Origin of the sequence: Exiguobacterium sp. UBA6309 (assembly GCF_002439205.1) — a bacterium.
Classification (GTDB): Bacteria; Bacillota; Bacilli; order Exiguobacteriales; family Exiguobacteriaceae; genus Exiguobacterium_A.
In genome coordinates this window covers 218,550-273,220 of the sequence record NZ_DJTL01000009.1, presented here as the reverse complement: position 1 = coordinate 273,220, position 54,671 = coordinate 218,550, and the positions used below count along the sequence as shown (strand labels likewise).

Sequence of the window (54,671 nt, the reverse complement as noted above, 5' to 3'; positions counted from 1 at the left end):
CGGTCCTGTGGTGTAGCGGTTAACATGCCTGCCTGTCACGCAGGAGATCGCGGGTTCGAATCCCGTCAGGACCGCCATTGTTAAGGCTTTGTAGCTCAGTTGGTAGAGCAAAGGACTGAAAATCCTTGTGTCGGCGGTTCGATTCCGTCCAAAGCCACCATCTTTATTAACAACATGATTTTCCCATTTGTGGGGGGGTAGCGAAGTGGCTAAACGCGGCGGACTGTAAATCCGCTCCCTCGGGTTCGGCGGTTCGAATCCGCCCCCCCCCACCACCATAGGGGCATAGTTTAGCGGTAGAACTACGGTCTCCAAAACCGTCAGCGCGGGTTCGATTCCTGCTGCCCCTGTTTACCATGGCGATTGTGGCGAAGTGGTTAACGCACCGGATTGTGATTCCGGCATTCGTGGGTTCAATTCCCATCAGTCGCCCTCTTATTATTGGGCTGTAGCCAAGTGGTAAGGCACTGGATTTTGATTCCAGCACGCGAAGGTTCGATCCCTTCCAGCCCAGCTTTTCAAGCGGAAGTAGTTCAGTGGTAGAATACGACCTTGCCAAGGTCGGGGTCGCGGGTTCGAATCCCGTCTTCCGCTCCAATGAGTGGCGCCATAGCCAAGTGGTAAGGCAGAGGACTGCAACTCCTTTATCGTCAGTTCGATTCTGACTGGCGCCTCCAACTATTTCTCAATTAAATAGTTTTGCAAGAGATTGTGCCGGTGTGGCGGAACTGGTAGACGCGCACGACTCAAAATCGTGTTCCTTTGGAGTGTCGGTTCGATTCCGACCACCGGTATCTTGCGGGTGTAGTTTAATGGTAAAACCTCAGCCTTCCAAGCTGATGACGAGGGTTCGATTCCCTTCACCCGCTTTATACTTTTTACACAATCTGATGTTTCACCTGATCATGCGGGTGTAGTTTAATGGTAAAACCTCAGCCTTCCAAGCTGATGACGAGGGTTCGATTCCCTTCACCCGCTTACCTAAAAGAGCAATGTGTCGTTTTCGCTGACACCTTGCTCTTTTTGTTTAGGAAGGAATCATAAGAGGAAAGGAGCGTGTCGTAATGGATGGTGTACAATTGAAATTGGCTTTACAAGAGTACGCAGTTGAGATTGGAATCGATGAGCTGAAGGTGACGACGGCTGACCCTTTTCTTGTCTTAAAACGTCGACTTCAAGCCCAACAGGAGAAAGGATTTGCTTCTGGTTTTGAAGAGCCCGATCTCGATCTACGAACGACTCCTTCGTTACTCGTAGAAGATGCTGCTTCGATCATTGCCATTGCGGTCGCGTATCCAAGTACTCTCAAAAATGCACCTCGTGGCAAGGAAGGGGAGCGGCGGGGTATTTTTTGTCGATCGTCCTGGGGACTGGATTATCATCAGGCGTTGCGACAACGTTTGACGTTGCTTGAAGAAAAAATTCAACAGTTGAGTCCGGGTGCAAGGACGCGCTCGATGGTCGATACAGGAGAACTCGTCGATCGTGCAGTAGCAGAACGAGCAGGTATTGGATTCAGTGGTAAAAATTGCTCGATCATCAGTGAAGAGCACGGATCGTATCTTTATCTCGGTGAATTGATTACTGACCTCGTCTTGCCGCCGGATCAGCCAGTCGAAGAATTATGTGGAACATGCAATAAATGTATCGATGCTTGTCCGACGGATGCGTTGGTTGAACCTGGTGTCATCGACGCTAAACGATGTATCTCATTTTTAACACAGACGAAAACGCTACTGCCAGAACCGTTTCGGATGGCACTTGGGAACCGTCTGTATGGGTGTGATACGTGTCAGCAAGTATGTCCATATAACCGGAAGAAGAATGCGACACATCATGTTGAACTACAACCGGATCCGGAGCAGGTCAAACCGCTCCTTGTTCCACTCTTATCAATGAGTAACCGTGAGTTCAAGAGTCGTTTCGGAACATTATCCGGAGCATGGCGTGGTAAGAAGCCGATTCAACGTAATGCGATTTGTGCGCTCGTCCATTATCGAGACAAGAGTGCGATTGATGCGCTACGGTTAATGACGGAAACAGATGCCCGCGAAGACATGCGGGCGCTTGCACTCTGGGCAGTCGGTCGGATTGGCGGAATTGATGAGAAGTCGTACATCGAATCCCGTCTTTTAGCGGATACTGCAGTGGATGTTCAGACAGAAGGACGACGGTTAATTGAAGAGTGGGGGGAAGCAGATGCCATTTCAACAGCTCACTTATGAGTTCGGTACATTGCTCGTCGCATGGGAAAAAGAGCAAATCGTGTACCTCGACTTTGGATTGAATAAAGATCGTGCTCGGACCTATTTAGCAAAAGAGACAGACGAGGGTACATTACCGAAAGCTTGGCGTATGGCGTTTGATCGTTATGCACAAGGAGAGGTACAAGCGCTTGATGCGCTTCCTTGTCAGTTGCGTGTCACACCATTTGCAGGGAAAGTGTTACAAGCTTTGCGAACCGTTCCGTTCGGTCAGACGATCAGTTATGGTGAACTGGCTCGAATGATTGAAAAACCACAGGCAGCACGAGCTGTTGGCGGTGCCTTGAATCGGAATCCGATCGCATTGATTTATCCATGCCACCGTGTCATCGGGGCGACTGGTAAATTGACGGGTTTCGCAAGCGGAATTGCCCATAAAGAAGCGCTTTTAGCGCATGAGATAGGAGAGAATTGAACCATGGCTATTCATGTCGTTATGTATCAACCGGAAATTCCTCAAAATACAGGTAATATTTCGCGAACATGTGCAGCGACGCATTCCGTCCTTCACTTGATCCGACCGCTCGGCTTCTCGACAGACGACAAGCAACTTAAACGTGCGGGTCTTGACTACTGGGAATTTGTCGATGTCCGTTATCATGATTCGTTAGAAGAACTGTGGGAAAAACATCCGGAAGGTGTTTTCTACTATATTACGAAATACGGGGAACAGTACCCAAGTCAGATTGACTTATCGGACGTTGAACAGGACTATTTCTTCGTCTTTGGTCGGGAAACAAAAGGATTGCCGCTTGAAGTCATCGATTCAAACGCAGAACGGTGTATCCGTTTACCCCAATCGAATCTCGTTCGTTCACTGAACGTCTCGAACACGGCAGCGATCATCGTCTATGAAGCATTACGTCAGCAAGGATACGCAGGTCTTCTGTAAAGCAAAAGCTCCATCCTGATTCAGGATGGAGCTTTTATGAGTTATTCGTTACCTTCAGGTTTTTTGTTGTAGCCTGCAGTGAAGATTGCTGTCAAAAACGCAAGACTTACGCCGACCATTAAGATAAATGCCATTTTTGTTTCCCCCTTCAGTCTCTTGAACCGATATAATCTATTATAGTATACCTGTAAGTGAAATTGTGTGCTACATATGAATTTTCTATGAATGGAGACTCCACATGCGTACGAACGTTTACCTATTAAGTTATGCCCCACTGATCAGCATCTTGTTATTTAGTACATCCCTTGCGATCGCGACGACGGAACTTGCATTGCATTGGCTCGATCAAGTCGGCGTGTACGATGAACTGCTCCAGCTACTGACGGCACGTGATACGAAGCTCGTCGTTTGGCTTGGTTTTTTGATCGTCTATTTCATGATCTTTAGTTCGCTTAAACTACTATCGGACACGATCAATCAGCTCGGTTTCGCCTTTTTCATCAAAGAACAAGAGGGAACGACACTCGGTATGTTACGTCCGGGCAGTATTCTCCTGCTCGTCGGAGGATGTGTCAGCTTTGCTTTCATGACGTCCTTCTTGCACGTCGGGATCGTATTGCTTGTATCTTTCTTCATCTATTTTATCTTTTACACGGTACAGATTAGTAAAATGACGAGTGCGGCTGGAGCTGTTGGGTTGATCATCTTCTCCTTCTTAGCCTGGGGCGTTCTACTCGCTGGTCTATCATGGGTTGGTCTGACCTTATTCAATTCCTTTGGAGAAGCAATTTTATTTCCGAGTTGACTCAAGGACGTAAAATCGTCGCCCACGTCTGGACCTGTAACGTTGCATTGGCTTCAGCAGGGAAAGGGCGGGGACGGTCAGCTCCTAACCAAATACCCCCGATGTGTTGATTTTTGATACCGACGAACCACATATCCTTATTATCATTCGTTGTTCCTGTTTTTCCTCCGATATAGCGCGCGGAAGGATCGTATCCTTTGCGCCCTGTCCCATACGTCATGACATTCTTTAAACCAGCCCGTAATTCACGGTTCGTCTGACTGGACCAAATCCGTTGTTCCTTTTCCTGCGGTCGTTCGACCGTTCCGTTTCGAAACGTAATACTTTTAATCATCGAAGCCGGTCGATAGAGCCCGTCATTCACGAATACGGTATAAGCATTTGTTAGTTCAAACGGACTAATGCCGTACTGCAAACCGCCTAAAGCGCTCGTGAAGGCATCATCCTTCCGTGTCCACTGACTGAAATGGAACGGACGGATGGACTTCAATCCTTCTTGGAAAGAAACAGCAAAAGCACGAATCGCTGGTGTGTTATAAGAATAAGCGATCGCATCGGCAATCGTCACTTGTCCAAGGATCCGATTTCCGCTATTTGATGGACAGTATCCATCGATACAGACAGGACTACCGTCTAACGTACTCGACAATCGAGCTTTCGTCTTCTCGAGATAAGGACCATAGACAAGTAACGGTTTGATGGCTGAACCAGGTTGTCGGTACGACTGCACTGCTCGGTTGAACTGACCGGTCAAATTTGATTTGTAGCCGACTAAAGCCGTAACCCCATGTGTTTGTCCATCAATGCCAACATAGGCTCCCTCAATCGGGTCTGGTAGACGACGAAGAGCTTCTTTAGCTCGTTGTTGCTCGGCTGAGTCGAGATATGTCGAAATGATCGCACCTTGTTGATGTAGATATTCCGAAGCATGCTTCTCACTCCATCCGTGCTGTTGAGCGGTCATCCGGATGGCAGCTTGGACGGTTGCATCGATATAGTCTGGATAAGGAACCCGCGGCTTATAGGATCGAGGTGTCACATGAGAAATAGTAAAATCTTTCGTCAGTACACGATCGCGCACTAATGCTTGAGCGATTCGTTGCTGACGTTTTTTTGTATTTTCAGGAAAACGAAGCGGATCGTAGAGTGACGGATTGTTCGGAATCGCTGTCAAAAAGCAGATTTCAGACCAATTTAACTCGCGCGCTGGCTTATTGAAATATGATTTTGCAGCCAGTTCGATCCCGTAAATATTATTCGCGAAATATGCTTGATTGACATACGCCGTCATTAGTTCTTTTTTAGAATATTTCTGTTCTAAAGACACAGCGATTAACAGCTCTTTTATTTTTCTAGTATACGTTTTTTCGTTTGATAGGTACGTCATTCTTGCTAGTTGTTGTGTGATCGTACTTCCGCCTTGGGATTTAGAATCAGACTGGTTTTTAGTAAATGCACGTAAGATTCCTGTGATGTCATAACCGTCATGTTGATAAAAACGTTGATCTTCGATTGCTACAAACGCTTGCTCGACTTTTTTGGGTAATGTTTGAGGCGTCAAGTCATCCCGTCGTAATCCATCATAAAGCTCGACCTGTTTATTTTCGTACGTTACAGTGATCGGTTGGTAGGAGGTCAGTGGACGTCGTGTCGTCTGTTCGTCGGCCCAGAAAAAAAATGTACGTGCTGTGTTCAACTCATCTTTAATTGAAAATAAGGAAAATACAAGCATCGTCGCAAGACCAAATAAGACGAGATATCCGGTAGTAATTCGCATGAGAACTCCTTTCAAAAATCCATTTCATTCCTATTATCGGTCTTTTATGGAGAAATCAGTAGATTATTTTTTCGGTTTTTGTATTTTAATAAACCTATTTTGCAGGAATGTTATATTAAAAAGAGAAAAGATTGGGTATATAGAAGTATCTGTGGAATTTATAACTCAAATTGTCTGAAAAAAAGAGCATAAATGGAGGGGACGAAATGGCTAAAAAGAATGTCGTTGCGATGTTACTTGCAGGCGGAGAAGGGAAACGTCTGGGAGCTTTAACGAAACATACTGCAAAACCAGCTGTTGCATTTGGAGGAAAATACCGCATCATTGATTTCCCGCTTTCGAACTGTACGAACTCAGGAATCGATACAGTCGGCGTGTTAACGCAATATGAACCACTTGAATTGAACCGCTATCTCGGAATCGGGAGTGCGTGGGATTTAGATCGACGTAACGGTGGTTTAACGATTCTACCTCCTTACCAAGCTCAAAACGGAAAGAACTGGTATGAAGGAACAGCGAATGCCATTTATCGAAACATGAGTTACATCAACCAATTCGACCCTGACTATGTACTCGTCCTATCAGGCGATCATATTTATAAAATGGATTATGAAAAAATGATCGAGGAGCATCGACTTGGTGGAGCTGACGTGACGATTTCTGTACGTGAAGTCCCATGGGAAGAAGCACCACGATTCGGAATTCTCAATACCGACGATGATCTCCGGATCAATGAATTCGAAGAAAAGCCAGAGAATCCCAAATCGAATCTCGCATCGATGGGAATCTATGTCTTTAACTGGGATGTATTGAAGCGTCATTTGATTCAAGATGCAGGGGATGCGGAATCAAGCTTCGACTTCGGTAAGAACATCATTCCGAACATGCTCTTTGAAAATCTGAATATCCGTGCGTATAAATTCAAAGGATATTGGAAAGACGTCGGAACGATTCAATCGCTCTGGGAAGCAAACATGGATTTGTTGACGGCAGAACCAGAATTTGATTTATACGATCCATCTTGGAAAGTCTATTCTGTCAACCCGAACCAACAACCTCAATATATCGGGAACGCTGCAACGGTCGAGTCATCAATCATCAATGAAGGATGCCATATCGAAGGTGAAATTAATCATTCAGTCCTCTTCCATGGTGTAGAAGTAGCGGAAGGATCACTCGTCAAAGACTCAGTCATCTTCCCGAACGTTAAAATCGGACGAGACGTCACGATTCACCGGGCGATTTTAGCAGATGGTGTCATCGTTGAAGATGGTGCGACGATTGGATCTCCGGACGGAGAAGTCTTCGTCATTGAAGCAGAGAGCCTCGTTAAAAAGAACGAAGTCATCAAAGAAGCAATTCAATAAGGGGGATATTCGAATGAAGGTCGATTTATTAGGCGTCATCAATCTAAGTGGTGAAGAAGGATTTTTCAAAGAACTAACAGAGCATCGTAACTTGGCAGCTGTGCCATTTGCGGGTCGTTATCGATTGATCGATTTTACATTAACGAACATGGTACAAAACGATATCGCGAACATCGGAGTTTTTACGCTTGAAAAATATCGTGGGATGATGGATCACCTCGGCTCAGGAAAAGAGTGGGATCTTGACCGTTCAAACGGTGGACTCTACATCTTCCCGCCTGCATTATCACAAGATGCGAATGAGTTCCGGGGAGATCTCTCAAACTTCCACCTTCATCGCGATTTCTTCCTGCGCAGCAAGGAGAACTATGTCGTCGTCTCTGGTTCGAACATCTTATCAGCCGTAGATTATCGTGATGTCTTGCGCGAACATAAAGAATCGAATGCGGATATCACAGTCGTTTATACGAAACGTGAACTGCCTTGCAAATACTGCCGTCCAATTCGCTTTGGCGAGCAGAACCGCGTGACTGCAATCGGATCACGAGGGTTCCAACCAACTGATGAGACGTTCTACATGGAAACGGTCGTTCTATCGAAGAACCTATTCGTTCGTTTGATTGATGAGGCGATTGCGCGTGGTGAGTACGATTTACTACAAAGTATCATCCGCTCGCAGCTAAATCGCTTGCATGTACATGGATATGAATATCGTGGTACATCACAAGTCATCCACTCACTTCGTTCATACTACCGTGAGAGCATGCTATTGCTTGAACAGTGGGGAGCAATCAACGACTTCCAGCATGTCTACACGAAAATCAAGCATGAACCGCCGACACGTTACTTGCCAGGTTCAGCGATTAAGAACTCACTCGTCGCAAACGGCTGTAAGTTAGAAGGCACGACGACGGATAGCATCCTGTTCCGTGGTGTTAAAGTCGGAAAGCATGCTCGCGTCAAAAACTCGATCATCATGCAAAAATCGGTCATTGAAGAAGGCGCGGTCGTTGAGTACGCGATTCTCGACAAAGAAGTGACCGTCAAACGCGGTCAAGTCATTCGCGGTACGGTAGAAGAACCAATCGTCATCAAAAAACAAACAATCGTTTAAAGGAGATGTCATTCATGAAGGTATGGTTTGCTGCCACGGAAGCGACACCCTTCATCAAGACAGGGGGGCTAGCTGACGTCGTCGGCTCGCTCCCTTTAGCGCTTGCTGAGGAAGGGGCAGACGTTTCGGTCGTCTTACCCAATTATGGTCAAATCAAGGAACAATACAAATCAGAGATGGAGTTTTTATTCGACTTCATCGTACCAGTTGGCTGGCGACAGCAATTTGGTGCTGTCCTCCGATTAAAACAAGATGGTGTGACGTTCTATTTCATCGATAATGAGTACTATTTCAAACGCGATGGTGTCATTTATGGACATTACGATGATGCGGAACGATTTGCGTATTTTTCACGTGCCGTTCTTGAGATGATTCAACATCTCGATCGGAAAGAAGTACCGGACATCATCCATTGTCACGATTGGCAAACAGGTGTGATTCCGGCGTTCCTACGGATCCATTATCAGCACCTAGAGCGCTATCAAGACATTAAAACGGTCTTTACGATTCACAATCTACAATATCAAGGTGTTTTCCCGGAGGAAGTACTCGGTGACTTACTTGGATTGAGTCATGAACACTTCACAGCCGATGGTATTGCTCATAACGGTCTCGTCAATTACATGAAGGCAGGACTCGTCCATTCCAATCAAATCACGACAGTCAGTCCATCATATCGTGATGAGATCATGGATCCGTATTACGGTGAGACGCTTGAACCCGTCTTACAACATCGTGCTGTCGACGTACGCGGAATCTTGAATGGAATCGACTATCGTCAATTTGATCCTGCACATGATACGCATCTCGTTGAGACGTATTCGGTCGATACCGTCACGGAAGGAAAGGCGAAGAACAAAGCTGCCTTACAAGAAGAACTAGGTCTCCCCATCAATCCGGATGTACCATTGTTTGGTTTCGTTTCTCGTCTCGTCGACCAAAAGGGGATTGATTTGCTCGCGCATATCTTGCCAGATTTGTTTGAACTCGATGCGCAGTTCATCATCCTTGGATCAGGTGAAGCGGAATATGAAGGGTTGTTCCATCATGCGACATCGATTCGTCCAGACAAAATCGCTTCTTACATCGGGTTCGACATTGGTCTCGCGCAACGAATCTATGCAGGCAGTGACGCCTTCTTGATGCCTTCGCGTTTTGAACCATGTGGTCTCAGTCAGTTGATTTCGATGAAGTACGGCTGTTTACCAGTCGTCCGGGAAACAGGTGGTCTTCGTGATACGGTCAAGCCATTCAATCAGTTTACGTTAGAAGGAAATGGATTCTCGTTCGCGAATTATAATGCACATGAGTTTTTAGAAGCGATTAAACGTACCATCGAGGTCTATCATGATCGCCCGGTCTTTGAGCACTTGATTGAGACGGCGATGAATGAGGATTTCAGTTGGTTGCGTTCAGCCGACGAATACTTGGCGTTATATCGTTTGATTGCACCGTCCGCCACTTGATCGTATCACTGGGAAAAGGAGTTACGTCATGTTCAAAGATAAAGAGAAGTTCAAGGAGAGGTTTACGGAACGATTCGTTTCGATGCATGGCAAGGCAATAACGGAAGCAACAGAAAACGATATCTATCAGACGCTTGCTTATCTGGTACGTGAGACGGTCACGACCGATTGGTTACGGACAAAGGAAACATATACCCATAAAAAAAGTAAGCAAGTCTATTACTTTTCACTCGAGTTTTTACTCGGACGTTTCCTGCATAACAACCTATTAAGCCTTGACGTCTTAAAGGATGTGGAACGGGGACTAGAAGAACTCGGATATCAGCTCAGTGATCTGACAGAAGAAGAGCCGGAACCTGGACTTGGGAACGGAGGTCTCGGTCGTCTCGCAGCCTGTTTTCTTGATTCCTTGGCTGCGCTTGGTTTACCGGGACATGGGAACGGTATCCGATATCAGTATGGTCTCTTTAAGCAAAAAATCATCGACGGCTATCAAGTCGAGCTACCGGATAACTGGCTGAAGAACGGAAACATGTGGGAAATTAGACGTTCTGATAAAGCGGTCGATGTTTCATTCGGTGGACATGTGTGGCTCGAAGAAGTCGATGATGGGTATCGCGTCCATCATGAACCGACGGAAATCGTCCGTGCTGTTCCGTACGATATGCCGATCGTTGGCTATCAAAACAAGGTTGTCAATAACCTGCGACTCTGGAGTGCTGAGTCCCCACTTGATGATGATGAATTACTTAGCCAATACCGTGGGAACTATAAAGATTTACTGGCACATAAACAATCGATTCAGACGATTTCAGAGTTCTTGTATCCGGATGATACGACGTATGAAGGAAAAGAGTTGCGTCTAAAGCAACAATATTTCTTCGTCTCTGCTGGATTACGGAGTATCTTAACGTCCTTTAAAAAGCGAAATCATTCACTGAAGCAACTCGGCAACCATATCGCTATCCATATCAACGATACACATCCGGTCGTCGCGATTCCAGAGTTGATGCGGATTCTTGTCGATGAAGAAGGATTTGGCTGGGAAGAAGCATGGCGCATCACGAAGAGTGTCATGTCGTTTACGAACCACACGTTACTGTCAGAAGCACTCGAGCGCTGGCCGGTCGATTTGTTCCGTCGCTTGTTGCCACGCATCTATCTCATCATCGAGGAAATCAACCGACGCTTCTGTAAAGATGTGCTGGCGAACTATCCACACATGGAAGCACATATGCGAGATATTGCCATCATCGCGGACGATCGGATCAACATGGCGAATCTGGCTGTCGTCGGCACGCATTCAACGAACGGTGTCGCTCAGATTCATACTGAGATTCTGAAGCAGCGCGAGATGCGACTATTTTATGAGATGTTTCCGCTTCGATTTAATAATAAGACGAACGGGATTACACATCGTCGCTGGCTTCTCTCATCGAACCCAGCACTGGCAAACCGTGTGACAGAAGCGATCGGGGATGGTTGGATTCAGCATCCGTCCGATTTGCAAAAATTGACGAAATGGGCAGAGGATTCAGCACTGCAGAAGGACATCGCCGGGATCAAGCTTCAGCGTAAGGAAGAATTAGCGTTGCTCATTGAAAAGGAAACAGGTATCGTCGTGGATCCAACCTCGATTTTTGATGTTCAAGTCAAGCGATTGCATGCGTACAAACGTCAACTCTTAAATGCGTTACACATTCATTCGCTCTATTATCGTCTGAAGGAAGACCGTTCCTTTACGATGACACCGCGGACATTCATCTTTGGTGCAAAGGCAGCGCCAGGCTATCATTATGCAAAAGAAGTCATTCGTTATATCAATGCGTTAGCTCGCTTAATTAATCAGGATCCAGAGGTCAGCCCATACTTGAAAGTCGTCTTCCTAGAAAACTATCGTGTATCGCTTGCTGAAAAGATTTTCCCGGCAAGTGATGTCAGTGAGCAGATTTCGACTGCCAGCTATGAAGCCTCTGGAACCGGCAATATGAAGTTCATGATGAATGGCGCTTTGACGATTGGAACGCTCGACGGAGCGAACATCGAAATTCGAGATGAAGTTGGGGATGCGAACATCTTCATCTTCGGATTAACGCCGCAGGAAGTCATGAATTATAAGCAATACGGCGGTTATAGTGCGTATGATCAATACAGTGCCCAACCCGAGTTGCGACGAATCATCGATAGTCTCGTCGACGGGACATTATTTGCTCCGGGTGAATTCCAAGCAATTTACGATTCATTATTGACGTATAATGATGAGTATCTGATCCTGAAAGACTTCATGTCGTATCAACAAGCGCAGGAACGTATCGATCGGATGTATCAGCAACCGGAAGAATGGTATAAACGTGTCATTCTTAATATTGCTCGGTCAGGTGTGTTCTCAAGTGATCGAACGATTAAAGAGTATGCGAATGCGATCTGGAACATCAAACCAATTCAATTCTAAACAAAAAGACACTGACAGATGTTTCTGTCAGCGTCTGATGTTTACGAACGGGAGACGTCTTCACCGCGGCTGACCCAATCACTATAAGAGCCGGCGTAAAGCCGGACATCGGTTTTCCCGAGTGAGTGGAGAGCGATGACATTGACGCACGCTGTCACACCGCTTCCGCAGTAGAGGATAGGTGCCGTGACCGGCAGGATGTCGGCGTATAGTTCTTTCAAATCTTCCGCATCTCGTAAACGACCATCTGGTGAGAGTGCTTGTTCAAAGTAACAATTTACGGCACCTGGAATGTGACCGGCGACATGATCGAGTGGTTCGATTTCTCCGCGATACCGATCGGGCGCACGGGAATCGATGACCAGCGTTTCTGTCAGCTGATCCTTTAGCACTTCGAACGAGACGAGCATCTCGTCTTGGAAACGCGGCGTGTACTGAGAGGGTTCATAAGTAAAAGTCTCGTCTGTAACCGGAAGATCGAACGCTAGGTAAGAGGAGAATCCGCCCTCGAGAACGACGACACGCTCATGTCCGATCCATTTAAATAACCACCATGCACGAGCGGCATACGGAAAACCATCGTCATACAAAACGACGAAGTCTTCCGGGGTCACACCATGCTGTTCCAGTGTGTGTTGCCACGCTTCTTTTGAAGGAAGCGGATGCCGACCGCCGACCTCATCGATTGGACCAGAAAGGTCAGTCGTTAAATCCAGGTGCTGTGCACCTTCGACGTGTTGTTCTAAGAAAGCATTTCGTCCATATTCAGGTTGTTGTAAGTCATAGCGGCAGTCAAACCAGCGAATCTGATCCGTACGGACGAGCTGTTGAAGGTCTGCCATTTGAATCGTAGGAAACATGCCTCATCACCTTACCCTTTCTAGTGTTAATCATATGAAAGGTATCGCATCATCGCAAGTCTTACCCTCATTCAAAAAGGAGTCGATTTACTATGTCATGGAAAGAAACCTATCAAAAATGGGATCAGTTCGCTGATCTTGACAGTACATTAAAAGAAGAACTCGTCACGCTAGCAGCGGATGAAAAAGCAGCTGAAGAAGCATTCTATAAAGAACTCGAGTTTGGAACAGGTGGTATGCGCGGGGAGATCGGTGTCGGAACGAATCGGATGAATGTGTACACGGTTCGAAAAGCATCACAAGGGTTCGCAGCATTCATTAAGGCATCAGGAGAAGAAGCGGCAGCAAAAGGAATCGTCATCGCACACGATTCACGCCATTTCTCACCAGAATTTGCGCTGGAGGCGGCACGGACGCTCGCAAGTAACGGCATCAAAGCGTATCTGTTCGACGGTCTACGTCCGACACCAGAACTTTCGTTTGCGGTTCGGTCTTTACAAGCAGCGGGCGGGATCGTCATCACAGCGAGTCACAACCCACCAGAATACAACGGATATAAAGTGTACGGAGACGACGGTGGACAACTTCCACCAAAAGAAGCGGATGAACTCGTATCGTACGTCAGTCAAATCGAAGACGAGCTGTCGATTGAACTTGAGCAAGAAGAAGTCCTTCGTGCGAACGGTTTAATCGTCCGTGTCGGCGAAGAACTTGACGAAGCGTATCAAGAAAAATTACAGACGATTCGTGTCTTACCTTCAATCCAATCGGAATTAGCCGATCCACTAAAAATCGTTTTCACTCCACTTCACGGAACAGGTCTTGTACCGGTAACAGAAGGTTTGAAACGTTACGGTTTCGAACACGTGACAGTCGTCAAGGAGCAAGCAGAGCCAGACGGTGCATTCCCGACCGTGACGTCACCGAACCCGGAAGAACATGCTGCCTTTAAACTGGCGATCGAATACGGAGATCGTACAGATGCCGATATCTTGATTGCGACGGATCCCGATGCTGACCGCGTCGGAGTAGCAACACGTGATGCAGACGGAGAATGGACAGTCTTGACAGGGAATCAGACGGGGGCATTGTTGCTTGACTACATCCTTTCACAAAAAGCGGCGCAGGGGACACTACCAGAGAACGGATTTGTCGCGAAGACAATCGTTACTTCAGAACTAGGTGCGTTGATTGCACGTCATTATGATCTCCATGTCGAGAACACGTTGACAGGCTTTAAGTTCATCGGGGAAAAAATCAAACAATACAATGCATCGGGTCAATATGAGTATCTCTTCGGCTATGAAGAGAGCTATGGATATCTCATCGGGGACTTCTGCCGCGACAAGGATGCCGTCCAAGCGTGCTTGTTAGCTGCTGAGATGGCTGCGTATCACAAAAAAGAAGGACGGACGCTCTATGAGGCATTACAGTCGATTTACGAGCAGTTCGGGTACTTTGAAGAGTCACTCCGCTCTCTGACGCTCAAAGGGAAGGATGGCGTGGCACAGATTGGTCGTATCATGGATACGTTCCGTGAGAATCCACCAAAACAAGTGGCTGGAGAACAGGTCGTCTTGTTCGAGGATTATGATGCGAGCATCGCTCACGATCTGAAGACACATCAACCCTCACCGATCAATCTGCCAAAATCCAATGTCTTGAAGTTCACGCTCAGTGATGGATCGTGGTTCTGCCTTCGTCCATCGGGCACGGAACCAAAAATTAAGTTCTATTTCAGCGTCACGTCACCAGATGCTGCTGAGACGACACGAAAACGTCAGCAAATCGAAGATGAAGTCATGCAGGAAGTCGAGCAAATTCAATAAGTCCTAAACAGGATTCCGTCGATGACGGAATCCTGTTTTTTGTCTTAGAGCATTGAAAATTGAAATTCGTGCAACCGTTACCATTTTGAGGTACAGTAAACGAGATAGAGTTCATACGATAGAGGAGTGGAAGAAACATGGAACGGATTCATCTAACAGAAGATTTATCATTCTCACGGATCATTCATGGTCTGTGGCGATTGAATGAATGGGAAATGACGAAGGAAGAGCGTCTTGAATTGATTGAAGCATGCCTTGCTTTAGGAATTACGACGTTTGATCATGCAGATATCTATGGCGATTATACGAATGAACGCTTATTCGGGGAAGCTCTTGCCTTAAAACCGAAATTACGTGACCGGATGGAGATCGTCACGAAGACGGGCATCAAGATGAAAGGGAACCATTTCTCGGATCAGTCATTATCGTTCTATGATACGACGAAAGAGCATATCATCAAACAAGTCAATCGTTCTCTTCAAGAACTCGGTGTCGAGTATGTCGATACGTTGTTGATTCACCGTCCAGATCCATTGATGGATCCGAACGAGATTGCTGAAGCGTTCGTAGAGTTGAAGGACGCAGGAAAGGTACGGACATTCGGTCTCTCGAACCATACACCTGCGCAACAGAGTCTTATACAATCACGCTTACCATTCATGCTCGTGACGAACCAACTCGAGTTGTCGGTTTCGGAACTGAAACATTTCGAGGATGGATCCGTCGATCTGTGTCATGAAAATGAGATGCCATTGATGGCATGGAGTCCGCTTGCGGGCGGTCGTCTCTTTAAGGACGAACGATACGCACCGTTACGTGAAAAATTAGCTGAGATCGCTGAAAAGATCGGGGCAAAAGAAATCGACGAAGTCGCATATGCATGGTTACTTAAACATCCAGCACGTATCATGCCGATCGTCGGTTCTGGTAAGATTGAACGCATCGAATCTGCTGTTCGTTCGACGAAGCTGTCGTTGACGCGCGAGCAATGGTTTGAGATTTTGAAGGCATCACGAGGTCGTGATGTCGATTAATCTAGACTGTGAGACAGAAATAAACGCATAAAGTATTTTCTGTTTAAGAAATGAAGCGAGAGGATCGACCAGTACACGATCTGGAAACGATCCTCTCTTTCGTTTATGAATAGAATAACAGTAAAACAAAAAAAGTCCCATCTCAAGGGGGAGGAGAGATGGGAGATCTATGAGGTTAAGCTTCTAAGCGAAGCATCTCCTGACGATATTTATCTAAACGATCTTTACTTGCTGACATGCCAGCTTGGTCATTGGCTTGAATCGCATCGAAGAGCGTACTGAGCTCATAATCGATTTCGAGACGTAGCACTGGAATTCGCTGCTCTGCATCTTGTCTACGGAAAGCTTCAATTACTTGTTTCATCTCGGCCACGCTCCTTTGTAATTTGTCAGATAATTCTGATTTTTATTAGTATACTTGATTATTCCCGGATTGACTAGTGCTAAACCTCAAAAAATCTAAAAAAATACACTTGAAATCCTAACGGTTCCAAGTGTGAAAAATTCATTCTGGAATGCTGAAACGTGCTTCTAAACGATGCTGGACGCTTTGAATAAGTGTTGACATGATCCAGTAAATAGCAGCGGAGAACAAAAGTAGCGGCATGACGAGGTATGTCGTCGCTGAAATCTGGTCAGAGACGTACGTTAATTCCTCTACAGCAACGATCGTACCAAGTGATGTCGACTTGATGATATCGATGACAGAGTTCGAAAGCGGTGGAATCGCTCGAGATAGTGCTTGCGGCAAAATAACGTCCTTGAATGTCTTGCGACGCGGAATTCCAAGTGAGTCAGCAGCTTCCCATTGTCCACGATCGACAGAGGAGATGGCAGCGCGGAACGATTCCGAAATATATGCGGAAAAGTGAAGCGACAAACCGAAGGCAAGCGCTTGGAATCCAGTCAATTGAAGCGTGACGAGACCATTATAAAGAATCAAGATTTGCAACAAGAGTGGCGTTCCGCGGAAGAACGAGACGTATAAACGTGCAAAACCGCTGAAAACGGCAACGCGGCTATCACGCATGACGGCAAGAATCAACCCGAGAATAAGCGCAAAGACGATGGCGAGACCACTTGCTAGAAGGGTCGTGCCAATCGCCTTTGCGTAGACGTCCGAGTTATCTCGGACGATCGTCAGTAATTCACTCACTTACTGATATCCTCGTTGAAGTACTTCTTACCGATTTTTGCAAGAGTGCCGTCTTCTTGCATCTCAGCGAGTGCTTTGTTGAAGTCTTTTGTATACTTGCTATTTTTCGCCATCATGAAGCCAGATTCGTTCTTATCGAACGTCTCACCGACAGCTTTGACTTTATAACCCGCTTTTTTCAACTCCGTCAAAACGAAGAGGCGATCGTTCATGGCTGCATCAACACGACCTGCTTCAAGATCTTTTAAGACTTGGTTCGCACCTTTGTAGTATTTCACTTTCGCGCCAGCTTCTTCAGCCGTTTTGGCATAGAGTGAACCTTGTGTCGAACCGACTGTCTTTCCTTTTAAGTCGTCGAGTGTTTTGATGTCGTTCGTTTTATTGTTGACGATGATCGTTGAACCAGAGACTGTATACGCATCAGAAAAAGCGTACTTTTCTTGACGCTCAGGTGTGATCCCCATTTGGTTCGCAATGACATCGATTCGTTTTGAATCGAGTGCCGGGATGAGTCCTTTAAAGTCCATCGCTTTGTAATCGACTTTATAGCCAGCACGTTTTGCGACTTCGTTCATGACATCTACGTCATAACCCATCAATTTTCCTTTTTCTTTGTACGTGAATGGTGGGTATGTTGCTTCCGTTCCGACTGTAATGACTTTTGACTCTTTACCAGAACCTGCGTTGTCGTTCGAAGCGCCGCATGCTGCAAGCACCCCCGCTGTCGATAATGCTGCTACAGCTAATTTCAAACCGTGTTTCATAGCGCTCTCTCCTTTTATAAATGAATGATTTCAATTCCTAGTTTTCGAATAGGATTAATTTTAAGCTACAAGCAGTATCATACAAAGTTACAGGAACGTCTGTCAATAAAAAAAGACTGCCCTTAAATGGACAGTCTGAAACATCATAACTGATCGATGATGTGATTAACGAATCGTTGCTTCTGTTGAAGCATCGAAGAAGTGTGCTTTTGTCATATCGAAGAAGAGATCAAGCTGTGATCCCATCTCGACATGTGAACGTGAATCGACACGTGCCGTGAATGCTTGTTGTCCGACTTTTGAGTAGAGATAAGACTCTGCACCCATCAATTCAGAAACTTCGATATGCGCTGGGAAACGATGTGCTGTTTTAGTGTCTTGGTAGATCAATTCCGCATGGATGTCTTCTGGACGAATTCCGAGGACGAGATCTTTATTCGTGTAACCGCGGTCGCGGAGAACTTTCATTTTTCCTTCTGGCACTTCGAATTTCTCTTCTGTTCCTGAAACCTGGAAAAGACCGTCTTCTGCCAGTTTACCTGTCAAGAAGTTCATCGATGGTGAACCGATGAATCCAGCAACGAACATGTTATCCGGGTGATCATAGACTTCCTTCGGCGTACCGACTTGTTGAATGATTCCGGCTTTCATGATGACGATCCGTGTCGCAAGCGTCATCGCTTCCGTCTGATCGTGCGTGACGTAAATCGTCGTCGTCTCAAGACGTTTGTGTAACTGAATGATCTCCTTACGCATTTGTACACGTAATTTAGCATCCAAGTTCGAGAGCGGCTCATCCATTAAGAAGACTTTAGCATCACGAACGATGGCGCGACCAATCGCCACCCGTTGACGCTGACCACCAGAGAGTGCTTTTGGCTTCCGCTCGAGATACTCTTCAAGACCAAGGATACGAGCTGCGTTATCAACGCGTTGCTTGATTTCATCTTTCGGGAACTTCCGAAGCTTTAATCCGAACGCCATGTTATCGAAGACGTTCATGTGTGGATACAAAGCGTAGTTTTGGAAGACCATCGCGATATCGCGATCTTTTGGCGCTACATCATTCATGCGTTTACCGTCGATGATAAAGTCTCCACCTGAGATTTCTTCAAGTCCAGCGATCATCCGGAGTGTCGTCGATTTCCCACAACCAGATGGTCCAACGAAGACGATGAATTCCTTATCTTTAATATGCAGATTGAAATCATCAACCGCTTTTGCATCACCTGAGTAGATTTTATCGATATGTTCAAGACGAATTTCAGCCATGTGTAGTTCCCCCTAATGTAAATGATGAAATAATAACGCTTACAAGAAATAGTATAAAAGAAGTCAGGTAGTCTGCCTATGGACAACCTGACTAAATGCAAACGTTTTCAATTAGGCATCATGCTACAAGTAGCAAGGTATAAAGGAAAGTAGCTCCTTCAAACGACCGGACATCGATTTCTGTCTGTTCCGTTAAGCGGTCAAGTCGATACTGGAGACTGTTCCGATGTAAGTATAGATGTTTTGCTGTCAAAGAGACATTCAAGTTAGCTCGGCAAAAAGCGAGGATCGTCTCACGAGACTCTGGCTCGAGGGACAGAACGAACTGGTCGACGAGTGTCGCGCGGTACTGGTCATCTAGACTTGCAAGACGAGTCATGGCAGGTAAAAAACGTTCGATTTGCATGGAAGGGACGGAGGTGAGCGCTGCTTGTTCGAGTTGGAATTGAACGGCAATGTCGCCGGTAGCACGCTGTTGACCAAGCAACACCTTACCATCGAGCACAAAATCAGATTGTAGTGCTAAAAATAAATCGTGTAGTTCTGCCTCAATAACGAATTCTTCTCGTTCGATGATCGTAAAACGATGAGTACTGAAAGGAATGAGCGTACTCGTCTGCGAAAAGAAAGAGGAGAGCAGCTGTTGAATTTCCTCACTCGTACGTTCATCAGTGGGATTAAATAAAAAGTGGACAAGTCGAAATGGTCGATCTTCCACAGCATGAGCAGATTGGAGACGTTCTCGCCATAGATCGATATCTGACCGCGACGTCGTGATGATGCGCTCGGCAAATACATCAAGCAGTTGTTGTTCACGGTCGGATATGGCAGTCGTCTTGATCCCAAAACAAAGCCCATCTGTAAGACGATATACGCTATACTGTTCCTGGCAATACAGATTCGGATCGGTCGTAAGCTGGTCATTGAATACAGTCATCAGTTGTCGTAACACACGGCATCACTCCTAAATCGTACATAACTAACTATCTCGACTTTACCATAAGTCGAAAATCGGAAGGAATGATAACTTATGTCAGACACTTTGTTAATCGTGTTGAAGCTTGTTGGAATCGTCATCATCGGTGCTCTTATCGGAGCGGTCACGAATCATTTGGCGATCCGAATGTTGTTTCGACCACTTGAACCGAAATACATTGGAAAATTTCGCGTACCATTCACGCCTGGTCTGATTCCAAAACGACGGAATGAACTGGCAGCAAATCTCGGACGGACGGTCGTCAAGCATCTCTTGACGCCAGAAGGGATCGGGAAACGTCTCGCATCACCAACTGTTCGTGGAGCCGTCACGCGTCTTGTCGAACAAGAAGTCATGAAATGGACACGCTCGGAAGAGACGACAGGAGCATGGATCAGTCGCTTCATTGATGAACCAAAACAACGGATCCAAGGGAAAATCAGTTATCACTTGGAGCAGGAGTTTTCGCGTCTGATGAATAAATGGCGGGAGCAATCCGTACGCGACTTGATCGGAGCAAGCGGAGAACAAAAAATCGAAGAAGTCATGCCGCGACTCGTCGCATCCGTATTACACCAAGCAGAAGCATACTTTGACGGACCAGAAGGACGTCTACAACTCGAGGAAACCGTTGCTCGTTTCATCCAACAGCGACTGGGTGGCGGGATGTTCGGGATGTTGCTCGCAAATGTCAACATCGTCGATATGATTCAGCCGGAGCTGAAAAGGGTACTTCAATCAGAGTCGACGTCTCAGTTCATTCTTGCCTTATTACGTCAGGAATGGCAAAAGGGACTGGATCGTCCGCTTTCATCCTATATGACGGAAGAGACGGAGTTGCGGATTCGACAGACCGTCAAAGAACAAGTCATGGCACGTTTACCGATTGAGTCGATGCTTGATACACCGCTACGCGTCTGGTTGAATCCACTCGAGTCACAATTACTCGAGCAACATGTACCTGTCATCATCGATCATCTATTCGAACGGACGACGAATCAAATCGGGCAGATCCTTCAGACGCTCGATCTCGAAACAATCGTTCGAGAAGAGGTTGATTTGCTTGATACTGCGTATCTCGAGGAAATCGTCTTATCGATTTCCAAGCGGGAATTCCGTGCTATCACTTGGCTTGGAGGGTTGTTAGGTGGTTTAATTGGATTGATACAGGCGGGGCTTTATCTCGTCTAAACAAATTGGAGGTTTTACTCATGGCAGAAACAAATTTATACGATCACGCGTACACGCTGGAGCGTGCATTACGCGAAACTTCGGAGTACACGACATTAAAAGATTTGTATACGCAAGTTAACGCAGATCCGGAATCAAACGAATTGTTCGCGTCGTTCCGTAACATCCAACTCGAATTACAACAAAAACAGATGCAAGGTGAAGAAATTACACCAGACGATATGGCATCTGCACAAACAAAGATGCTTGAAGTACAAAACAATCCATTGATCAGTCAGCTGATGCAAGAAGAGCAACGGATGCATACGATGCTGACGGAAGTCACACAAATCATCATGAAGCCGTTAGAAGAACTCTACGCGCCGATGATGGAGCAACAAGACGACGTGCAATAAGTAAACAAAAGGAAGGCGTGCCGATATAGCGCGTCTTCCTTTTTTAGTATGGTTTAAGATGAAGCAGGAACGATTCGTGGTAAGTAAGCGCGCTCGAAATGAATGAGACGACCTGAACGTGTGATGCGAGCTGCATGATGGGCATAACCGCTTTCATTCAAGCGTCTAATCCCTTCTTCTCGTGCCTGACCATCCGTCTCTGCTTCAAAGACGTCATCGAGTAACGTTTCACCACGATCTGAAAAGACTGTAATCGTATACTGCATACTTGTTCCCCCTTGTCTGATTGGTCTTGTACTCAGTATAATGAATCGCTATTCATTTCACAAGCGTAAGTCCAAGTCCTGCCACGTCAACTGTCTCGCAGCGGGAGGAGCTGTGAGGTGACTGACCGTCATACCAATCAAGCGGATTGGTCCATCGAAGGTAATGCCATTGAACAGTTTCGTTGTTTCCTCAAGTAATCGTTCTTCGTCCGCCGTCTCTTCTGAAAATGTATGCCGTTTCGAACGTGACTGGAATGTATCGGTCTTCCACTTGATCGTGATTGTTCGGCAGACGAGTTCTTTTTTTTGAAGACTCGCAATGACGGATTTTGATTCTCGAATCAACGTCTCGAATATCGTATCGATATCCTCCGTATCTTCTTCGAAGGTCGTCTCAGAACCGATTGATTTTCGCTCGCGTTCCGGACGAACGGGACGTTCATCGATGCCATGCGCCATTGCATGCAGTTCCGTTCCGCGATCGCGTCCGAGCAATGCTCGTAATTGTTCGACCGGCATTGCTTGGACATCTGCGACGATTTCAATCCCTTGTTTTCGTAACGCTTGTTCCGTGACTTTTCCGACGCCATGTAAATCTCCAATTTTCAATGGAGACAAGAAACGGAAAACTTCTTCTGGTGGAACGACGGTCATCCCGTTCGGTTTCTCGTATCCGGAAGCGACCTTCGCGACGAGCTTAGAGTTAGAGACACCGGCAGAGGCTGTCAGACCCGTTCGTTCTTTAATTTGTTTCAGGATATATTGCGCGATATACGTCGCACTTTTTTGATCGAAATAATTTTCCGTGACGTCAAGATACGCCTCATCAAGCGAGAGCGGTTCGACGAGGGGGGTCACTTCTCGGAAAAGCGCCATGATTTGCGCACTGACAGCCCGGTAGACGTCAAAGCGGGGGCGAATGAAGACCGCACGAGGGCACAGCTGAAAGGCGCGTCTTGACGGCATCGCGCTATGGATGCCGTATTTCCGTGCTTCATAGGAACAGGTCGCTACGACACCACGGGCATGAGGCGGTCCACCGACGACGACGGGAACACCTTTTAATCGAGGACGATCGCGTTGCTCGACGGAAGCGTAAAAGGCGTCCATGTCAATATGAATAATTTTTCGTTCCATCGGACAAGCGTCTCCTTTCAGTAGATATGATACAATTAGTATAACGAACTTATGTTCTGATATCTATTTTTTTGGTCGACTGTTCTTTGGCATCCGTACAAGAGCGCCTAACCATCCACGCCAGCGCATCCAGTAGAAGATGCCACCGGTCGATAAAAAGATTAGACCGAGGGATATGGCGTAGCCGTATTTCCATTCTAATTCCGGCATGATTTTAAAGTTCATCCCCCAAATCGCACCGAGGGCCATCGTTGGTGTCGCGACGGCAGTAAAGATCGTTAATGCCTTCATGATTTCGTTTCCACGGAAGTTCGAGACGGTCGTCGATAAGTCGAGCAGGACCTCAATGTCTTTTTGATAATGTTCGATGAGCATCAACAGACGGCGGACACGTTTCGTAGCTAGTTTCAACGAGAGATCCTCGAGATACGCGTCCTCATCGAGAAATGATTCTTCGCCAGCCATGACGAGCTCTTGAAACGGAACGATTAAATCGGACCAGTTCTCGATCGTGTCGCGTAAAGCGAAGATGCTATCGAGTGAATCTTCATTGATGCTACCGCGCAGTTCATCTTGTCTTGAGAACAGTTCCGTCTCAAACTGATCGATACCGGCGAAATACGTGTTCAGCTGTAAAGCAAGAATCGTATAAAAAGCCGCGAATGGATGCGCGGGAGAATAGGGAGCGACCAGGGACACGATTGAATCCGACAATCCGATTGTGATGAGTTTTTCTTTCGTTACGTAAAAGTAAATCGAGCGGCGGTCACTTTTGTCGACAGGATTTTGCCAGGTGACGACAGCGCCATAGAGAATCCCTTTTTCTGAGCGGGTGAAGTTCATGTCTTTCGATCGCAGCTGTGTGATCCAGTCCATTTCGGATTGGTCGACGGCAGCCGTCGGAAAGGTTTGTTCATAGTCAGCTAAATCGAGATAGCGTGACCAATTAAATTGAGGTTCCAGTTCCATGTTCATGACTCCCATATAGTAGAATGAAATAGTATATGCCTTAAGTGTAGTCAATGGAATATAAAAAAGACACCTATTTTACAGATAAAGGACGTGTTTCAAGTATGAAAGGAATCGGGAAGTTAGCAGTTGGAGAAACGCTCGATCAACGAGCGATGATCAAGCAAGCAGTCAAAGGAATTGCAGCAAATGGGAAACCATACTTGACGCTCATCTTGACGGATAAGACAGGCGAAATCGAGACGAAGATGTGGGATACGAGTGATCTTGAAAAATATGCGCCGAAATCAATCGTCCATGCTGCTGGAGAAGTCATGGACTATCGGGGACGGACACAACTGAAGCTCAAACAAATCACGGTCCTAGAGGAGACGAATGTCGAGGACTACGTCCAATCCGCACCGATTCCGCGAGAGCAGATCGAGACGGAAGTACTCGCGTTCGTAGAATCGATTCAGAACAGTGACATGAAAAAGCTCGTTAAACATTTGATTACTTCACGATTTGATACCTATTTCACGCATCCGGCAGCGGTCAAGAACCATCATGCTTTTTACTCGGGGCTGTCATACCACGTCCTTTCGATGTTGCGCTTAGCGGATCAAATCGCTCAACTCTATCCGACCTTAAACCGTGACGTGCTAATCAGTGGCATCATTCTACACGATTATGCGAAAATCAAGGAGTTATCCGATCCGGTTGCACCGGAATATACGTTGCCTGGTAAACTCGTCGGTCATATTACGATGATGGTAGCGGAACTCGAAAAAGTCGGAGCAGAATTACAAATTGACGCAGAAATACTGACTGTCTTGCAACATCTCGTCTTAAGCCATCATGGACGACCGGAATGGGGATCTGCTGTAGCACCACAAATGCGTGAGGCTGAAGTCTTGTTCTTGATCGATAACCTCGATGCGCGAATGACGATGATGGATCGTCTTCTGGAATATGTCGAACCGGGACAGTTCTCAGAACGATCATTCGCACTAGATAATCGTGCTTTTTACCGTCCGAAGCTATAAGGGGGAAAAAAGATGAAGACGAAGTTGTTTGATACGGTTCAACTCGGAACGTTGACATTCCGCAATCGGGTCATTATGGCGCCAATGTGCATGTACAGTGCAAAAGAAGATGGATTCGTTACGGATTGGCACGTCACACACTATGCAACCCGTGCAATGGGAGGCGTCGGTGGTGTCATTTTAGAAGCGAGTGCTGTCACGCCAGATGGTCGCATTTCAGCTGGGGACCTTGGGATCTGGTCAGATGCACATATCGAAGGATTACAACGAATCGCACAGCAAGTCAAAGCAGCGGGCGCAAAAGCGGGGATCCAACTGGCCCATGCCGGGCGTAAAAGCACGACGGCAGAACCACCCGTCGCACCGAGCGCTTTACCGTTTGATGATACGTATATGCATCCACATGCATTGACACTTGAGGAAATCGCGACAATCAAACAACAGTTCATCGATGCAGCATTAAGAGCGGAACGAGCAGGATATGACTTCATTGAAATCCATGGCGCACATGGTTATTTATTGAACACGTTCCTCTCTCCGTTATCGAATATTCGAGAAGACCAGTACGGCGGATCGACTGAAAATCGGATGCGCTTGTTGTTAGAAATCATTGATGGAATTCAAGCAGTCTCACAGCTCTCGATTTGGGTCCGAATTTCAGCAGCGGATCACGCAACAGGTGGAATGACGACGGCGGATTATATTCCACTTGCGAAAGAACTAGCAGCACGTAACATCGACCTACTCGACTGTAGTTCAGGTGCTGTCGTCGCCAATGCTGTACCGGAAGTATATCCGGGCTATCAAGTGAGCTATGCGGAAGAATTGAAACGAGAGACAGGCATGGCAACAGGAGCGGTTGGATTGATTACGACAGCAGCTCATGCAGAAGAGATCGTCCGTAACGGTCGAGCAGATATCGTCCTGCTCGCACGTGAACTTCTTCGCCAACCTTATTGGGTCTATCATGCGGCAGCCGAACTAGGAGATACGGTCGCCTTGCCAAAGCAATATGAACGAGCTCCGATTCGAACGGTTCGCTAATTCCTTACTCTATGAAAAACAACGTAAAAAAGGAAGCCGTCATGGCTTCCTTTTTTTGATTATTGCTGTTGTTGCATCATTTGTTGTTGCATTTGTTGTTGTTCTTGTTTGTCTAGATCGAAAGCGTCTTTGAAATCTTTGTTTTCGACTTTGACATTGTATTCTTTCATGAGTGAACGATAAATATCGTTCGGGTTGACTTGTGCTGCTTTTTCTTCAGCAAGTGCTTTTTTAATACGTGCTTTTTCTTTATCGAGCGTGAAGTTTTTCTTCTCTTTGCGATCGACTACTTTGATGATGTGATAGCCGAACTGTGTTTTGATCGGATCGGAGATTTTACCTTCAACGCCATCCTTGAACGCGTAATCTTCGAATTCCTTGACCATCTTACCTTTTGTGAAGTACCCGAGGTCTCCACCTTTTGCACCGCTACCTGTATCTGTTGATTTTTCTTTTGCAAGTTTCGCGAAGTCTGCGCCTTTATCCAATTGCTTTTTGATGTCTTTTGCTTCTGACTTTTTCGCAACAAGGATATGGCTTGCTTTGACTTCGACTTTTTCTTGATCGAAACGCTCTTGGATTTCTTTATCTGTTACTTTGGATTTCGCAGATTTTGCTTCTGTTAAGAGCATTTGTGTGCGAAGTACTTTTTCGAATTCTTTTTCGTTCTTGATTCCAGCAGATTTCAGTGTTGAGCTGAACTGCTCTTTATCCGGGAACTGGTCTTTTGTTTTCTTGACTTCTGCTTCGACTTCTTTGTCCGTGACTTCCTTACCGTATTTCTTTTCAAGCAATTTGTTCATCGTTTGCTGGAAGGCGATTTGAGCACCAGCTTTTTCGTATGCTTCATCTTGGACGTCAGCCTTGTTGACTTCGCCACCTTTGTAATTGATGACGGCTTCGTCATTTGATCCACATGCTGCTAACGTAAATACACTTGCGACTGCTGCTGCGCCTAGCAATTTCTTTTTCATACATACACCCCTAATTTACCATTTATTTCAACCGTTTTATCATATCATATTCTCGTTTGGTTGACAGCTGTATCTTGTCATGCCAAGAGATACTTGCTCTTTTCCATGCTATCACATCCAGGTAGTCGGGTGAGGATAATTTTTATGGGAAATTGTGAGGGAAATAACACTCTTGAGACATAGTAGTAATGTCCCTGTCATGAGGAAATAAGACCTAAAAAAAGCATTCTAGCTGAAGGCTAAAACGCTTTTGATGATAGTATGCTTATGCTTTTTTTATTGAGTCCATGACAGGATCTTGCGGACGGCGATCTGCTTCTTCCGTGATCATCTTCGATGTCTCGGCAAAGATGTCCATGAAGCTGTCTCCATACAAACGACGCACGATTGCAGAAATATCCGTCAGTTCTGGGAACTTACCGTACAATTCCTGAAGAGGAAGTGATGCGCGGAAGACGCCATTTTCTTCGGGACGGAATGCTTGGATCGTCTCGAGTAAAAGCGATTCGCCTGCCGGTGTCAACTGGACATAGGTATTTCGTTTATCAGTTTCCTTTTTCGAGAACGTCAACAATCCGCGGTCCTCTAACTTCTTCGAGAAGTTGAATGCCGTCGAGACGTGCATGACACCATACTTCGCAATCTCAGAAATCGAGGCACCACCTAGGGCATGCGAAATCCATAAAATATGGTGTTCGTTAATGTTCAGATCAAAAGGCTTGATCCAATTTTGCCAATCTTTTTCTACCGTTTTCCATAGTGCTTTGCTTAATTGGACAATTTTATGGCTATACAATAATGCTTCTTGTCCAGGATATAACTTTTCGTGTTCCATATCTGACTCATCCTTTCGAAAGGTGACAATGGCTCAAACGCGCAAAATGCAAACTATACAAAAACAAATCGAAGCAACGGATCTTACTTTTGTGGAGAAAGCTGGTCTGCTTCCTGTTTCGCTTCATCAGCGAGAGACTGGATCTTCGTGAGCGATGCTTGGACTTCCGTTTGGTATTCCGAGACGCTCTGCATGACTTCTTCCTTGAAGTGCATACCAGACGCTTTTGCTGTCTCTACTAAGTTCTTGCCCTCGTGGGTCAAATCCTGCACATTCGTTACGATTGTAGAATAAGAATTTCGACGTTGATGACCGTTCGAAGAGTCGCTTTTCGTACCTTGGCGAAGCGCCTTCAGACCATAAAAAGTCACAAGTGTTAGCGTAGCACCAAAAGCGACCCAGTTACGGGCGGGACGCTTCGACATGATAAACCTCCTTTTTAATATTAAAATATTTGTTTCATATTATTTTACCGAAAATTGAATGAAAGAAACCTATTTCGGCAATATTTTTCTAAGGAGAGAAGAAAAAGAACAGCCTTAGATATGCGAAGCGATTGAATTTGCGAGCTCAGCCAATTCTTCTGCCGTATACTCGTCGTTATGGACTTCCCACTTCGCGCCGAATCCGTCTTGCTTATCGTGACGAGGAATGAGATGCAAATGGAAGTGTGAGACTGATTGACCCGCTACTTTTCCTGTATTGGATAGAAGGTTCATACCAGCTGCCTCTGTCTCTTGTTGAAGCGCACGGCTGATTTGCGGAATCGTCGCAAACACGTCCTGTGCCTGTTCAGGCGAGAGATCATACATATTATCGGCATGCTGTTTTGGGATGACGAGCGTATGTCCTTTCGTCACTTGTGACAAGTCGAGGAAGGCGAGAACGGTTTCGTTCTCAAATACGATATGACCAGGAACTTCTTTGCGAGCGATTTTACAGAAGATACATGATTCTTTTTGCATGGAACAGTCACTCCTTTGGGTAAGATAATATTAGTATACGGAAAGTTTCCGCCTTCCGCACGATTGACAGTCAACTTGAACCCGATACACTTAAGACCATACAGCTAATGGAAAAAAAGGAGCGAAGTGCATGGCATCACGAATAGCCTCAACGGCACAGAAAAAACGAAAACGACGTTTACTCATTGGTAGCGCCTTTATCGCATGTCTGTTTTTGTTAGTTGCCTTTTGGTTTGGGCGCAACATGCAAGAGGCGGCAAAAATGGAGAAAACGGACGAGCGGCTTGCTACTCTATTGAAGGAAAAGGATCAGCGTGGATTCCAACAACTAGTCACGATGAACGATAAACCATTACCGATGAGTGAGGCGACACGACTCATTACTTGGTTGACGACTGAATCAGAACGAACAGATCGGGTCATCAAACAAGTCAAACAGGATCAAGACTCTGGTAAACAAGTAAAGGCACATCTATTTACGTTACAAAAAGAGGATGGATGGCTTTGGTATGACCGGTATTCTCTCGATCTGAATCCACAACGACTGATCGTTTCAAGTGATGTCCCTAAAACAGAAGTATCATTAGACGGGGAAGTCATTGGAACGATGGATGGAACATCACTAGAAATCAAGCGTTCTCCAGGAGAATATGATGTCCAGGTGAGCGCCGACCAATCAGGACAGACCGTTCAGGACTCAAAAACCGTTCAACTCGGTGATGAACCAAATACGGCAGTTGATTTTAAATTAGCTGATCAGTTCAATACGACTGTATCAAACGAATATGCAGTCGATATCAAAACATTACTTGAGACGGAAGTGAAAGCGCGAACTGGAAAAAGTATCAATACGATGACGGGCTATCTCGGACGTTCGCGTGATTCGTTCGAGAATACGTTCGGTACGCCTGATTCGACTGTTGCCAACCGAGCACGATACGATGGATATGAAGTGACCTATCAGTCGGGTCAGGTGCAAGAATTGTTGATCCGATTGAATAAGACTCCGGATGAATTGGAAGCTGTCGCTGGAAAACCAGAACGAAAGAAGCGAGAGCAAGTCGGTACCGTTTGGGAATATCCGTCTAGTTTTCTCGAAGGTGTGTTCGAATGGTTGAACTTACGAGCAGAAAAACGAGTCGTCGAGCGAGAAGACGGCATGTGGTTACAATTAAAAGACTAAAAAAATCCTCGGACAGAACGTCCGAGGATTTTTGGTTATCGTTTATTCACCGCACGGAGAATGAACGATACGATAAGGATAAGAATGATAGCTCCGAGTAAAGCAGGAACGATTGCGAATCCGGCAACCATTGGACCCCAATCTCCAAATAATGCTTGACCGATGATTGCACCTACGAAACCAGCGATAATGTTACCGATGATACCGCCTGGAACATCTTTACCTAAAATCAAGCTTGCTAACCAACCAATAATACCGCCGACGATTAATGCCCATAAGAATCCCATTTAAAACACTCCTTTTCAATTTAAAATTTATGATTACTTGCGTACTGCCCGGAGAATAAGTGAAACGATGAAGATCAAGATGACTGCTCCGAGAATAGCCGGAATGACTGCGAAACCAGCGATTTTTGGTCCCATTGAACCAAAGATGGCTTGACCGATCATCGAACCGATGAAACCAGCGATGATGTTACCGATGATGCCGCCCGGTACATCTTTTCCAATGATTAAACTTGCGATCCAACCGATGAGACCACCAACGATTAATGCCCATAAGAATCCCATTTTTAAACAACTCCTCTACATATTAGTTTTACCTGTTTTCAGGCAGTTATAAACACGTGTGAAAGTGAAAAAAAAGAAATCATTCATTGAAAGGACTAGAAGATTAGACCACTTGATAGAGATTAAATGAACGATTCATCGTTTTCACTTTCGATTTGCATGTAAATCGTTTTCATATATTGATGTAACGATTACACTTAGAGTAATTGCCGAAAAAACAAGTATTAAAACATTATATTTTAAAAAATGAGGCACGAAGCTAGAAAGTCTAAGAAGATCTACCTTACGATGAGCTTAAAGGGAGTGGCAAACATGTTATTGGATATCAAAGGTTTATCAGGCGGATATGGATCGAAAACCGTCCTTCATGACATTAATATCGAAGTCGATCGGGGTGAACTCGTTGGTTTAATTGGTTTAAATGGTGCGGGGAAATCGACGACGATCAAGCACATCCTTGGATTACTACCAGTCAAGACGGGATCAGTTCGAATCAATGGATTGGATTTAGCAACGAATGAAACCGAGTATCGTCGTCAAGTCGCATATATTCCGGAACAGCCAATGTTATATGAACAGTTAACGTTGCGGGAGCATCTTCGTTTAATGGCGCAAGGATATGATGTCGAAGAGACGATTGCGACAGAGCGCGCGCAACATTACGCTGAACGACTTCGAATGACGAAACAACTCGAATGGTTTCCGAGTGTCTTTTCAAAAGGGATGAAACAAAAAGCAATGATCTTGTGCGCCCTTGTCACGGGGAGTGAATTGTTGATCGTTGATGAACCATTCGTTGGACTTGATCCACTGGCAATCCGAGAGTTGCTTCAGATTTTTAGTGAACTGAAGCAGGACGGTAAAGGAATTTTAATGTCAACGCATATCCTGGAGACAGCCGAGCGCCACTGCAACCGATTCGTTCTCTTACATGAAGGACATATTGCAGCGGAAGGGACAACGGCTGCTTTACGAGCTCGTTATGGACTACAAGATGGAACGCTGGATGATCTGTACGTTGCTGCGATCGAGGAGGCAGAACGATGAATAGCCAGTCCTTATGGAAGGAACGGTATCAGGCGGCGATGACGGAAACAGTGAAATATACACGATATATGGCGAATGGTGGACTGTTATTCACCGTCTACTTTGTTATTTTATACGCATTAGTCGTCTACGGTCGTTTCCTCGACCAACTCGATCCATCGTTTCCAGGTCGATTCGTCATGGCAGCCTTATTTCTGATTCTGCCGCTCTACCGGACAAGTCGAACGTTTCTTGTCGAGGCGGATCAAGTGTTTCTATTACCCGTGTTAGCGAAGTTATCCAGTTTCATGCAACAGGTGCGCGCATATAATGCGATTTTTGGTATCATCCGTGCCGTGATTCCGTTTTTAGCTGTCGTTGTTCTCTATGTTCGAACGGAACAGACGACACCACTTGAACTTGTTTTACTTGGAGCAGCACTTGCTTTGTTCGGAGCGGCTGCGAATTTATCCAAGCTTGAAGGCATCGCACATCGAACAGTGTTATTGTATGCATTTGGAGCAGCACTACTCGTCATCATCGATATGGCATGGATGTCGATCGTCGTTGCCTTGCTGTTAATGGTCGTCCTTCATCTGAAGCGTCAGGATCATCTCCCATTACGTGAATGGATTGCGCTCGAACGAGAATCACGTGATCGTTTTTATCGACTAGCCAACTGGTTCGTCGATGTCCCACATCTATCGGCAACGTATAAACACCGTCGTCTCTTAAGTAACATGGTCGAGCGGATTCCGTACCAAGCCCAGACGACATTCGATTATTTGTATGTCAAACAGTTCATCCGGAGTGGGGACGGCATCGGATTGATTGTTCGTTTAACACTGATCGGGGCTGTGTTCATGTGGTTGGCGAGCGGTAACGTTTGGTTCGTGGCACTTGCGATTCCTGCGTTTGGTGGATTAACGAGTTTTCAATTGGCGCCGTTTACGAAAGCAGTCGATCAGCATCTGTTGACTCGCTTATTGCCATTTGGGAATGCCGTACATGCTAAACGGAAAATCATCCGCTTCGCAGCAATCAGTCAATGCATCGTTTTGACGCTACTTGGATTCTTCTTAAGTGGATCCATGTATGTCGTTGGTGGGGCAGCTATAGCACTTGTAATTGGTGAATACTATGCCCGAAAATAATAAACAAGAAAGAGCCTACGCGATGGATGTTCATCGCATAGGCTCTTATTCGTTATGAACCATTAATTGACACGTTCGTTTGATAGATCTTCTTCTTCAACCATATGCAATTCCTTGCTGACAGGAGCAGGAAGATCGTAAGAAGCTTGACCATGTTCCGCGACGTCAAGACCACGGAGTTCATCTTCGCGTGTGATTCGAAGTCCGATCGTAAGGTCGAGGACTTTTAAGAAAGCATAACTTAAGACGCTGACGATGACGATAGCAAAGACGACACCAAGAGCTTGAACACCGAGTTGAGTGAAGCCACCCCCATAGAAGAGTCCTGCTTGTCCGATACCTGTGATTTCAACAAGTCGTGGTGAAGCGAAGAATCCAGTTGCGAGTGTACCCCAGATACCAGCGACGCCATGAACGGAGAAGGCGCAAAGTGGATCATCCACGCGACTTGCGAGAAGAATGCTCGTTCCATACGTGATCACACCAGCAAGGAAACCAATGACGACGGCTGCCCATGGTTCCACAAAGGCACAGGCTGCAGTAATGGCGACGAGTGCAGCTAATACACCGTTGATGATCGAAGGAATATCTGCGACGCGACGGTGCCAGAACGAGATGGCAAGAGCGCCGAGGGCACCTGCTGCAGTCGCGAGTAACGTCGTCAAAGCAACGTAACTAAAGAATCCGTCGGCAATTGTTAATGTCGAACCAGCGTTGAAGCCGAACCAACATAACCAGAGGATGAAGGCACCGACGACAGAATAAATGACATTGTGTCCAAGCAACGGTGTTTTTTCAGCACCGATTCTTTTCTTAAGCAGTAAAGCAGCAACAAGTGCAGCAATCCCACCTTGTAAGTGGACGACCGTTGACCCGGCGAAATCTTGCATTCCGAGCGAACCAAGGAATCCACCTGCCCAAACGGAACGAGCAATGATCGGATAGATGATAGCAACGAAAAACGTTCCGAACAACAAGTAAACGGATAATTTAGCACGTTCTGCGAATCCGCCCCAAGCGATTGCGAGAGAGACGGCGACAAACGAGAGTTGGAAGAGGAACTTTACATCAATCGTGATGTTCGACCAATCAAGACTGCTGAATCCTCCATGTAAGAAGAATCCTTCTGTTCCGATAATGGAGTTACCATCACCGAACGTCAATCCGAATCCGATAGCCCAAAAGGCGAGAGCGGCAACTGAGAAGCTGATAATTTGTTTAACAGCGACGTGCCCCGCGTTCTTTGCCCGTAACATCCCTGTTTCCAGAAGTAAGAATCCGATTTGCATCGTAAAGACGAGCAGTGCTGCGAATAAGACATAAAACGTATCGACTGAAATTGCGAGTTGTTCCAGTTTCATTATCGTTCCTCCTTTATCCATTTAAAGTATGTGTTTACTTTAGACGGAAATACTTTAAAAGAAACGTGTTGTGTCAGAAAATCTGACATGGTATTTTTGTAGAAAGGAGTGACGGAGATGAAGTACCGCGAAAAAAAGGTGATGTCGATCGGAATCGTCTGTGAATTGACCGGCTTGTCAGAACGTCAGATTCGTTACTATGAGGAACGGAAATTAATCTTTCCAGAACGGACAAATGGAAAGACGCGAAAATATTCGTTTACGGATGTCGAGCGACTCGTCGAAGTCGCGGAAAAAATCGAGGATGGTTGGCGCACGCACGAAATTCGAGAAAAAGAACGTAAGGTAACGGAACAGCAACGTTCTGACTTAATTCGTGGTCAGTTAAACGCTGCATTCGGTCTTTACAAGAAACAGTGAACATTTCATGAACTGGTAACAGAACTGTCATTTTGTAAACGATTTATTGGCACAGACTTCTTAATTTCAGATATAATGTTTCTGTGTTCACAAACTTATCGTACGTTTTTTGGGGCGTTAGAACGAGTATAAAGGGGTAGTTATGATGAAGAAATTCAATGATACGTTTTTGCGGGCGATCCGTGGCGAGCAGATTGATCACGTTCCCGTCTGGTACATGCGACAAGCAGGTCGTTATCAAGCGGAATATCGTGAAATCAAGAAGACACGGACGCTTTTCGAGATCACGCATGACTCGGAGCTAGGCGCATATGTGACAGAACTACCTGTAAAACAACTAGGAGTCGATGCAGCGATTCTATATAAAGATATCATGACGCCACTTCCGTCGATGGGCGTTGATGTTGAAATCAAGAGTGGCATTGGTCCAGTCATTGCGAATCCGATTCGCACGATGGCAGATGTCGAAGCACTGCAACCGTTCAACCGTGAAGATATTCCGTACATTTATGAAACAATTCGTTTATTACGGGAACGACTTGAAGTGCCGTTAATTGGTTTTTCCGGGGCGCCATTTACACTTGCGAGCTATATGATTGAAGGTGGACCTTCAAAGGGATACCATAAAACGAAAGCATTGATGTATGGACAACCTGAAGTATGGCATGCCTTAATGGAGAAACTAGGTGACATGGTCATCGATTACATCAAATCACAAGTAGATGCAGGGATTCAAGCGTTCCAAATCTTTGATTCATGGGTCGGAACGACAAGCCGGAAAGATTATGTCCGTTACATCAAACCGACGATGGAACGCATTTTCACGGAACTAAAAGATACAGGCGTGCCGATGATCATGTTCGGTGTAGGGGCGAGTCATTTGGCAGAAGAGTGGCATAGCTTACCGTTAGACGTCGTTGGACTCGATTGGCGCTTATCGATCGATGAAGCACGTGAACGTGGGCTGACGAAACCCGTCCAAGGGAACCTCGATCCGTCTTATCTGTTAGCACCATGGGATATCCTTGAAGCGAAAGCGAAGGAGATTCTCGACATGGGAATGAAACAACCAGGGTTCATCTTCAACCTCGGTCACGGCATCTTCCCGGAAGTTGATCCAGAAGTATTGAAACGTTTGACTGCATTTATCCATGATTATTCGAAAGAAAAAATGGAGGTAGAAAAATGAAGACGTTAGGATTACTTGTCATGGCGTATGGTACGCCGTATAAACCTGAAGATATCGAGCGGTATTATACGCATATCCGCCGCGGACGCAAACCGTCTCCAGAAGCATTGGCAGAGTTGACGGAACGCTACGAAGCCATTGGTGGAGTCTCACCACTCGCACAGGTCACGATTGACCAAGCAGAAGAGCTGCACCGTCAATTGTCTGAGAAATATGCCGGTGAAATCGAGTTTAAGCTTTATCTTGGTCTAAAGCACATCGAGCCATTCGTTGAGGATGCTGTCGAGCAAATGGCAAAAGACGGCATCACAGAAGCGGTCACGGTCGTTTTAGCACCGCACTATTCGACGTTCAGTATTCGTTCATATAATGGTCGTGCGAAGGAAGTCGCAGATCAGCACGGTATTCGTCTCGCATCCGTTGAATCGTGGTACAAAGAAGAAGCATTTCTCGATTGGTGGGGGAAAGAAATCCGCAAGACGTTCGACGCTTTACCAGTTCCTGAAGAAAAAGCCGTTCTCGTCGTTTCGGCGCACAGTCTGCCTGAGAAAATCATCGCAAACGGCGATCCGTACCCAGAGCAATTGAAAGAAACTGCCGAATTGATTGCACAACGTGCCGGTGTACCGCATATGATCACAGGTTGGCAATCAGCTGGACAAACACCTGAGCCATGGCTCGGCCCTGATGTTCAGGATCTGACGCGTGATGTTTACGAAGAAAAAGGATACGAAGCGTTCGTTTACGTGCCAGTCGGCTTCGTTGCGGACCATCTAGAAGTATTATTCGATAATGACTATGAGTGTAAAGTCGTCTGCGACGAACTCGGAATCCATTATGCGCGACCTGTCATGCCAAACGCGGATCCTGCTTTCATGAAAGCTGTCACGGAAGCCGTCGCGAAACAGGTGGGTAGTTATGTCCAGTAAACGTCTCGTCATCGTGGGCGGCGGTATATCAGGACTTGCGGCCGCCTATTATGCAGAGAAACAGTTTCCGGAAATGAACATCACGTTACTTGAGGCAGAAGGTCGTCTCGGTGGTAAGGTGGCAACATATCGGGACGAAGGATTGACGATCGAGCGGGGACCAGATTCGTATGTCGCACGAAAACACGTACTGACGGATCTCATCGAAGAGATTGGATTAGGGGAGCAACTCGTTCGTAATAACACGTCGCAAGCCTATATATTGGATGCGCGAGGTCTCCACCCGATTCCAAAAGGTGCCGTCATGGGTATCCCGACGGATTTAGAGTTATTTGCAAAGACTTCTTTGTTGACGGAAGAAGAAAAAGCAGAAGTGTCAGAACGATTGCTTCACCCTGCTCCTGATTTGACGATTCCAGAAACAGATATCCCACTAGGAGAGTATTTGCGTCCGCGTCTTGGAGATGCGCTCGTCGAAAAGCTGATCGAACCGCTTCTTTCAGGCATTTATGCTGGTGATATCGACCGGATGAGTACGTTTGCGACCTACCCACAATTTGTTGCAAATGAACAAAAGGCAGGAAGTTTGTTTGAAGGAATGCGTCTCATGCGTCCGCTTGACCAAGAACAAGGTCCGACGCTCAAAGCGACAGGTCAATTTTTATCGCTCGCTACTGGACTCGAGTCTCTCGTCGAGCGGCTAGAAGAGGTGCTTGAACGGACAGAAATTCGTCTTGAGACACCACTTCGCTCGATTAAACGGGAAGAAGATGGGCGGTATCGTCTCGAAACGGATCATGGTCCAGAGTATGCCGATGATATTTTGTTGACGATTCCGCATCGCCAAGTCGTGTCCCTGTTACCAGAAGCGACGCTGCCTGGGCTTGCGAACCTCTCGACACACTCGACGGCGACAGTCACGTTGATTTTCGATAAGGAAACAGCGTTGCCGATCGATGGAACAGGTTTCATCGTCAACCGTCAGGCACCGTATTCGATTACAGCGTGTACGGCGATTGATCAAAAGTGGAATCATGCAGCACCGAATCATACCGTGCTTCGTGCCTTCATCGGTCGTCCCGGAAAAGATGCACTCGTTCGTGAATCAGACGAAATGATTGAACGGGTCGTCTTAGAAGATCTTGAAGCCATCTGTGGTCGTCCGTTGCAACCGGAACGTGTCGTCATCAGTCGTCTATTAGACGGCTTACCGGCCTACACGGTAGGGCATGCACAGCGGATTCAAGAAGTGCGAGAAACCATCGCTTCGCACTATCCACACATTCATTTAGCCGGACTTGCTTATGATGGTGTTGGATTGCCAGACTGTGTAGCAGGTGTCAAAGCGACACTTGAACAAATGGCGTTACAACAACCGGAACCATGTCAAGAATCATGAAAGACCTAAACCTTTTTGAAGCCATTTGTGCTTTAAAAAGGTTTTTTTGTCTTCAAAAGAATGACACGGAAGGAAACGGGAATAGGAGACAAGGGACCAAAATCGAACAATACCGTTGAAACGGGAGGGAATCGTATGGTGGAAGTATGGAGTACGTTCACGATCATCATCGTCTACGGATTGCTCATCATGAATATCTTTGCGGTCCTAACGGTTATTTTTCTCGAACGGCGCGATATTGGTGCGACGTGGGCATGGGTGTTCATCTTGTATTTCGTTCCACTCGTTGGGTTTCTCGTCTATCTGTTTTTCGGAAGATTGTTGAAAAAATCGAATTTTTATCGTATTACGGAAGAAGAACAACTAGAACACGATAGACGGATTGCCTTACAGAAAAAAGAACTCGTGACGATGGGGCGGCACCCGATGATTCAAAAGCACCGGGATATGATTCGGATGAATCTGATGTCGAACGGTTCGTTACTCAGTCTCTCGAATCAACTCCAGATTCTTTCGGATGGAGAACAGAAATTCAATCGGATGATTCAAGATATCCGCCAGGCAGAACATGAAGTGAATATTCAATACTACATCATTCAGAAAGATCGCCTTGGGCTAGCGTTGATCGATGCATTAACCGAATGTGCTCGTCGTGGAATCAAAGTCCGTCTATTATACGATGCTGTCGGATCACGTAGTCTCAAACGGACGGATTTCAAAGATTTACTGGTACACGGGGGAGAAGTGTTCGCTTTTTTCCCGTCGACGATCGGTTTCGTTAATTTTCGCTTAAATAACCGCAATCACCGTAAATCCTGTATCATTGACGGTCGAATCGGCTACATTGGTGGATTTAACGTCGGTACGGAATATCTAGGTATCGACGAAAAGTTCGGCTACTGGCGGGATACGCATTTTCGCTTGAAAGGTGATGTCGTTCACGATCAGCTCGACCGTTTTATTCTTGACTGGAATCAAGCGAGTGACGTCTATACAGAAAAATCATTGTTCTACTACGGGATACACAGGGTTCAGAATATATTACCGATGCAGATCGTCACGTCGGGTCCGGATTCCCGTTCAGAATATCTGAAGCTTGCTTTGATCAAGATGATCAATGAGGCAAAGCGGACGATTTACATTCAATCGCCTTATTTCATTCCAGACACGAGTTATTTAGATGCATGTAAGGCAGCCCTTCTGTCTGGAGTGGAGGTGCGCATCATGATTCCGAATAAGCCGGACCATCCATTCGTTTACTGGGCGACGACAGCTGCTGTAGGAGAGTTGTTGTCGTACGGAGCTAAAGTCTACACGTATGAACCTGGATTTTTACATGCGAAGACGATTGTTGTTGATGGAGAGATTGCTTCAGTCGGGACGACGAATATCGATGCACGAAGTTTCCGTTTAAATTTCGAAATGAATACAATCGTCTATGATCAGGAAGTAGCAATTGAACTAGAACGGCTCTTCTTAGCCGATTGTGATGTATCAAAGCTCATGACGGTCGAGTCGTATGTTGCGCGTTCAAGAATGATCAAATTCAAGGAAAGTATTTCGCGTTTGTTGTCACCAATCTTGTAAACTGTGTTTACGACCAGTCAAAATGTGAAAAATGGTATAGTGGTATGGAAATAGAAAAAGAGGAGAGTGAAGACGATGGCAAATCCAATTAAATTACTCGTATCAGACATGGATGGTACCGTTCTTTCGGGCAAACAACGAATAGAACCGGAGACGATTCAGGCAATTGAAGCAGCACGCGAACAAGGTGTCGAGTTTGCAATTGCAACAGGACGTAATTACTTAAATGCTAAAGAATTGACGGATGCCGCAGGAATTCATTGTCCGATCATTGCTTCAAACGGGGCACGTGTGATGACCGTCGATGGAGAAGAGTTGAGTGCGACGACTCTAACGACAGAACAGGCACAGCAAATTTACGGCATCATTAGCCAGTACGAAGTCTTCTTCGAGATGTTCTGTGATCAAGGACTCGTGACAGCGCAAGGAGCGACGATTGATGCAGCCTACGATTCGTTAAAAGAATTAAGTGAAGAAAGTGATCGGGCAAAACAAGTGCTTGATTTCTTCCACGATCGCTATTATGTCCACGAAGACGTCAAGATGATTGATGGATTCCGGTCATACATTCGTAATCAAGCGGGAAAAGTATTCAAGTTCATTTCGTTCTCATTTGATCAAGAATTGATGAAAACAATCTGGCAGGAAATCGAGCAGAAAGTCGAGGGTGTCTATGTCACGTCGTCAGGACACGATAACATCGAAGTCATGGCAGTCGGTGCCGATAAAGGAACGGCAGTTAAAATCCTCGCGGACCACCTTGGTGTGCCGATCGAACAAGTCGCTGTCATCGGTGATAATTTGAACGATCTTCCCATGTTTAAGGTTGCTGGAAAGGCGATCGCGATGGGGAATGGTCATGATGAAGCAAAAGCGATTGCGCATCACGTAACGAAAACAAACGATGAGCACGGCGTCGGATATGCGATTCAGCAATTGGCGTCCCGTGCTTGGTAAGGGGGATTTTTCATGTTTAAGGCATTTAAGGAGTTTGCTTTTCGAGGCAATGTGATCGATTTAGCGGTCGGAGTCATTCTCGGTGCTGCGTTCAGCGGGATTATCAAATCACTCGTCGACAGCGTCTTCATGCCGTTGATCGGTATCATCATCGGTGGTATTGATGTCAAAGGATTATCAATCATGGTCGGAAATGCAAAATTACAGTACGGTCAGTTCCTTCAGGCGAGTATCGAATTCTTATTGATTGCCTTTGCTTTGTTCATCTTCGTCAAAGGAATCACTTCGTTCCGGAAGAAGGAAGAAGTCGTCGAAGAAGAAGCGGTACCAACGACAGAAGAAAAACTATTGACAGAAATCAGAGATGCCTTGATTCGTCAAAATGAGTCATCACCTAAAAACTGATATATACCAAAAGGGGCTGACTCAAAAAAAGAATGACGCGTCTTTTCACGCCCTTTCCTCAGGCGAGACACAAGCCAGTTTTCCTGCTTCCTTGAAGCAGGAAAGCGGGTCTTGTTCGTCTCTGACAACGCACAAATGCGTTTTTCCTGTAGGAGTGGCGTGTGACGCGTCATTCTTTTTATTATGAGATAAGGGGGACAGATTGATGATCTGTCCCCCTTATCTTTGTAGAGACTGACTTTTGAGTCAGCCTCTTTTTTGTCTTATAAAATTTCGAGTAATGCATTTTCGGAGCAGACTTGTAACGAAAGCTGTTTTTTCATTCCTTGATCAAATGAAATTTCTAGCACGTCATCAACCAGGTGCAAGACGGTTCCGGGACCAAATGCTGTATGCGATACACGCATGTTCTCAGTGATCGGAAGTGGAGGAACTTTAGCTTGCGCTGCAATGGCAGGACGTTGGCGTTCTATTTTTCGTTTTGCGGAATCCGGTGTAACAAGACGATGAACGTCTTCGACGAATGGTGAGACATCGAACGATTTCGATTTAAAACGATAAGACAGGAGATGCAGTTCGTGTCGTGCCCGTGTCATCCCGACGTAAAACAAGCGTGCTGCTTCTTCCATATCATCGAGTTGTCCATTCTTGTACGCCTTGATCGTGTCAGCCGATGGAAGAATACCAGCAACGAGATCAATCATAAAGACGCGATCAAATTCAAGTCCCTTTGCACTGTGAAAGGTCGAAAGAGTGACCGCATTTTGATTTTTGTTTTGTTTCGCATCACGCATCAACTGTTCGAGATGCGCAATCCGCTCACGAAAGGCGAGTAACGTCGGTACATCACTTGCGATGTTATCGATCGTATTTAATGTCTCAAGCAGGTGGTCGAGACTAAAACCGAGACTCTCACTCATTTTCCGCAAATTCTTTTCGTAGCCCAGTTCATGACGAATCAAAGAGAGGGCAGCAGACGGTCGAACGGTCTGAATGGAAGCGAATGTGCGCTTCATTTGTTGAAGTTGTTTCTTTTGATAAAACTTCATTTCGATTTTGTTTATGAGTAGATCAAATACAGATTCACCCGAACCAAACTGTTGCAATTGAGCCAGTTGAGCTTTCGAGATATATCCGGCGAACTTCGTATGGATGGTTGCTAGAACCTCGATATCTGTTGGATCTTGTGCGAATGTCATGAAATTTAAAATATCCTTCAAAATCCAATGACTGAAGAATTTATGATCAACATCCTTAATGTAAAAAGGAATGTTTGCTTGATCTAACGCATTCATGACGTTGATCGAAGAAGCATTGTTGCGATATAAGATGGCGACTTCGCGGTAATTCGTTTCCGTCCGTAACTGATTCAATAAATAACGAGTCTGATCTTCATAAGTCGGTAGCGTCTCTAAGATAATTGGACGAACCGCAGCATTCTCCGTGAACATCTGTTTCGGATAACGTGCTTTATTACGTTGGATGAATTGATTGGCGACTGAGACGATGTCCTTTGATGAGCGATAATTTTGTTCCATGTAAAGAATCGTCGCATTCGGATACGTATCCTTGAAGTGGAGAATCTTGGATGCATCTGCGCCACGCCAACTGTAAAGCGTCTGGTCATCGTCCGCGACGACACAAAGGCGATTATGGGGTAAGGCTAACTTTTCAACCAGTTGATGTTGAACGAGTGATGTATCTTGACTCTCATCTGTCAGAATATAATCGAAGCGACGTTGGTAATGTTGCAATAGACGACGGTCTTGTTCCAAAATCGTATTAGCATATGTCAACATATCATCGAAATCAAGTAACGGATGTACAGGATCACGAGACTTGAATTGTTCATATGCGACATAGATGTCAGGAAAGTGTTTGATCGCCGTCGGTACTGCCTTGATTTCTTTTAAAGAAAGAAGGCGATTTTTGACAAAGGAAATCATCCGTAACAACTCATCCATTTGATCATCGGTAATGACACTCCGATTAATTTCCTGGAAAATACGGCGCAGTAACATCCGTTTATGTGGCGCATTCGGATGTTGTTGATCCATCGGTCCTTCGATGATCGTATAGGAGAGGCGTTGTTGAGACGTATGGTCCCGGACGACTTGAAAAGCAAAACTGTGGATTGTCGAAAAAGCCGCTGTCGTTCCGATTAGTTCATGGAATAAATGATAAAATCGATCCGCCATCTCGCGAGCTGCCGCTTTACTGAAGGTCAGTCCAAGAATACGATGTGGTTCAATTTTTTTTTGTAAAATCAAATAGGCAATCTTAAAATTAAGGGTCGTTGTTTTTCCAGAGCCGGGTGAGGCGAGTAACAGCAACGGACCATGGTCATGTTCAATTGCCTGTTGTTGGACAGGATTCAATTGAATGCCGGTCAATCGCTCCATCTGTTTGAAAAAATCTTCATGCATGATACAGTTCACCTCGAGCGTTTAATTTCGTGTCCATTAAATCGAACTCTCCCTAGTGTAGCATTTTTGATGATCGGATTGGATTACTGAAAGACGAACCGTGGAATAAAGAGACAAAAGACTATTGGAAGCAATGTAAGAGGAGTGACTTTAAAAGACTAGGCAAATGGACTCAAAAATATTAAAATGGGAATAGATGTAAGAGAGTACTCTCTTGTCCTGTACAAAGAGGGAAGGCGGAATGAGAATGTCTGTAGTGAAATTACACATGTATACAAATGAACATTATGAACAATGTGAGGCGTTCATTCTTCCGGAAGAACAAGTTCAGTTTACTTCTTTTCCAACAGATGTCGTTACGGATGCGGTTGCACATCCCGATAAGTTTCCGGTTGTTATTAAAAAAGACGAACTCGTCGTCGGATTTTTTATTCTCCATCTCAATCCCCCTAAAACACACCGGACGGATGAACAAAGTGTCCTGTTACGTGCCTTTTCGATTGATGAACGGCATCAACATCAAGGATACGCGAAGGAAGCGATGATGCAGTTACCGGAGTTCGTCCATCATCATTTCCCGGAAGTCACATCGATTACACTTGCGGTCAATAAAAAGAATATCGCTGCAAAATCACTGTATTTCAAGACGGGATATGTCGATACGTTACAATCGGTCATGGGTCCAATCGGAGAGCAACATATTCTCGCCTTCGATTTAGAAAAGGAATCACGATTGAAGCAGTGAAGTAAAAAAGCATTTTCCTGATTCTATTCAGGAAAATGCTTTTTGCTATTTAAGATAAATCGTAAATAGAGAGGTGGGCAATCGCCTCACCAGAGAATCCGATACCTCGACTCGTTGCTTTTGGGAAAATACGTCCGCTTGCGACGGCTTCTCCATCATTGAGGAAAAGTTCGAACGAGGACCGGTCCACAAACAAACGTAATGTCTGCAAGTCTTTCGAAAGGACAGTCGATCGTGATGTACCAAATGATTCAGCAGGAACCTCCACACCCGAACGACTCCGGTCAATCGTAAATTGACGCGAAACGACATCATATTTAAATAGGGTTTCTTCTGTAACGTCTTGACGAATTGAGAAGCGGAACGAATCCGACGACAGCTTCAAGTCTGTCATCACGAGTTCGAAAATCTCGGCTTCCGCAACCGTCACATCTTGCTCGAAAAGAATCGTTTCGTCAAATAAGGTTTCTTTTCGTAGCTGTGTCAGTTCATGGACAGGTCGTTGACGAAGTTGTCCCTGTTCGATCGTTAATTCACGCGGCAATGTCAAAGCATGTGCCCAGTTATAAATGTCAGAAGGATAACTAATGTCCGGTAAACCCATCCAACCAACAAGAATCCGTCGACCATCTGCCGCCTCAGTTGTTTGTGGCGCATAGAAGTCGAATCCGAAATCGAGTTCTTGGAAAGGTTCATGTGTGAATGTTAAGTTGGGTAAAGCTAACGGTTCCCCGATGAAGTAACCGGACTGGAAAATATTTTGATAGTTCGTACCATCTGGCTCAATCCCTTGAGGACTAAAGAGAAAGACGCCTTTTCCATTAAGCTCGAAATAATCAGGACATTCCCACATATAACCGAATGTCGGGTAGTTCGTCCGTAACTCACCGACCAACGTCCAGTGCTCTGCATCTGGAGACTGATAAATGACAGTACAACCTGTCAAGTCAGTGCGCTGTGCTCCAAGTATGCAGTACCAGATGCCCGATGCATCTTGAAAGACTTTCGGATCACGAAAATGTTCTGTATAGCCTTCAGGAACGGTTGGAATAGCAGGTGGTAAGTGTTTTTCAATCCGTCCATCCGAACGAAGGTGCCCAACGATTTGACTCGTATGGCGATTCCACTCCGCGTCCCGTTTGTTACCGGTGTACATGATGTGCACTTGATCATCTTTGATGAAGCCACTACCGGAATAAGCGCCGTGCGAATCAGGATCGTCATTTGGAATCAAGGCGGCCCCTTCATCGAACCAATGTACGAGGTCTTTTGATGTCATGTGATACCAGTACTTTAGACCATGAACAGGACCGAGTGGGAACCATTGATAAAATAAATGATAAAGACCGTCGTGGTAGACGAAGCCGTTCGGATCATTCAAAAGTCCGGTTGGAGGTTGGATATGGTAAGAAAATCGCCAAGGAGATGTTCTTACTTCTTCCTTCATCACTTGGTATACGGTCGGATCGACATCCGAGAGGGGACGATATCGTGCTTCACGTGTCCATTGATTCATGCTGACAGCTCCTTGTTGAAAATTTATACGCTTCTCGTTCACCTTACGGAGGAGAAACGCGCTTGTCAATCCTCCGTTCCAAAAGGTCAATGAACGGAAATACATCCTTTACCATCTTGCTTCGAACGATAGAGCGCTAAATCCGCATGGTGCATGACTTGCTCGAGCGATTCATCTGCTATCTGTTCAGCGAGTCCGATGCTCATTCCGATATGGACGGTCTGTTCTTCTAAATGATAAGGCATCGAGACATGGGCAATCCATTGTTCACCTAAGTGTTGTGCTTCTACTACAGACTGATTCGTTAAGACGATGATGAACTCATCGCCACCAAGACGAGCGACGAAGCCACCAGGTGGAAGTAACTGTTTGAGACGTTGACCGACCTCGATCAGGAGGAGATCACCAAGTGCGTGCCCATATGTGTCGTTAACTGCTTTAAAACCGTCTAAATCGAGACAAAGGTAGATGGAATGCGTTCCTATAGGTAATTGTTCGATGTATTGAGCAAGACCATTTCGATTCGCAAGACCCGTGAGACTGTCACGTTGCGATAATCGTTCAAACGTCAGTTTTTCTTTTTCGGTATGCAGCAATCGACGAATCAGTTGCTGTAGGGCATCTGTCAATGTCTCGATTTCTCGGATTCCACGATGGTTCGGAAGTGATTTTGAAGGATCACCTTGCATTTGTTGTGCGGCATGCGTGATTTTTAAGAGTGGTCGAGTCAGCAGTTTCGCTAACATCCACCCAAGCACGGCTGTAATGAGAGAGGCAATTAACCCAGCGATGAAAATCGTTTGGCGTAAAGCGTCGGCATCAGCGAAGGCAATCGATGTCGGTTGACGCACGAGAACCGTCCAACCTAGTCCATCATAGTCTTTGTAACCACGGCTCGTACTTTGACCAGAGACGAATTCTTTCTCTTTCCAAAAAGCGGTCGCAGGAGCATTCGAAGTGAGCGTTACACTAGTAGGCAATGTCTTACCACTCCATCCGTTTGGTCCAAGCAAAATAGTCTTTCGATCTTGACTAACGATGAAGACATCGACTTTTTGGAGAGAAGAGGTAGCGCTCTGGAAACTTTGTTCAATCGCTTTAGCCCATTCGAAACTGAGGTGTGTCGCGAGGACGCCGGAAAATCGTCCCTTATCATATAAAGGTGTACTTATATCGACAAATTGGAGTGGCTCACCACTTGGATTCGGCAATAATTTTGCGAGTAGGACGGCTTCATGAACATCACCGATGAATGGTTGCGATAATGCTTCTTGAAAAACAGGTCGTTCTTTGATCGATGTTCCTTCAAGAATCTGGTTCGTTGACGCAATGACTTTACCGTTCGCATCTAAACGACCAATCCAAGAAAAGTCGGGAATCTGTCGTTGTAACTCCTCTAGTGTCCGACGTGTTTCTACTTTTTGATCTGTTTGTTGAATCGTTGATAAAGAGCCGAGCAACTTCACTTCTGCATAGCGTGACCACATGTAATGATCGAGCTTGTCGGATAGTTGATGAGCAGTCGTTGACAGATTCATTCTGACTTCCGATTGGAGTCGGCTTGTCGCGTGTTGACTGATGAAGAAGGTCAACAACAGCGTCATGCTAAAAAATAATAGGGAAATCAATCCCGCTAATAGGATGTCAAAGCGAAGTGAGGGTCTGGACATTGTGTGATACTCCATTCATACGTTTCTCATTTGTTTTTTGTTTGACTCATATACATAGACGTCTATTTGCTGTTCACGGTTCGAGATGCTCGTTCGCACGTAACGGAATCCATGTTTTTCCCAAAACCGTCGGGCTTTTGCGTTATCAGGTAATACGGCGAGGTGAATCTGTGACTCTCGACTTAAGAATTGATTGAAAAAGGCGGACAGTAACCGATTACCCGTTCCGGTACCATGATGAGAAGCATCAAGTAAAAATAAACCAATCCACGTTGTACCGTCTTGCGGATGCTTTGGGAGGTAGTCAATCAGTAAGACAGGTTCTCCATGGATATACCCGATCAGCGATACAGTATCGGGATTCAAGAATTCCTCCTGTAAGATCGAATCAGAGAGTGGTAGCGCCCGTTCTTCTAGGCATGCATACTCTGGAACGCTTGCGTACAGTGATTGAACGATCGGAAAATGTTCACGTGTCATTTCTTCAAAAAGAATCATCTGAAGACTCCATTCCTTATTTAGTCTCAAATTTCTGCGTTAGCGGATTTTTATTTGGAATCAGATTACATATTTGTAAGAAAAGAAACTTTCGCAGGGAATTCACGTACACTATATAGCATAAACAAAATATGAATGAGGAGGAAGAGCAGATGTTAAAGATTGAAAATATCTCAAAGCGTCTCGGAAAAGAGCAAATTCTAAAAGACGTCAGTTTTGAGGTATCCCCAGGAGAAGTGTTCGGCTTCCTCGGACCAAATGGGGCAGGGAAGACGACAACGATTCGTATCATCACGGGTCTGCTTGAGCAGGATGCTGGGCGAGTCACGGTCAATGGCTATGATGTCGTAGAAGAGCGTTCGAAGGCATTAACACAAATCGGAGCAATCGTTGAAAATCCAGCTTTTTATCCTTATTTAACAGGCAAACAAAACTTGATACATGCAAAAAACCTGATTCCAGGACTCGGACAAGTCGATTATGACGCACTTGCTCGTCTCGTTGGTTTAGAAGGAAAGCTTTCGAAGAAAGTCGAAGAGTACTCACTCGGAATGAAGCAACGTCTTGGAATTGCTCGCGCGTTGTTACATAATCCGCGCGTCTTGATTTTAGATGAACCGACGAATGGTCTGGATCCATCCGGGATCGCAGAACTTCGTGAGTATTTACGACAAATGGCGCGTGAGCAGGATATCGCAATTTTGATCTCAAGTCATATGCTGAGTGAAATGGAACAAATCAGTGATCGATATGCCATCATTGATCAAGGTGTCATCAAGTCAGTCGAATCGGTTCGTAACGAAACCGGAGCAAAGGTGGCACTTCGCGTCAATAAGGAAGCGATGACTGACGTACTTGAAGCCCTTCGCATCGCGAACTATCCATCAGAAGTACTTGATGAACAAATCATCATCACAGCACCGGAAAGTGAGTGTCCGGCGATTGCCCGACTTGTCGTGCCGATTGCTGACTTACATGAATTGACCGTCAAACGCTTGACGCTCGAAGAACAATTCCTGCAAGTAACGAAAAAAGAGGGGGATTCACATGCTTTCGCTCATACAAAATGAATGGATGAAATGGTGGACGACTAAAAAAGCGAAAATCGTCTTAGCGCTATATGTCGTCATTGCGGTTGGTATTATCATTGTGGCGAAGACAAATGATTTTGAGTTCACACGCTATGATTACTATTCCTTAACGTTTGTGTTGTTGACCTCCTTATTAGGGATCATCACGATCGTCTTCACGGCAGAAGCTATCGGGAATGAAGTACGATATGATACGATGAAACATCTATTAATGAGTCCATATTCACGAATGACGATTTATTTCTCGAAGCTGATCTTCTCGATCTTGATCATGTTATTCCAATTCGTGTTCATCGCTGCGATCGTCTACGCAGGCTCATTTGTGTTTTCAGAGGTAGGAGATCCGATCCTGTTCCGCGACACGATCGTTGAGGTCGTCAGTCCGATTTTTACGATATTTATGACGTTGTTCTTCTCATTATTATTCCGCTCGGTCGGTATGATCATTGGCTTTACCGTATTAGCGCAGTTCTTTACGAGCATTGCGGGAAGTCTATTGATCGGCTTTAAACCAGCGATTGCCAAATGGATCGTATTCATGCACTTGGACTGGTCGATGTATTTCAAGGATTCTGTTTCCTATGGTATCAGTGAAGCAATGGGAACATCTTTAACATTCTCCGTCTTGTTCGTAATGGCGCATATCATCGTCTTATTAGGCGCGTCAATTCTTGTTTTCCAGAGAAAATCCTACACGTAAAGAAAAGAGTTGCTCATGGACGAATTCGTCCGTGAGCAACTCTTTTCTTTGAGTATTTAAGAACTAGTTCGTTTAGGCGGACGAGCCGTAATCGGGAACAGTCGCTGAAACCATTCGATCAGCGGACCATTCAATAGTAAGAAAATAAAAGTCCCGACTCCGATGCCGATCAATTGACGTTCAATCAGTGAAAAGAGACTGGCAATCAAAAAAGGAATCCCGAGACTAATCGTTGCTCCGATTGATGTACTTTTAAAGCGGATGATGAGTGATTTCATCAAGTAATCTGGCGGCATCAACACGAAGCCGATTTGGAGATAAAGTGCGAGTCCAAGTGAAATCAACGGCATACCGATTAACATATACAAGCCGCGCATCCATAGTCCTTGTGGTGTGTAGATCAATTGATGGATTGATAAGAAGAAATCAATTGCGGCGCCGAACAGTACGACGAGTGCGAAACTGAGGACGATCGTCCACCAACTGAAGCGGCTTCCAAGAGAAAGCGCTGCAATCAAGGCAAGCGCATGTAAGACGATGATAGCGAGTCCGACAGTTAACGGTGAGATCGCCGCGACAGCTTCACTCGCTGATGTCCAAGGTGCACTGCCGATCGAGGCGGTTACCATAAAGCTGTTACCTAGGGCATTAATTAAAATCGAGAATAAATAAATAGTGATCCGTTTTTGCTGACTCATTGACGTGCACAGACGGTAGGACTGCGCATTCACCTCCTGAAAATAAATCGTTTCGTTAAGCTATACCCTAATCGTAGCGCTCTTTTCACTTATTTTCATGAAAAGAGCATTGCCTAATACCTCAGTTTCACGACATACTTAGGACACATTACGAATCAGGGGGAGAACGCATGACATATTTTGGACAGAAGATCCTGCCTTCCGTTAGAAAATTAGAAGACTTTGAAAAGATGCTGAAGAGTCCATATGAGTATGGGGTCTTACTCGAAATGCACGTCTCGCGTTTAAAAGCAGTCTATGAGATGGCACATCGATACGACAAAAAAATGTTTTTGCATATGGATCTCGTCCAGGGGTTAAAAAATGATGAGTACGCGACGGAATATGTTTGCCAAGAACTGAAACCGTATGGTGTCATTTCGACGAAGGCGAGTGTCATCTTGAAGGCACGTCAAAAAAAGGTCAAGACGATGCAGCGTATGTTCTTACTCGATTCCAGTTCACTTGAAAAAAGTTATCAACTTATGGAACGGACGCAACCTGATTACATCGAAGTATTACCAGGGTTGATGCCAAAGTACATTCAAGAAGTGAAGGAAAAGACAGGGCGTCTCGTATTCGCTGGTGGACTTATCGATACGGTCGAGGAAGTGGAACAAGCAATTGAAGCGGGTGCCTCAAGCATTACGACATCGAATAAGGACTTGTGGCGTCATTTTGAACCACGCTCCTAACCGGACTGTGATGAAAATCATTCGGATTGTTTGACAGCGTTTTCACTGGTTGTTATAGTGATATCAAGTTGATACAAAGTGACGGAGAAAAGGGAGATTCACGTGTGAGTCCTGCTTGAAGAAAATTCAAGCATGAACTGACGTGGATCTCCTTTTTATGTTGCTTTTTTCACATAACAAAAAGGAGGAATACACATGTCACCCTTACTAGCGGAATTTTTAGGTACAGCCTTGCTTGTCGCGCTTGGAAACGGTGTTGGTGCAGGCGTTAGTTTGACGAAATCGTTTGCGAAGGATGCAGGCTGGATCGTCATCACGTTTGCCTGGGGTTTTGCTGTGGCGATTGCCGCGTATGCCGTCGGTCAATTCAGTGGAGCACACCTTAATCCAGCAGTGACGCTTGGTTTAGCCTTTGACGGTTCATTTGCATGGGCGGACGTACCAGGCTATATCGTCGCTCAAATTGCCGGCGGGATACTTGGTGCAAGTCTTGTTTTCGTTCATTACTTACCACATTGGGCGGAAACGAAAGACCCAGCAACGAAACTCGGCGTCTTTGCGACGTCACCAGCGATTCCACATACATTTGCCAATCTAATGAGTGAAATGATTGCGACGTTCTTACTTGTCATCGGGTTGTTATCGATCGGAGCGAATAAGTTCTCGGATGGTTTAAATCCATTGATCGTCGGTTTCTTGATCGTCAGCCTCGGTATGTCATTCGGAGGCACGACAGGATATGCGATGAATCCGGCGCGGGACCTTGGTCCACGTATCGCTCACTTCATCTTACCGATTCATGGAAAAGGATCATCGAACTGGGGGTACTCTTGGATTCCGGTTCTCGGACCAGTTCTCGGTGGAAGTCTTGGCGGATTGTTTTATCGTTCGGTCTTCACAGGAAAAGATACACCGGCTTTTTGGGTTGTAGGACTTGTGACAATCGTCATATTAGGCTTATGCTATAGATTCGGTGTTCGTCCGAACAAAACAACGTCAGTGGAGTCAAAGTCAGCTTAACTTATTTAGATACAAAAGGATGGGGAAGAGATGGAGAACTACATTTTGTCATTGGATCAGGGAACGACGAGTACACGTGCGATCCTGTTTAATCGTGCCGGCGAGATCGTCCATTCAGCACAACAGGAATTCACGCAGTATTTTCCGAAACCAGGTTGGGTCGAACACAACGCAAACGAGATTTGGGGAAGTGTCCTTGCTGTCGTGGCGACTTGTCTGACGGAGGCGAACGTAAAGCCATCGCAGATTGCTGGTATTGGAATCACGAACCAACGTGAAACAGCTGTCGTCTGGGAAAAAGAAACAGGGAAACCGATTCACAATGCAGTCGTGTGGCAATCGAGACAAACGGCTGAAATCTGTGAAGCGCTTCGAGCAGCCGGTCATGCCGAGCTCTTCCGTGAGAAGACAGGTCTATTGATTGACGCTTATTTCTCTGGTACGAAAGTCAAATGGATTTTAGATCATGTCGAAGGAGCACGGGAACGTGCCGAACGTGGTGAACTACTGTTTGGTACGATCGATACGTGGCTCATCTGGAAATTATCCGGCGGAAAAGCACATGTGACCGACTATTCGAATGCAAGTCGTACGTTGATGTATAACATTCATGAATTGAAATGGGATGACGAGTTACTCGGCATCTTAGATGTCCCGAAAGCGATGCTTCCAGAAGTACGACCATCTTCTGAAGTGTACGCAGAGACAGCAGGGTATCACTTCTTCGGAGAAGCAGTTCCGATTGCTGGAGCAGCGGGCGATCAGCAAGCCGCATTGTTTGGTCAAGCGTGTTTTGATACAGGAATGGCGAAGAACACATACGGTACAGGCTGCTTCATGTTGATGAACACAGGGGAAGAGGCTGTGAAATCAGATCACGGATTGCTGACGACGATCGCATGGGGCGTCGATGGAAAAGTGGAGTATGCTCTAGAAGGAAGTATCTTCGTCGCAGGATCTGCGATTCAATGGTTACGTGACGGCTTACGTCTCATTGATGATGCCAAAGAATCAGAAGGATACGCAACACGCGTCACGTCTTCAGACGGTGTCTACGTTGTACCAGCATTCGTTGGTCTTGGTACACCTTACTGGGATTCAGACGTTCGTGGTGCCGTCTTCGGTTTGACACGTGGTACGGAAAAAGAACACTTCATCCGCGCGACACTTGAATCACTCGCTTATCAGACACGCGACGTCCTATCTGCGATGGAGCAAGATTCAGGCATCGAGATGAAAACGCTCCGTGTCGATGGTGGAGCGGTTAAAAACGACTTCTTGATGCAGTTCCAAGGTGACATCATCCAAGCGCCAGTTGAGCGTCCGGAAATCAATGAGACGACGGCATTAGGTGCAGCCTACTTGGCAGGTCTTGCTGTCGGATTCTTTGAAAACCGTGAACAAATTGCTACGCAATGGAAAAAAGAACGCCGTTTCGAGCCGAGTATGGCAAAAGAAGAGACGGATGCGCTTTATGGCGGATGGCAAAAAGCTATTCAAGCTACGATGTTGTTTAAATGATGTGATCTATGTTATAGTAAGGTCAAGTTAATAAACCGGTCGGAGAATATGGAGAGACCACAGCAACAGTTGACATAGTCAGCGTGTTTGTTGTGGTCTCTTTTTTTTCGAACCTAAACAGGAGGAACTATTCATGGCTAACCAACCATTCTCAAGCAAAAACCGTGCAGATGTCTATAATCGATTAACACGTGAAGAACTCGATCTACTTGTCGTAGGTGGCGGGATCACAGGTGCGGGAATCGCCCTCGATGCGGCGTCACGCGGTATGAAGATTGGCCTCGTCGAAATGCAGGATTTCGCATCTGGTACATCTAGTCGTTCAACGAAATTAGTCCATGGTGGTCTACGTTATTTAAAACAATTTGAAGTTCAAATGGTCGCTGAAGTCGGTAAAGAACGTGCGATTGTTTACGAAAACGGCCCACACGTTACGACACCAGAATGGATGTTACTTCCGATGCATAAGGGCGGTACATTCGGACCGTTCAGTACGTCAATCGGTCTTCGTGTCTATGACTTCTTAGCAGGTGTTAAACGTTCTGAATGGCGTACGATGTTATCTGCAAAAGAAACATTAGCAAAAGAACCACTCGTTAAACAAAAAGGTCTAAAAGGTGGCGGTTACTACGTCGAGTACCGCACAGATGATGCTCGTCTAACGATTGAAGTCATGAAAGAAGCAGTCGAACATGGCGCACGTGTCGTCAACTATACAAAAGCAGAAGAAATCATCTACGATGCTGGAAAAGTCGTCGGGATGCGTGTGACAGACCTCTTGACAGGTGACGTGCATGAAATCCGTGCGAAAAAAGTCGTCAACGCGACAGGTCCATGGGTTGATGAATTACGTGAAAAAGATGGCTCGAAAGTCGGGAAACAACTTCGTTTGACAAAAGGTGTCCACGTTGTCATCGATCAATCGAAATTCCCACTCAAACAAGCGGTCTACTTCGATACACCAGACGGTCGGATGATTTTTGCGATTCCACGTGATGGAAAAGCATACGTTGGTACGACAGATACGTTCTTCGATAAAGATAC

Annotated in this window: 53 protein-coding genes and 11 tRNA genes; 42 read left to right on the top strand and 22 right to left on the bottom strand. The window is 45.7% G+C overall.

Annotation, left to right across the window (positions count from 1 at the left end; translation table 11 throughout):
- The first annotated feature begins 1 nt into the window (after window position 1).
- From B3M90_RS02620 to B3M90_RS02550, 15 genes are all read left to right on the top strand, one after another.
- A tRNA-Asp gene (locus B3M90_RS02620) sits at window positions 2-77 on the top strand.
- 7 nt (window positions 78-84) lie between these two features.
- Window positions 85-160, top strand: a tRNA-Phe gene (locus B3M90_RS02615).
- Window positions 161-191: 31 nt separating this feature from the next.
- Window positions 192-275 (top strand) — tRNA-Tyr (locus tag B3M90_RS02610).
- A 4-nt stretch (window positions 276-279) separates the two neighbouring features.
- A tRNA-Trp gene (locus tag B3M90_RS02605) sits at window positions 280-350 on the top strand.
- A 9-nt stretch (window positions 351-359) separates the two neighbouring features.
- A tRNA-His gene (locus tag B3M90_RS02600) sits at window positions 360-432 on the top strand.
- 10 nt (window positions 433-442) lie between these two features.
- Window positions 443-514, top strand: a tRNA-Gln gene (locus tag B3M90_RS02595).
- 8 nt (window positions 515-522) lie between these two features.
- Window positions 523-597 (top strand) — tRNA-Gly (locus B3M90_RS02590).
- 6 nt (window positions 598-603) lie between these two features.
- Window positions 604-677: transfer RNA gene (locus B3M90_RS02585), tRNA-Cys, on the top strand.
- 36 nt (window positions 678-713) lie between these two features.
- Window positions 714-794 (top strand) — tRNA-Leu (locus B3M90_RS02580).
- A 4-nt stretch (window positions 795-798) separates the two neighbouring features.
- Window positions 799-869 (top strand) — tRNA-Gly (locus B3M90_RS02575).
- 38 nt (window positions 870-907) lie between these two features.
- Window positions 908-978, top strand: a tRNA-Gly gene (locus tag B3M90_RS02570).
- 86 nt (window positions 979-1,064) lie between these two features.
- Window positions 1,065-2,225: a tRNA epoxyqueuosine(34) reductase QueG gene (gene queG / locus B3M90_RS02565; protein ID WP_214856786.1), complete on the top strand. Its 1,161-nt coding sequence runs from the start codon at window positions 1,065-1,067 to the stop codon at window positions 2,223-2,225.
- Entirely contained in the window at window positions 2,200-2,679 is a 480-nt protein-coding gene (locus B3M90_RS02560) for a methylated-DNA--[protein]-cysteine S-methyltransferase (RefSeq protein ID WP_290782447.1), read from the top strand. Before queG ends, B3M90_RS02560 begins: the two co-directional genes overlap by 26 nt.
- 3 nt (window positions 2,680-2,682) lie before the next feature.
- Window positions 2,683-3,156, top strand: a complete 474-nt coding sequence (gene trmL / locus B3M90_RS02555; RefSeq protein WP_290782445.1) for a tRNA (uridine(34)/cytosine(34)/5-carboxymethylaminomethyluridine(34)-2'-O)-methyltransferase TrmL — start codon at window positions 2,683-2,685, stop codon at window positions 3,154-3,156.
- A 238-nt stretch (window positions 3,157-3,394) separates the two neighbouring features.
- Window positions 3,395-3,961: a DUF5366 family protein gene (locus tag B3M90_RS02550; RefSeq protein ID WP_035409453.1), complete on the top strand. Its 567-nt coding sequence runs from the start codon at window positions 3,395-3,397 to the stop codon at window positions 3,959-3,961.
- A gap of 1 nt (window position 3,962) precedes the next feature.
- Here the strand turns inward: B3M90_RS02550 and B3M90_RS02545 are convergent, their stop codons facing one another.
- Window positions 3,963-5,738 (bottom strand): transglycosylase domain-containing protein, encoded by a 1,776-nt coding sequence (locus B3M90_RS02545; protein WP_290782443.1) that lies wholly within the window; start codon window positions 5,736-5,738, stop codon window positions 3,963-3,965.
- 206 nt (window positions 5,739-5,944) lie between these two features.
- On the opposite strand from B3M90_RS02545, the gene B3M90_RS02540 reads away from it, so the two are divergent.
- Genes B3M90_RS02540 through B3M90_RS02525 form a run of 4 tightly spaced genes read left to right on the top strand, consistent with a single transcriptional unit; the run spans window position 5,945 to window position 12,137 of the window.
- Window positions 5,945-7,105, top strand: coding sequence for a glucose-1-phosphate adenylyltransferase (locus B3M90_RS02540; RefSeq protein WP_214856779.1), 1,161 nt, complete (start codon window positions 5,945-5,947; stop codon window positions 7,103-7,105).
- A gap of 13 nt (window positions 7,106-7,118) precedes the next feature.
- On the top strand, window positions 7,119-8,219 hold the full coding sequence (glgD, locus tag B3M90_RS02535; protein ID WP_214856778.1) for a glucose-1-phosphate adenylyltransferase subunit GlgD: 1,101 nt from the start codon (window positions 7,119-7,121) through the stop codon (window positions 8,217-8,219).
- A gap of 14 nt (window positions 8,220-8,233) precedes the next feature.
- The gene (gene glgA, locus B3M90_RS02530; protein WP_290782441.1) at window positions 8,234-9,685 is read left to right on the top strand and encodes a glycogen synthase GlgA; all 1,452 of its coding nucleotides are present in this window, start codon (window positions 8,234-8,236) and stop codon (window positions 9,683-9,685) included.
- 28 nt (window positions 9,686-9,713) lie between these two features.
- Window positions 9,714-12,137 (top strand): glycogen/starch/alpha-glucan phosphorylase, encoded by a 2,424-nt coding sequence (locus tag B3M90_RS02525; RefSeq protein ID WP_290782439.1) that lies wholly within the window; start codon window positions 9,714-9,716, stop codon window positions 12,135-12,137.
- A gap of 41 nt (window positions 12,138-12,178) precedes the next feature.
- Here the strand turns inward: B3M90_RS02525 and B3M90_RS02520 are convergent, their stop codons facing one another.
- Entirely contained in the window at window positions 12,179-12,997 is an 819-nt protein-coding gene (locus B3M90_RS02520; protein WP_290782437.1) for a sulfurtransferase, read from the bottom strand.
- Window positions 12,998-13,089: 92 nt separating this feature from the next.
- On the opposite strand from B3M90_RS02520, the gene B3M90_RS02515 reads away from it, so the two are divergent.
- Both B3M90_RS02515 and B3M90_RS02510 read left to right on the top strand, forming a co-directional pair.
- Window positions 13,090-14,826 (top strand): phospho-sugar mutase, encoded by a 1,737-nt coding sequence (locus B3M90_RS02515; RefSeq protein WP_056059933.1) that lies wholly within the window; start codon window positions 13,090-13,092, stop codon window positions 14,824-14,826.
- 137 nt (window positions 14,827-14,963) lie between these two features.
- A complete protein-coding gene (locus tag B3M90_RS02510) occupies window positions 14,964-15,860 on the top strand; it encodes an aldo/keto reductase (protein WP_290782435.1) in 897 nt (298 codons plus the stop codon).
- 175 nt (window positions 15,861-16,035) lie between these two features.
- Here B3M90_RS02510 and B3M90_RS02505 read toward each other — a convergent pair whose 3' ends face one another.
- The 5 genes from B3M90_RS02505 to B3M90_RS02485 form a co-directional block, all read right to left on the bottom strand.
- Entirely contained in the window at window positions 16,036-16,224 is a 189-nt protein-coding gene (locus B3M90_RS02505; RefSeq protein ID WP_035409434.1) for a hypothetical protein, read from the bottom strand.
- A 141-nt stretch (window positions 16,225-16,365) separates the two neighbouring features.
- Window positions 16,366-17,016 (bottom strand): amino acid ABC transporter permease, encoded by a 651-nt coding sequence (locus B3M90_RS02500; RefSeq protein WP_035409432.1) that lies wholly within the window; start codon window positions 17,014-17,016, stop codon window positions 16,366-16,368.
- A complete protein-coding gene (locus B3M90_RS02495; protein WP_214856772.1) occupies window positions 17,013-17,780 on the bottom strand; it encodes a transporter substrate-binding domain-containing protein in 768 nt (255 codons plus the stop codon). Before B3M90_RS02495 ends, B3M90_RS02500 begins: the two co-directional genes overlap by 4 nt.
- A gap of 165 nt (window positions 17,781-17,945) precedes the next feature.
- Entirely contained in the window at window positions 17,946-19,052 is a 1,107-nt protein-coding gene (locus B3M90_RS02490; protein WP_214856770.1) for an ABC transporter ATP-binding protein, read from the bottom strand.
- 118 nt (window positions 19,053-19,170) lie between these two features.
- A complete protein-coding gene (locus tag B3M90_RS02485) occupies window positions 19,171-20,004 on the bottom strand; it encodes a helix-turn-helix domain-containing protein (protein WP_290782433.1) in 834 nt (277 codons plus the stop codon).
- Between the two features lie 78 nt (window positions 20,005-20,082).
- On the opposite strand from B3M90_RS02485, the gene B3M90_RS02480 reads away from it, so the two are divergent.
- Entirely contained in the window at window positions 20,083-21,219 is a 1,137-nt protein-coding gene (locus tag B3M90_RS02480) for a DUF445 family protein (RefSeq protein ID WP_290755160.1), read from the top strand.
- Between the two features lie 20 nt (window positions 21,220-21,239).
- A complete protein-coding gene (locus B3M90_RS02475) occupies window positions 21,240-21,614 on the top strand; it encodes a YlbF family regulator (protein WP_023467337.1) in 375 nt (124 codons plus the stop codon).
- Window positions 21,615-21,667: 53 nt separating this feature from the next.
- Here the strand turns inward: B3M90_RS02475 and B3M90_RS02470 are convergent, their stop codons facing one another.
- From B3M90_RS02470 to B3M90_RS02460, 3 genes are all read right to left on the bottom strand, one after another.
- Window positions 21,668-21,880, bottom strand: coding sequence for a YhzD family protein (locus tag B3M90_RS02470; RefSeq protein ID WP_290782431.1), 213 nt, complete (start codon window positions 21,878-21,880; stop codon window positions 21,668-21,670).
- 57 nt (window positions 21,881-21,937) lie between these two features.
- On the bottom strand, window positions 21,938-23,017 hold the full coding sequence (gene dinB / locus B3M90_RS02465) for a DNA polymerase IV (RefSeq protein ID WP_290782430.1): 1,080 nt from the start codon (window positions 23,015-23,017) through the stop codon (window positions 21,938-21,940).
- 63 nt (window positions 23,018-23,080) lie between these two features.
- Window positions 23,081-23,986 carry a magnesium transporter CorA family protein gene (locus tag B3M90_RS02460; RefSeq protein ID WP_214856764.1) on the bottom strand — a complete coding sequence of 302 codons (906 nt, stop codon included), beginning with the start codon at window positions 23,984-23,986 and terminating at the stop codon, window positions 23,081-23,083.
- Window positions 23,987-24,090: 104 nt separating this feature from the next.
- On the opposite strand from B3M90_RS02460, the gene B3M90_RS02455 reads away from it, so the two are divergent.
- Window positions 24,091-25,011: an HD domain-containing protein gene (locus B3M90_RS02455; RefSeq protein ID WP_290782454.1), complete on the top strand. Its 921-nt coding sequence runs from the start codon at window positions 24,091-24,093 to the stop codon at window positions 25,009-25,011.
- A 12-nt stretch (window positions 25,012-25,023) separates the two neighbouring features.
- Window positions 25,024-26,055, top strand: coding sequence for an NADPH dehydrogenase NamA (gene namA, locus B3M90_RS02450; RefSeq protein ID WP_214856762.1), 1,032 nt, complete (start codon window positions 25,024-25,026; stop codon window positions 26,053-26,055).
- Between the two features lie 59 nt (window positions 26,056-26,114).
- Here namA and B3M90_RS02445 read toward each other — a convergent pair whose 3' ends face one another.
- The 4 genes from B3M90_RS02445 to B3M90_RS02430 form a co-directional block, all read right to left on the bottom strand.
- Complete coding sequence (locus B3M90_RS02445) at window positions 26,115-27,029, bottom strand: peptidylprolyl isomerase (RefSeq protein WP_290755147.1); 915 nt, start codon at window positions 27,027-27,029, stop codon at window positions 26,115-26,117.
- A 265-nt stretch (window positions 27,030-27,294) separates the two neighbouring features.
- Window positions 27,295-27,864 (bottom strand): HTH-type transcriptional regulator Hpr, encoded by a 570-nt coding sequence (locus B3M90_RS02440; RefSeq protein WP_035409411.1) that lies wholly within the window; start codon window positions 27,862-27,864, stop codon window positions 27,295-27,297.
- A gap of 83 nt (window positions 27,865-27,947) precedes the next feature.
- Window positions 27,948-28,289, bottom strand: a complete 342-nt coding sequence (locus B3M90_RS02435; protein ID WP_214856756.1) for a hypothetical protein — start codon at window positions 28,287-28,289, stop codon at window positions 27,948-27,950.
- 114 nt (window positions 28,290-28,403) lie between these two features.
- Window positions 28,404-28,829, bottom strand: coding sequence for an HIT family protein (locus tag B3M90_RS02430; protein WP_214856754.1), 426 nt, complete (start codon window positions 28,827-28,829; stop codon window positions 28,404-28,406).
- Between the two features lie 130 nt (window positions 28,830-28,959).
- Between B3M90_RS02430 and B3M90_RS02425 the strand changes: the two genes are divergently transcribed.
- Window positions 28,960-30,012 carry a TcaA second domain-containing protein gene (locus B3M90_RS02425; RefSeq protein WP_214856752.1) on the top strand — a complete coding sequence of 351 codons (1,053 nt, stop codon included), beginning with the start codon at window positions 28,960-28,962 and terminating at the stop codon, window positions 30,010-30,012.
- Window positions 30,013-30,047: 35 nt separating this feature from the next.
- On the opposite strand, the gene B3M90_RS02420 is transcribed toward B3M90_RS02425, so the two are convergent.
- Together B3M90_RS02420 and B3M90_RS02415 are read right to left on the bottom strand one after the other, a co-directional pair.
- Window positions 30,048-30,299 carry a GlsB/YeaQ/YmgE family stress response membrane protein gene (locus tag B3M90_RS02420; protein WP_087679752.1) on the bottom strand — a complete coding sequence of 84 codons (252 nt, stop codon included), beginning with the start codon at window positions 30,297-30,299 and terminating at the stop codon, window positions 30,048-30,050.
- Between the two features lie 33 nt (window positions 30,300-30,332).
- A complete protein-coding gene (locus tag B3M90_RS02415; RefSeq protein WP_087679753.1) occupies window positions 30,333-30,581 on the bottom strand; it encodes a GlsB/YeaQ/YmgE family stress response membrane protein in 249 nt (82 codons plus the stop codon).
- Window positions 30,582-30,893: 312 nt separating this feature from the next.
- On the opposite strand from B3M90_RS02415, the gene B3M90_RS02410 reads away from it, so the two are divergent.
- Both B3M90_RS02410 and B3M90_RS02405 read left to right on the top strand, forming a co-directional pair.
- Entirely contained in the window at window positions 30,894-31,628 is a 735-nt protein-coding gene (locus B3M90_RS02410; RefSeq protein ID WP_214856750.1) for an ABC transporter ATP-binding protein, read from the top strand.
- Complete coding sequence (locus tag B3M90_RS02405) at window positions 31,625-32,761, top strand: ABC transporter permease (protein ID WP_214856748.1); 1,137 nt, start codon at window positions 31,625-31,627, stop codon at window positions 32,759-32,761. Before B3M90_RS02410 ends, B3M90_RS02405 begins: the two co-directional genes overlap by 4 nt.
- Window positions 32,762-32,823: 62 nt before the next feature.
- Here B3M90_RS02405 and B3M90_RS02400 read toward each other — a convergent pair whose 3' ends face one another.
- Window positions 32,824-34,122, bottom strand: a complete 1,299-nt coding sequence (locus B3M90_RS02400) for an ammonium transporter (RefSeq protein ID WP_035409402.1) — start codon at window positions 34,120-34,122, stop codon at window positions 32,824-32,826.
- 117 nt (window positions 34,123-34,239) lie between these two features.
- On the opposite strand from B3M90_RS02400, the gene B3M90_RS02395 reads away from it, so the two are divergent.
- The 7 genes from B3M90_RS02395 (at window position 34,240) to mscL (ending at window position 41,008) form a co-directional block, all read left to right on the top strand.
- Window positions 34,240-34,542 carry a MerR family transcriptional regulator gene (locus B3M90_RS02395; RefSeq protein ID WP_035409401.1) on the top strand — a complete coding sequence of 101 codons (303 nt, stop codon included), beginning with the start codon at window positions 34,240-34,242 and terminating at the stop codon, window positions 34,540-34,542.
- Between the two features lie 142 nt (window positions 34,543-34,684).
- Entirely contained in the window at window positions 34,685-35,731 is a 1,047-nt protein-coding gene (hemE, locus tag B3M90_RS02390) for a uroporphyrinogen decarboxylase (RefSeq protein ID WP_035409400.1), read from the top strand.
- Window positions 35,728-36,660 (top strand): ferrochelatase, encoded by a 933-nt coding sequence (hemH, locus tag B3M90_RS02385; RefSeq protein WP_023467355.1) that lies wholly within the window; start codon window positions 35,728-35,730, stop codon window positions 36,658-36,660. Before hemE ends, hemH begins: the two co-directional genes overlap by 4 nt.
- The gene (gene hemG, locus B3M90_RS02380; protein ID WP_214856746.1) at window positions 36,650-38,059 is read left to right on the top strand and encodes a protoporphyrinogen oxidase; all 1,410 of its coding nucleotides are present in this window, start codon (window positions 36,650-36,652) and stop codon (window positions 38,057-38,059) included. The genes hemH and hemG overlap by 11 nt, the downstream gene beginning before the upstream one ends.
- 135 nt (window positions 38,060-38,194) lie before the next feature.
- The gene (gene cls / locus B3M90_RS02375) at window positions 38,195-39,646 is read left to right on the top strand and encodes a cardiolipin synthase (RefSeq protein ID WP_290782425.1); all 1,452 of its coding nucleotides are present in this window, start codon (window positions 38,195-38,197) and stop codon (window positions 39,644-39,646) included.
- Between the two features lie 75 nt (window positions 39,647-39,721).
- Complete coding sequence (locus tag B3M90_RS02370; RefSeq protein ID WP_056059977.1) at window positions 39,722-40,603, top strand: Cof-type HAD-IIB family hydrolase; 882 nt, start codon at window positions 39,722-39,724, stop codon at window positions 40,601-40,603.
- A 12-nt stretch (window positions 40,604-40,615) separates the two neighbouring features.
- Window positions 40,616-41,008, top strand: a complete 393-nt coding sequence (gene mscL / locus B3M90_RS02365) for a large-conductance mechanosensitive channel protein MscL (protein ID WP_035409394.1) — start codon at window positions 40,616-40,618, stop codon at window positions 41,006-41,008.
- A gap of 263 nt (window positions 41,009-41,271) precedes the next feature.
- Here mscL and B3M90_RS02360 read toward each other — a convergent pair whose 3' ends face one another.
- Window positions 41,272-43,434: an ATP-dependent helicase gene (locus B3M90_RS02360; RefSeq protein ID WP_290782423.1), complete on the bottom strand. Its 2,163-nt coding sequence runs from the start codon at window positions 43,432-43,434 to the stop codon at window positions 41,272-41,274.
- A gap of 268 nt (window positions 43,435-43,702) precedes the next feature.
- Here B3M90_RS02360 and B3M90_RS02355 point away from each other — a divergent pair, with 268 nt between their 5' ends.
- Window positions 43,703-44,179: a GNAT family N-acetyltransferase gene (locus B3M90_RS02355; protein ID WP_290782421.1), complete on the top strand. Its 477-nt coding sequence runs from the start codon at window positions 43,703-43,705 to the stop codon at window positions 44,177-44,179.
- A 49-nt stretch (window positions 44,180-44,228) separates the two neighbouring features.
- Here the strand turns inward: B3M90_RS02355 and B3M90_RS02350 are convergent, their stop codons facing one another.
- The 3 genes from B3M90_RS02350 to B3M90_RS02340 all read right to left on the bottom strand — a co-directional run bounded on the left by B3M90_RS02350 (window position 44,229) and on the right by B3M90_RS02340 (window position 47,845).
- Window positions 44,229-45,695 carry a glycoside hydrolase family 32 protein gene (locus B3M90_RS02350; protein WP_290782419.1) on the bottom strand — a complete coding sequence of 489 codons (1,467 nt, stop codon included), beginning with the start codon at window positions 45,693-45,695 and terminating at the stop codon, window positions 44,229-44,231.
- An 86-nt stretch (window positions 45,696-45,781) separates the two neighbouring features.
- Entirely contained in the window at window positions 45,782-47,365 is a 1,584-nt protein-coding gene (locus B3M90_RS02345) for a diguanylate cyclase domain-containing protein (RefSeq protein WP_290782417.1), read from the bottom strand.
- Window positions 47,366-47,380: 15 nt separating this feature from the next.
- Window positions 47,381-47,845 carry a GNAT family N-acetyltransferase gene (locus B3M90_RS02340; RefSeq protein ID WP_290782415.1) on the bottom strand — a complete coding sequence of 155 codons (465 nt, stop codon included), beginning with the start codon at window positions 47,843-47,845 and terminating at the stop codon, window positions 47,381-47,383.
- 170 nt (window positions 47,846-48,015) lie between these two features.
- Here B3M90_RS02340 and B3M90_RS02335 point away from each other — a divergent pair, with 170 nt between their 5' ends.
- Both B3M90_RS02335 and B3M90_RS02330 read left to right on the top strand, forming a co-directional pair.
- Entirely contained in the window at window positions 48,016-48,933 is a 918-nt protein-coding gene (locus B3M90_RS02335) for an ABC transporter ATP-binding protein (RefSeq protein ID WP_290782413.1), read from the top strand.
- Window positions 48,911-49,654, top strand: coding sequence for an ABC transporter permease (locus B3M90_RS02330; protein WP_035409387.1), 744 nt, complete (start codon window positions 48,911-48,913; stop codon window positions 49,652-49,654). Before B3M90_RS02335 ends, B3M90_RS02330 begins: the two co-directional genes overlap by 23 nt.
- Before the next feature lie 56 nt (window positions 49,655-49,710).
- Here B3M90_RS02330 and B3M90_RS02325 read toward each other — a convergent pair whose 3' ends face one another.
- Entirely contained in the window at window positions 49,711-50,352 is a 642-nt protein-coding gene (locus B3M90_RS02325; protein ID WP_290782411.1) for a YczE/YyaS/YitT family protein, read from the bottom strand.
- A 170-nt stretch (window positions 50,353-50,522) separates the two neighbouring features.
- Here B3M90_RS02325 and B3M90_RS02320 point away from each other — a divergent pair, with 170 nt between their 5' ends.
- The 4 genes from B3M90_RS02320 to B3M90_RS02305 all read left to right on the top strand — a co-directional run.
- Window positions 50,523-51,086 (top strand): glycerol-3-phosphate responsive antiterminator, encoded by a 564-nt coding sequence (locus B3M90_RS02320; protein ID WP_023467370.1) that lies wholly within the window; start codon window positions 50,523-50,525, stop codon window positions 51,084-51,086.
- A 195-nt stretch (window positions 51,087-51,281) separates the two neighbouring features.
- Complete coding sequence (locus B3M90_RS02315; RefSeq protein WP_029340954.1) at window positions 51,282-52,106, top strand: MIP/aquaporin family protein; 825 nt, start codon at window positions 51,282-51,284, stop codon at window positions 52,104-52,106.
- A gap of 30 nt (window positions 52,107-52,136) precedes the next feature.
- Complete coding sequence (glpK, locus tag B3M90_RS02310; RefSeq protein WP_214856735.1) at window positions 52,137-53,627, top strand: glycerol kinase GlpK; 1,491 nt, start codon at window positions 52,137-52,139, stop codon at window positions 53,625-53,627.
- Window positions 53,628-53,760: 133 nt separating this feature from the next.
- Window positions 53,761-54,671, top strand: a 911-nt coding sequence (locus tag B3M90_RS02305) for a glycerol-3-phosphate dehydrogenase/oxidase (protein ID WP_290782408.1), incomplete at its 3' end; no start/stop codon positions are given.

Coding starts and splice junctions, on each gene's coding strand:
- B3M90_RS02430 (WP_214856754.1), bottom strand. CDS start 28,829: ATGCAAAAAGAATCATGTATCTTCTGTAAAATCGCTCGCAAAGAAGTT.
- B3M90_RS02560 (WP_290782447.1), top strand. CDS start 2,200: ATGCCATTTCAACAGCTCACTTATGAGTTCGGTACATTGCTCGTCGCA.
- B3M90_RS02405 (WP_214856748.1), top strand. CDS start 31,625: ATGAATAGCCAGTCCTTATGGAAGGAACGGTATCAGGCGGCGATGACG.
- B3M90_RS02525 (WP_290782439.1), top strand. CDS start 9,714: ATGTTCAAAGATAAAGAGAAGTTCAAGGAGAGGTTTACGGAACGATTC.
- hemH (WP_023467355.1), top strand. CDS start 35,728: ATGAAGACGTTAGGATTACTTGTCATGGCGTATGGTACGCCGTATAAA.
- namA (WP_214856762.1), top strand. CDS start 25,024: ATGAAGACGAAGTTGTTTGATACGGTTCAACTCGGAACGTTGACATTC.
- B3M90_RS02550 (WP_035409453.1), top strand. CDS start 3,395: ATGCGTACGAACGTTTACCTATTAAGTTATGCCCCACTGATCAGCATC.
- B3M90_RS02420 (WP_087679752.1), bottom strand. CDS start 30,299: ATGGGATTCTTATGGGCATTAATCGTCGGCGGTATTATTGGTTGGTTA.
- B3M90_RS02470 (WP_290782431.1), bottom strand. CDS start 21,880: ATGCAGTATACGATTACAGTCTTTTCAGATCGTGGTGAAACGTTACTC.
- hemG (WP_214856746.1), top strand. CDS start 36,650: ATGTCCAGTAAACGTCTCGTCATCGTGGGCGGCGGTATATCAGGACTT.
- queG (WP_214856786.1), top strand. CDS start 1,065: ATGGATGGTGTACAATTGAAATTGGCTTTACAAGAGTACGCAGTTGAG.
- glgA (WP_290782441.1), top strand. CDS start 8,234: ATGAAGGTATGGTTTGCTGCCACGGAAGCGACACCCTTCATCAAGACA.
- B3M90_RS02320 (WP_023467370.1), top strand. CDS start 50,523: ATGACATATTTTGGACAGAAGATCCTGCCTTCCGTTAGAAAATTAGAA.
- B3M90_RS02355 (WP_290782421.1), top strand. CDS start 43,703: ATGTATACAAATGAACATTATGAACAATGTGAGGCGTTCATTCTTCCG.
- B3M90_RS02520 (WP_290782437.1), bottom strand. CDS start 12,997: ATGTTTCCTACGATTCAAATGGCAGACCTTCAACAGCTCGTCCGTACG.
- B3M90_RS02490 (WP_214856770.1), bottom strand. CDS start 19,052: ATGGCTGAAATTCGTCTTGAACATATCGATAAAATCTACTCAGGTGAT.
- B3M90_RS02360 (WP_290782423.1), bottom strand. CDS start 43,434: ATGCATGAAGATTTTTTCAAACAGATGGAGCGATTGACCGGCATTCAA.
- B3M90_RS02395 (WP_035409401.1), top strand. CDS start 34,240: ATGAAGTACCGCGAAAAAAAGGTGATGTCGATCGGAATCGTCTGTGAA.
- B3M90_RS02400 (WP_035409402.1), bottom strand. CDS start 34,122: ATGAAACTGGAACAACTCGCAATTTCAGTCGATACGTTTTATGTCTTA.
- B3M90_RS02445 (WP_290755147.1), bottom strand. CDS start 27,029: ATGAAAAAGAAATTGCTAGGCGCAGCAGCAGTCGCAAGTGTATTTACG.
- B3M90_RS02330 (WP_035409387.1), top strand. CDS start 48,911: ATGCTTTCGCTCATACAAAATGAATGGATGAAATGGTGGACGACTAAA.
- glgD (WP_214856778.1), top strand. CDS start 7,119: ATGAAGGTCGATTTATTAGGCGTCATCAATCTAAGTGGTGAAGAAGGA.
- B3M90_RS02460 (WP_214856764.1), bottom strand. CDS start 23,986: ATGGAACTGGAACCTCAATTTAATTGGTCACGCTATCTCGATTTAGCT.
- B3M90_RS02335 (WP_290782413.1), top strand. CDS start 48,016: ATGTTAAAGATTGAAAATATCTCAAAGCGTCTCGGAAAAGAGCAAATT.
- B3M90_RS02540 (WP_214856779.1), top strand. CDS start 5,945: ATGGCTAAAAAGAATGTCGTTGCGATGTTACTTGCAGGCGGAGAAGGG.
- B3M90_RS02415 (WP_087679753.1), bottom strand. CDS start 30,581: ATGGGATTCTTATGGGCATTAATCGTTGGTGGTCTCATCGGTTGGATC.
- B3M90_RS02410 (WP_214856750.1), top strand. CDS start 30,894: ATGTTATTGGATATCAAAGGTTTATCAGGCGGATATGGATCGAAAACC.
- B3M90_RS02325 (WP_290782411.1), bottom strand. CDS start 50,352: ATGAGTCAGCAAAAACGGATCACTATTTATTTATTCTCGATTTTAATT.
- mscL (WP_035409394.1), top strand. CDS start 40,616: ATGTTTAAGGCATTTAAGGAGTTTGCTTTTCGAGGCAATGTGATCGAT.
- B3M90_RS02315 (WP_029340954.1), top strand. CDS start 51,282: ATGTCACCCTTACTAGCGGAATTTTTAGGTACAGCCTTGCTTGTCGCG.
- B3M90_RS02480 (WP_290755160.1), top strand. CDS start 20,083: ATGTCAGACACTTTGTTAATCGTGTTGAAGCTTGTTGGAATCGTCATC.
- B3M90_RS02515 (WP_056059933.1), top strand. CDS start 13,090: ATGTCATGGAAAGAAACCTATCAAAAATGGGATCAGTTCGCTGATCTT.
- hemE (WP_035409400.1), top strand. CDS start 34,685: ATGATGAAGAAATTCAATGATACGTTTTTGCGGGCGATCCGTGGCGAG.
- B3M90_RS02350 (WP_290782419.1), bottom strand. CDS start 45,695: ATGAATCAATGGACACGTGAAGCACGATATCGTCCCCTCTCGGATGTC.
- dinB (WP_290782430.1), bottom strand. CDS start 23,017: ATGGAACGAAAAATTATTCATATTGACATGGACGCCTTTTACGCTTCC.
- trmL (WP_290782445.1), top strand. CDS start 2,683: ATGGCTATTCATGTCGTTATGTATCAACCGGAAATTCCTCAAAATACA.
- B3M90_RS02455 (WP_290782454.1), top strand. CDS start 24,091: ATGAAAGGAATCGGGAAGTTAGCAGTTGGAGAAACGCTCGATCAACGA.
- B3M90_RS02345 (WP_290782417.1), bottom strand. CDS start 47,365: ATGTCCAGACCCTCACTTCGCTTTGACATCCTATTAGCGGGATTGATT.
- glpK (WP_214856735.1), top strand. CDS start 52,137: ATGGAGAACTACATTTTGTCATTGGATCAGGGAACGACGAGTACACGT.
- B3M90_RS02370 (WP_056059977.1), top strand. CDS start 39,722: ATGGCAAATCCAATTAAATTACTCGTATCAGACATGGATGGTACCGTT.
- B3M90_RS02435 (WP_214856756.1), bottom strand. CDS start 28,289: ATGTCGAAGCGTCCCGCCCGTAACTGGGTCGCTTTTGGTGCTACGCTA.
- B3M90_RS02510 (WP_290782435.1), top strand. CDS start 14,964: ATGGAACGGATTCATCTAACAGAAGATTTATCATTCTCACGGATCATT.
- cls (WP_290782425.1), top strand. CDS start 38,195: ATGGTGGAAGTATGGAGTACGTTCACGATCATCATCGTCTACGGATTG.
- B3M90_RS02545 (WP_290782443.1), bottom strand. CDS start 5,738: ATGCGAATTACTACCGGATATCTCGTCTTATTTGGTCTTGCGACGATG.
- B3M90_RS02505 (WP_035409434.1), bottom strand. CDS start 16,224: ATGAAACAAGTAATTGAAGCTTTCCGTAGACAAGATGCAGAGCAGCGA.
- B3M90_RS02495 (WP_214856772.1), bottom strand. CDS start 17,780: ATGAAACACGGTTTGAAATTAGCTGTAGCAGCATTATCGACAGCGGGG.
- B3M90_RS02440 (WP_035409411.1), bottom strand. CDS start 27,864: ATGGAACACGAAAAGTTATATCCTGGACAAGAAGCATTATTGTATAGC.
- B3M90_RS02475 (WP_023467337.1), top strand. CDS start 21,240: ATGGCAGAAACAAATTTATACGATCACGCGTACACGCTGGAGCGTGCA.
- B3M90_RS02340 (WP_290782415.1), bottom strand. CDS start 47,845: ATGACACGTGAACATTTTCCGATCGTTCAATCACTGTACGCAAGCGTT.
- B3M90_RS02425 (WP_214856752.1), top strand. CDS start 28,960: ATGGCATCACGAATAGCCTCAACGGCACAGAAAAAACGAAAACGACGT.